The sequence below is a fragment of the Bradyrhizobium manausense genome, from assembly GCF_001440035.1.
GTDB lineage: Bacteria > Pseudomonadota > Alphaproteobacteria > Rhizobiales > Xanthobacteraceae > Bradyrhizobium > Bradyrhizobium manausense.
On the sequence record NZ_LJYG01000054.1, the window covers coordinates 1 to 41,452 of the forward strand.

Annotated in this window: 37 protein-coding genes, 1 pseudogene and 1 riboswitch; of the genes and pseudogenes, 17 read left to right on the forward strand and 21 right to left on the reverse strand. The window is 64.3% G+C overall.

Annotated elements, in window-relative coordinates; translation table 11 throughout:
• Window positions 1-21 precede the first annotated feature (21 nt).
• Window positions 22-1,179: an IS481 family transposase gene (locus AOQ71_RS14215; protein WP_083513846.1), complete on the reverse strand. Its 1,158-nt coding sequence runs from the start codon at window positions 1,177-1,179 to the stop codon at window positions 22-24.
• 129 nt (window positions 1,180-1,308) lie between these two features.
• Window positions 1,309-1,559 (reverse strand): annotated as a pseudogene (locus AOQ71_RS14220) (cytochrome b); the annotation flags it as partial.
• Window positions 1,560-1,726: 167 nt separating this feature from the next.
• Here AOQ71_RS14220 and murI point away from each other — a divergent pair.
• From murI to AOQ71_RS14245, 5 genes are all read left to right on the forward strand, one after another.
• Complete coding sequence (gene murI / locus AOQ71_RS14225; protein ID WP_057747313.1) at window positions 1,727-2,524, forward strand: glutamate racemase; 798 nt, start codon at window positions 1,727-1,729, stop codon at window positions 2,522-2,524.
• A 62-nt stretch (window positions 2,525-2,586) separates the two neighbouring features.
• Complete coding sequence (locus AOQ71_RS14230) at window positions 2,587-3,360, forward strand: HpcH/HpaI aldolase family protein (RefSeq protein WP_057747314.1); 774 nt, start codon at window positions 2,587-2,589, stop codon at window positions 3,358-3,360.
• Window positions 3,361-3,523: 163 nt separating this feature from the next.
• Window positions 3,524-4,291 (forward strand): hypothetical protein, encoded by a 768-nt coding sequence (locus AOQ71_RS14235; protein ID WP_057747315.1) that lies wholly within the window; start codon window positions 3,524-3,526, stop codon window positions 4,289-4,291.
• Between the two features lie 279 nt (window positions 4,292-4,570).
• On the forward strand, window positions 4,571-5,188 hold the full coding sequence (rpsD, locus tag AOQ71_RS14240; protein ID WP_057747316.1) for a 30S ribosomal protein S4: 618 nt from the start codon (window positions 4,571-4,573) through the stop codon (window positions 5,186-5,188).
• Between the two features lie 88 nt (window positions 5,189-5,276).
• Window positions 5,277-6,344, forward strand: a complete 1,068-nt coding sequence (locus tag AOQ71_RS14245; protein ID WP_057747317.1) for a threonine aldolase family protein — start codon at window positions 5,277-5,279, stop codon at window positions 6,342-6,344.
• Between the two features lie 200 nt (window positions 6,345-6,544).
• Here AOQ71_RS14245 and AOQ71_RS14250 read toward each other — a convergent pair whose 3' ends face one another.
• The 3 genes from AOQ71_RS14250 to grxD are packed head-to-tail and all read right to left on the reverse strand — an operon-like array spanning window position 6,545 to window position 8,755.
• The gene (locus AOQ71_RS14250) at window positions 6,545-7,828 is read right to left on the reverse strand and encodes a serine hydrolase domain-containing protein (RefSeq protein ID WP_057747318.1); all 1,284 of its coding nucleotides are present in this window, start codon (window positions 7,826-7,828) and stop codon (window positions 6,545-6,547) included.
• 45 nt (window positions 7,829-7,873) lie between these two features.
• A complete protein-coding gene (locus AOQ71_RS14255) occupies window positions 7,874-8,425 on the reverse strand; it encodes an O-acetyl-ADP-ribose deacetylase (protein ID WP_057747319.1) in 552 nt (183 codons plus the stop codon).
• Between the two features lie 3 nt (window positions 8,426-8,428).
• Window positions 8,429-8,755: a Grx4 family monothiol glutaredoxin gene (gene grxD / locus AOQ71_RS14260; protein WP_018647423.1), complete on the reverse strand. Its 327-nt coding sequence runs from the start codon at window positions 8,753-8,755 to the stop codon at window positions 8,429-8,431.
• 240 nt (window positions 8,756-8,995) lie between these two features.
• Here grxD and egtB point away from each other — a divergent pair, with 240 nt between their 5' ends.
• On the forward strand, window positions 8,996-10,294 hold the full coding sequence (gene egtB, locus AOQ71_RS14265; protein WP_057747320.1) for an ergothioneine biosynthesis protein EgtB: 1,299 nt from the start codon (window positions 8,996-8,998) through the stop codon (window positions 10,292-10,294).
• A gap of 50 nt (window positions 10,295-10,344) precedes the next feature.
• The gene (gene egtD / locus AOQ71_RS14270; RefSeq protein ID WP_057747321.1) at window positions 10,345-11,316 is read left to right on the forward strand and encodes an L-histidine N(alpha)-methyltransferase; all 972 of its coding nucleotides are present in this window, start codon (window positions 10,345-10,347) and stop codon (window positions 11,314-11,316) included.
• Window positions 11,317-11,328: 12 nt separating this feature from the next.
• Here egtD and AOQ71_RS14275 read toward each other — a convergent pair whose 3' ends face one another.
• Together AOQ71_RS14275 and AOQ71_RS14280 are read right to left on the reverse strand one after the other, a co-directional pair.
• Window positions 11,329-12,522 carry a low temperature requirement protein A gene (locus AOQ71_RS14275; RefSeq protein ID WP_057747322.1) on the reverse strand — a complete coding sequence of 398 codons (1,194 nt, stop codon included), beginning with the start codon at window positions 12,520-12,522 and terminating at the stop codon, window positions 11,329-11,331.
• A 39-nt stretch (window positions 12,523-12,561) separates the two neighbouring features.
• Window positions 12,562-12,798, reverse strand: a complete 237-nt coding sequence (locus AOQ71_RS14280; protein WP_057747323.1) for a BolA/IbaG family iron-sulfur metabolism protein — start codon at window positions 12,796-12,798, stop codon at window positions 12,562-12,564.
• 226 nt (window positions 12,799-13,024) lie between these two features.
• Here AOQ71_RS14280 and AOQ71_RS14285 point away from each other — a divergent pair, with 226 nt between their 5' ends.
• Entirely contained in the window at window positions 13,025-13,384 is a 360-nt protein-coding gene (locus tag AOQ71_RS14285) for a DUF427 domain-containing protein (RefSeq protein ID WP_057747324.1), read from the forward strand.
• 100 nt (window positions 13,385-13,484) lie between these two features.
• Here AOQ71_RS14285 and AOQ71_RS43170 read toward each other — a convergent pair whose 3' ends face one another.
• Entirely contained in the window at window positions 13,485-13,658 is a 174-nt protein-coding gene (locus AOQ71_RS43170) for a DUF1328 domain-containing protein (RefSeq protein WP_083514194.1), read from the reverse strand.
• Between the two features lie 182 nt (window positions 13,659-13,840).
• Here AOQ71_RS43170 and AOQ71_RS14290 point away from each other — a divergent pair, with 182 nt between their 5' ends.
• A complete protein-coding gene (locus AOQ71_RS14290; RefSeq protein WP_057747325.1) occupies window positions 13,841-15,031 on the forward strand; it encodes an acyltransferase family protein in 1,191 nt (396 codons plus the stop codon).
• Between the two features lie 112 nt (window positions 15,032-15,143).
• Here the strand turns inward: AOQ71_RS14290 and purL are convergent, their stop codons facing one another.
• Window positions 15,144-17,354 (reverse strand): phosphoribosylformylglycinamidine synthase subunit PurL, encoded by a 2,211-nt coding sequence (gene purL / locus AOQ71_RS14295; RefSeq protein WP_057747326.1) that lies wholly within the window; start codon window positions 17,352-17,354, stop codon window positions 15,144-15,146.
• 186 nt (window positions 17,355-17,540) lie between these two features.
• Here purL and AOQ71_RS14300 point away from each other — a divergent pair, with 186 nt between their 5' ends.
• Window positions 17,541-18,014: a PaaI family thioesterase gene (locus AOQ71_RS14300; RefSeq protein WP_057747327.1), complete on the forward strand. Its 474-nt coding sequence runs from the start codon at window positions 17,541-17,543 to the stop codon at window positions 18,012-18,014.
• A gap of 39 nt (window positions 18,015-18,053) precedes the next feature.
• Here the strand turns inward: AOQ71_RS14300 and AOQ71_RS14305 are convergent, their stop codons facing one another.
• Window positions 18,054-19,016, reverse strand: a complete 963-nt coding sequence (locus AOQ71_RS14305; protein WP_430648621.1) for a tripartite tricarboxylate transporter substrate binding protein BugD — start codon at window positions 19,014-19,016, stop codon at window positions 18,054-18,056.
• Window positions 19,017-19,024: 8 nt separating this feature from the next.
• The gene (gene purQ, locus AOQ71_RS14310) at window positions 19,025-19,726 is read right to left on the reverse strand and encodes a phosphoribosylformylglycinamidine synthase subunit PurQ (protein ID WP_057747329.1); all 702 of its coding nucleotides are present in this window, start codon (window positions 19,724-19,726) and stop codon (window positions 19,025-19,027) included.
• A gap of 164 nt (window positions 19,727-19,890) precedes the next feature.
• Between purQ and AOQ71_RS14315 the strand changes: the two genes are divergently transcribed.
• The gene (locus AOQ71_RS14315) at window positions 19,891-20,907 is read left to right on the forward strand and encodes a magnesium and cobalt transport protein CorA (RefSeq protein ID WP_057747330.1); all 1,017 of its coding nucleotides are present in this window, start codon (window positions 19,891-19,893) and stop codon (window positions 20,905-20,907) included.
• Between the two features lie 151 nt (window positions 20,908-21,058).
• Here AOQ71_RS14315 and purS read toward each other — a convergent pair whose 3' ends face one another.
• A complete protein-coding gene (gene purS, locus AOQ71_RS14320) occupies window positions 21,059-21,298 on the reverse strand; it encodes a phosphoribosylformylglycinamidine synthase subunit PurS (protein WP_057747331.1) in 240 nt (79 codons plus the stop codon).
• A gap of 13 nt (window positions 21,299-21,311) precedes the next feature.
• Window positions 21,312-22,079, reverse strand: a complete 768-nt coding sequence (gene purC / locus AOQ71_RS14325) for a phosphoribosylaminoimidazolesuccinocarboxamide synthase (protein WP_172782948.1) — start codon at window positions 22,077-22,079, stop codon at window positions 21,312-21,314.
• Window positions 22,080-22,570: 491 nt separating this feature from the next.
• On the opposite strand from purC, the gene purB reads away from it, so the two are divergent.
• Window positions 22,571-24,010 carry an adenylosuccinate lyase gene (gene purB / locus AOQ71_RS14330; protein WP_057747332.1) on the forward strand — a complete coding sequence of 480 codons (1,440 nt, stop codon included), beginning with the start codon at window positions 22,571-22,573 and terminating at the stop codon, window positions 24,008-24,010.
• A 61-nt stretch (window positions 24,011-24,071) separates the two neighbouring features.
• Here purB and cynS read toward each other — a convergent pair whose 3' ends face one another.
• From cynS to AOQ71_RS14350, 4 genes are read right to left on the reverse strand one after another with little or no spacing between them, the layout of a single operon-like run.
• Window positions 24,072-24,560 (reverse strand): cyanase, encoded by a 489-nt coding sequence (gene cynS, locus AOQ71_RS14335; protein WP_057747333.1) that lies wholly within the window; start codon window positions 24,558-24,560, stop codon window positions 24,072-24,074.
• 13 nt (window positions 24,561-24,573) lie between these two features.
• Window positions 24,574-25,500 carry an ABC transporter ATP-binding protein gene (locus AOQ71_RS14340; RefSeq protein WP_057747334.1) on the reverse strand — a complete coding sequence of 309 codons (927 nt, stop codon included), beginning with the start codon at window positions 25,498-25,500 and terminating at the stop codon, window positions 24,574-24,576.
• A 3-nt stretch (window positions 25,501-25,503) separates the two neighbouring features.
• Window positions 25,504-26,343: a nitrate ABC transporter permease gene (ntrB, locus tag AOQ71_RS14345; protein ID WP_057747335.1), complete on the reverse strand. Its 840-nt coding sequence runs from the start codon at window positions 26,341-26,343 to the stop codon at window positions 25,504-25,506.
• A gap of 44 nt (window positions 26,344-26,387) precedes the next feature.
• Window positions 26,388-27,761, reverse strand: coding sequence for a CmpA/NrtA family ABC transporter substrate-binding protein (locus AOQ71_RS14350; RefSeq protein ID WP_057747336.1), 1,374 nt, complete (start codon window positions 27,759-27,761; stop codon window positions 26,388-26,390).
• 160 nt (window positions 27,762-27,921) lie between these two features.
• On the opposite strand from AOQ71_RS14350, the gene AOQ71_RS14355 reads away from it, so the two are divergent.
• Complete coding sequence (locus AOQ71_RS14355) at window positions 27,922-29,844, forward strand: sigma 54-interacting transcriptional regulator (protein ID WP_057747337.1); 1,923 nt, start codon at window positions 27,922-27,924, stop codon at window positions 29,842-29,844.
• 150 nt (window positions 29,845-29,994) lie between these two features.
• Here AOQ71_RS14355 and AOQ71_RS14360 read toward each other — a convergent pair whose 3' ends face one another.
• Window positions 29,995-31,737 (reverse strand): serine hydrolase, encoded by a 1,743-nt coding sequence (locus tag AOQ71_RS14360; RefSeq protein WP_057747338.1) that lies wholly within the window; start codon window positions 31,735-31,737, stop codon window positions 29,995-29,997.
• Window positions 31,738-32,058: 321 nt separating this feature from the next.
• Window positions 32,059-33,258 (reverse strand): TrmJ/YjtD family RNA methyltransferase, encoded by a 1,200-nt coding sequence (locus AOQ71_RS14365; RefSeq protein ID WP_057747339.1) that lies wholly within the window; start codon window positions 33,256-33,258, stop codon window positions 32,059-32,061.
• A gap of 338 nt (window positions 33,259-33,596) precedes the next feature.
• Between AOQ71_RS14365 and AOQ71_RS14370 the strand changes: the two genes are divergently transcribed.
• Both AOQ71_RS14370 and AOQ71_RS14375 read left to right on the forward strand, forming a co-directional pair.
• Window positions 33,597-34,811 carry an NADP-dependent isocitrate dehydrogenase gene (locus AOQ71_RS14370; protein WP_057747340.1) on the forward strand — a complete coding sequence of 405 codons (1,215 nt, stop codon included), beginning with the start codon at window positions 33,597-33,599 and terminating at the stop codon, window positions 34,809-34,811.
• Between the two features lie 101 nt (window positions 34,812-34,912).
• Window positions 34,913-35,410 carry a DUF3455 domain-containing protein gene (locus AOQ71_RS14375; RefSeq protein WP_057747399.1) on the forward strand — a complete coding sequence of 166 codons (498 nt, stop codon included), beginning with the start codon at window positions 34,913-34,915 and terminating at the stop codon, window positions 35,408-35,410.
• 4 nt (window positions 35,411-35,414) lie between these two features.
• On the opposite strand, the gene AOQ71_RS14380 is transcribed toward AOQ71_RS14375, so the two are convergent.
• Complete coding sequence (locus tag AOQ71_RS14380) at window positions 35,415-36,641, reverse strand: cyclic nucleotide-gated ion channel (protein WP_057747341.1); 1,227 nt, start codon at window positions 36,639-36,641, stop codon at window positions 35,415-35,417.
• Window positions 36,642-36,645: 4 nt separating this feature from the next.
• Window positions 36,646-39,324 carry an alanine--tRNA ligase gene (gene alaS, locus AOQ71_RS14385; RefSeq protein WP_057747400.1) on the reverse strand — a complete coding sequence of 893 codons (2,679 nt, stop codon included), beginning with the start codon at window positions 39,322-39,324 and terminating at the stop codon, window positions 36,646-36,648.
• Between the two features lie 323 nt (window positions 39,325-39,647).
• Window positions 39,648-39,737: riboswitch (glycine riboswitch) on the forward strand.
• A gap of 146 nt (window positions 39,738-39,883) precedes the next feature.
• Here alaS and gcvT point away from each other — a divergent pair.
• Window positions 39,884-41,032, forward strand: a complete 1,149-nt coding sequence (gene gcvT, locus AOQ71_RS14390) for a glycine cleavage system aminomethyltransferase GcvT (RefSeq protein ID WP_057747342.1) — start codon at window positions 39,884-39,886, stop codon at window positions 41,030-41,032.
• Window positions 41,033-41,043: 11 nt separating this feature from the next.
• Entirely contained in the window at window positions 41,044-41,412 is a 369-nt protein-coding gene (gene gcvH, locus AOQ71_RS14395) for a glycine cleavage system protein GcvH (protein WP_057747343.1), read from the forward strand.
• Window positions 41,413-41,452 lie beyond the last annotated feature (40 nt).

Here is a 41,452-nt window from a genome sequence, read left to right on the forward strand (position 1 = left end):
TGTTTAGCCCGGAGACATAGCTTACACCTGTTCGGAGACATGGTTGACACTTTTGGGGTTACGCAGATCGATCGTTTCGATCTGATGAGCGGCAAAGAATATTCCGAATTTTCCGTCGGCACTGAGCTGGCGAATGGCGAGCCTCTCACCACGGAAGGCTTGCGGGACTTTCCAGAGCCGTCCCTTGAAGCTGACATAGGCCTTGGTGGTGGAGACGGAACGGACGATCTCGCCGTCGTCGTACTCCACCGTTGGAAGGCGGTTCGGCATAGGGCGCTGGCTCGGTCGATAACGGCTCGCGGGCACATCGAAGCCCAATGCCTCGTGCGGCCGATCGAGATTGTAGACGTTGCGCCATTGGTCGAACGCCCGCTGGACATCGGCAAGGTCGCGGTAGCGCTTGAAGGCGAAGACCTCGGCCTTCAGGCTGCGGTGGAACCGTTCGTTCTTGCCTCGGCTCTGGGGATGATAGGGCCGGCTGTGGATCGTGCGGATGCCGAGCTTGAGAAGCCACACCGTCAGCGTGGTCCAGGGGTCTTCGAGGGTGAAGCCCCAGGGGCCGCCATTGTCGACGAACATCGCATCCGGCAGTCCGTAGCGGCGGAACGTCGTCTCGAGATGGCCTCGTACCGTCGAGCCTCGTTCGTTGTCACAGGCTGCCAGGCACAAGGCAAAGCGCGAGTGATCGTCCAGCGTCGTCAGTGGATGGCAGGACACGCCGTTCTCCAAGGCACTGTGTCCCTTGAAGTCCATTTGCCAAAGTTGATTGGGCTTATCCTTCTCGAAGCGCGTATACGGCTGTCCAGGCGTGCCCGCAGGCTCCTTCACCCGATCATAACGTCGCAAAATCTCGTGCACGGTCGATATCGCCGGAACGGCCTGCCGGTTGCGCTTGAGACGATGCGCGAGTTTGCGCGCTCCCCAGGCCGGGTGAGCATCGCGCAGTTCGACGATCTGTTGCTCGATCGCAGCAGCTGTACGCTCCGGACTGTGATGAGGTCGTCGCGATCGGTCCGCCAATGTCGTATCGCCTGCATCGTACCGCTGGATCCACTTGTAGCCCGTCGGAGCGCTGATGCCGAACTGCCGGCACAGCTGCCGCAGGTTCGCTCCCTCCTGCTTGGCAAGCACCACAAACTCCCGCCTTTGATCCATGACTGACACCTCTCGCCACGGCATCGTTCGCCCCCTTGTTTGACGAATCGAGCCGATTTTGACGTGTCAACCATGTCCCCGAACACCTGTCAGTCATGTCTCCGGGCTAAACAGCAGCGAAGCAATCCGGACTGCCGCCGCCGTGGCTGACGCGGCTGCGATCTTCTGCCAGCGCAAGGACTCGGCCGGCAGCGCCGCGTCGCGTTGACGACGCGCCAGGCCAATCGCAACACCGTGAGCAGCAGGATCACGTAGCCGATATCGGCGTGGATCGAGCGGTAGAAGAACTTGTCGGCGCGCGCCGGGATGTGATTCATCCACCAGCCGAAGCCGATCATGCCGATGATGGCCAGCGCCAGGCCCCAGTGAAACCACCGGGCAACATTCCCAGTGTTTCTGATCATGTCGGCTCCCGAAAACTTACGGATATCCCAATCGCAGCGCAGCACGGCGGATAGCGGGTCCAGGCGGCAGAGGTGAAATTGAATCGTTCCAAACTCGGCGCCGGCCGCCCCCGCCGCAAAACCGCCCCAAAAACCGAATGGTAACCATGGGGTCTTAAGGTAGCGACGTGACCAATTCCCCGACGATCCTGGTATTCGATTCCGGTCTTGGCGGCCTCACCGTGCTGCGTGAGGTCGTGGCGGCGCGCCCGGATGCGCATTATACCTACGTCGCCGACGACGCCTTTTTCCCCTATGGCCATCACAGCGAGGACGAGATCATCGCCCGCGTCGTGCCGCTGATGGGGGAGCTGATTGCCACGCACAAGCCCGACCTGGTGGTGATCGCATGCAACACCATGTCCGTTTCAGTCATGAGCCATTTGCGCGCCGCTTATCGCGTGCCGTTCGTCGGCACGGTGCCGGCGATCAAGCCGGCCTGCGCGCAGTCGAAGACCCGCCGCGTCTCCGTGCTCGGTACGAAAGCGACCGTCAAACGCGAGTACACCCAAGCGCTGATCCGGGATCACAGCCAAGGCTGCGAGGTGACGCTGGTCGGTTCGCCCGAACTCGCCACGCTCGCCGAGGCTGCGCTCAGCGGCACCACAGTCGACGACAGCGACATTTTCGCTGAGCTGAAACCTTGCTTCGTCGGAAACCCCGAGGATACGACTGCGCGCACCGACACGATCGTGCTGGCCTGCACTCATTATCCGCTGCTGCTGGACCGGATGGAGCGGCTGGCGCCCTGGCCGGTCCAATGGATTGATCCGGCGCCTGCGATCGCCCGCCGCGTTTCCGACCTTCTCGGCCCGTACGGCTGCGGCATCGCGCAGACGGGCGCTGAGATGATTTTCACCTCGAACCGCGCGCATGGCCTTTCCGCCACGCTGACACCGTTCTTCGGCGGGCGCGCGGTCGCCTGACTTTGCGCCCCGGCGGCGTGCTGCTAGGCTTCGCGCATCGTTACCCACGCGCAGGTATTCACATGTCGGTCCCCGCAAAGCCGCTCAATCGCGTTCGCCAGATGTGGAGCGAAGGCCGCCCCGCCTTCGGCGCGATCGCAACGATCCCAAGCGTGCAGATGGTGCAGATCATGGCGCGCTCGCTCGACTGGATCATCGTGGATCTCGAGCACGGCCCGATCGGCCTCACCGAAGCGCATGCCATGATCGCCGCGACAACGGGCACGCCGTGCACGCCGCTGGTGCGGATCGCCGCGAACGAGCCGTGGCTGGCCAAAGCACCGATGGATATCGGCGCCTTCGGTATCAATTTCCCGATGATCACCAATCGCGACGAGGCCGAGAAAGCGGTGCGCAGCGTGCGCTATCCGCCGCGCGGCGACCGGCTCTGGGGGCCGTTCCACGCGCCGTTCCGCTGGGGCCAGTCAATGCCTGACTACATGGCCTCAGCCGATGACGAGATGATCTGCATGATCACGATCGAGCATGTCGATGCCGTCAACCGCATCGACGAGATCATGGCGACACCAGGCATCGATGTCGCGGTGATCGGCCCCGGCGATCTTGCCACGTCCATCAACAAGCGTGGTCAGATGGACGATCCGGAATTGCTGGCGCTGATCGCGCGGGCCGAGGCCGGCATCCTCAACAGCGGCGTGCCGATCGGCGGCGTGGCGCGCACCGCCGACCAGGCCAACCGGCTCATTGACCGCGGCTACCGCGCCATCGCACTCGGCTTCGACTGGTCGCTGTTCCAGCGCGGCATCATGGCGGCGTTCGACGGGATCAGGCGCTGAACCGCCTGCCGCTTGCCGGAGCCCGGGGTAGCCCGAGCCAGACGGAACAATGCTCAAGAAATGCTCGTTCTCGCCTTCAGCCGTCGCGGCGTGCTAGAGCAGGCGGCGCGCGGGCCCCCCCCCGCCGCCCGTCCCATGTGAGTCCGCGGGAACCGAAGGAACGATGCGCGGTCAACCCAAGAACATTTCCCTGCCGCGTCGCCTGATCATCGACCTGATGCACGCCTCGAGGGGCGTGCCGTTCGTGTCGCTCTCCCGCGCGCTCAACATCCGCCCCCTGCAGGAGGCCCGCGCGGGCGCGAGGACGCCGGCCGGCTGGGCGGCCGTGTTCGTCAAGGCGTTCGCCCTGGTGGCAAGGGATGAGCCGGTGCTGCGCACCGTCTACGCCAAATGGCCCTGGCCGACGCTCTATGAGCTCCCCAATAGCGTGGCGTCGGTGGCGATCGCCCGGCTCGAGAATGGCGAGGAATGCGTCATGCCGCAGCGGATCGCGGCGCCAGAGGCGATGACGCTGGTCGCGATCGATACCGAGATCCGGCGCGCCAAGACGGCCCCGGTCGCTGATATCCCCATGTTCCGCAAGGTCATGCGGGTCACCAGGCTACCGCTGCCGCTGCGGCGCCTGTTCTGGGCGGTGGGCCTGAATTTCGGCCGGCAGCGCGGCAATTGGTTCGGCAGCTTCGCGGTCAGCTCGGTGGCCGCCTATGGCGGCGGCGAGCTTCATCCCATCACACCCGGCCCGTTCATCGTCAGCTACGGCCTTGTCGAGCCGGACCAGACCATCCATGTCGTAATCCGCTGGGACCACCGGGTGACGGACGCTGCCCCCATCGCCCGGGTCCTGACCCGGCTGGAACAGGTCCTGAACACTGAAATTGCTGCGGAATTGCGCGCGGCGGGCGCCAAGCCCATCCGGGCGGTTGGGACTTAAGGCCCGTCATTCCGGGGCGGTGCGTAGCACCGAACCCGGAATCTCGAGATTCCGGGTTCGATGCCTGCGCATCGTCCCGGAATGACGGCGTAGAGAATTGACAGAACGGCCCAAACTCCCCTAAAAGCCGCCTGCTCGCGGGCCGGTTTCGGCCCGCGAAGCGTTTCGCGACCCGTGGTCTGGTCCCTTAAGCTTTGGGGATCGGACCTGTCGGTGCCGGGATCATCCGGGCACACAGGAGGGCGCGTTTCCTCAAACCATGCAACCGAAGAGGACGCGATGACTAAGCGCAGTGAGGCGAAGTACAAGATCGATCGCCGTATGGGCCAGAACATCTGGGGCCGCCCGAAGAGCCCCGTGAACCGCCGCGAGTACGGCCCCGGCCAGCACGGCCAGCGCCGCAAGGGCAAGCTCTCGGACTTCGGCGTGCAGCTGCGCGCCAAGCAGAAGCTGAAGGGCTACTACGCCAACATCTCTGAGCGCCAGTTCCACGGCATCTATGTCGAGGCCAGCCGCCTCAAGGGCGACACCGGCGAGAACCTGATCGGCCTGCTGGAGCGTCGTCTCGACGCGGTCGTGTATCGCGCCAAGTTCGTCTCGACGATCTTCGCCGCGCGCCAGTTCATCAACCACGGCCACATCAAGGTGAACGGCCGCAAGGTCAACATCTCGAGCTACCAAGTCAAGGTCGGCGACGTCGTCGAGGTCAAGGAAGCCTCCAAGCAGCTCGCCCACGTTCTCGAAGCCAGCCAGCTCCCCGAGCGCGACACCCCCGACTATCTCGAAGTCGACCACGGCAAGATGACCGCAAAGTACGTGCGCATCCCCGCCCTCTCCGACGTGCCGTTCCCGGTGCAGATGGAGCCCCATCTGGTCGTCGAATTCTATTCGCGCTAAGATTTGAATGTCGAAAGGCCCCGGTTCGCCGGGGCCTTTTTGCTTAAGAGCCACATTTCAGTGGCCGCATCGCTTGAGGAGCCGTCGCATGCTCTACACCCCTCCCCCCGTCGATCCCAAGGCGCCCCCGGTGCGCATCAATCTGCTCTCGGATACGCAAACCAGGCCGACGGCTGCGATGCGCGAGGCGATGGCGCGGGCCGAAGTCGGCGACGAGCAGGTCGGCGACGATCCGACCGTGAATGCGCTGTGCGAGCGCGTCGCCGCGCTGATGGGTAAGGAAGCGGCGGTCTACCTGCCGTCAGGGACGATGTGCAACGTCACCGCGACGCTGGTGCATTGCCGCCCCGGCGACGAGATCCTGGCGCATGAGACCGCGCACATCATCGCCCGCGAAGGCGGCGCGCATGCCGCGATCGGCGGCTTCCAGGTCACGCAGCTCAAGGGCCCCGACGGCCAGTTCACGCCGGAGACGCTCCGCAAGGCCCTGCATCCGCGCACGCGCTACCAGCCGACGCAGCGGGTCGTCAGCGTCGAGCAGACCGCCAATATCGGCGGCGGCACGATCTGGAAGAAGGCCGCGCTCGACGAGATCGTCGCGATCGCCAAACAGCACGGCCTTGTGACGCATATGGACGGCGCGCGCCTGCTGAACGCGACAGTGGCAAGCAGCATCTCGCCGCGCGACATGACCGCGGGCTGGGATTCGGCCTGGATCGATTTCTCCAAGGGCCTCGGCGCACCGATCGGCGGCGTGCTCGCCGGCACCCGCGAATTCATCGACGCGGTCTGGCAGTGGAAGCAGCGCCTTGGCGGCTCGATGCGGCAGGCCGGAATCTGCGCGGCCGCCTGTATCTACGCGCTCGACCATCACGTCGAGCGCCTCGCCGACGACCACGCCAATGCGCGTGCGCTCGCGCGCGGCCTGTCGCAGATCGCCGGCATCGAGGTGCAGGAGCCCGAGACCAACCTCGTGTTCTTCAAGCCCGACGGCGCCGGCATCCCCGGCGACAAGATGGTCGCGGCCCTCAGGCAGCGCGGCGTGACGCTCGCGATGATGGACGGCCGCATCCGCGCCTGCACCCATCTCGACGTCGATGCGGCGATGATCGAGGAAGCCATCGGCTACGTGCGCGAGATCGTGCGCGCGGCGTGAGGCCTGGTTGGCCCCGTAGCCCCGTAGCCCGGATGGAGCGCAGCGAAATCCGGGACAGTGTTGCAGCGGCGAGAGTTCCCGGATTGCGCTGCGCTCTATCCGGGCTACGGCAGCGGCGAAACGATCGCCACCCCATCGCCCGATAGATTAGTGGTCTTCAGAGAGCGAGCGCCGCGAGGAGCGCGCGGCGCGCGCGCATGTCAATTCTCCATGGCCTCATAGACCAAAAGCTTCAATGTCCGTTGGATGCGCTGGCGCTCGGTCGGGGTCTGCTCCAGCAGCACAAAGAACATGTCCTGCTTGCGATCGACCACCAGATAGCAACCGCTGGCGCCGTCCCACTTCAACTCGCCGAGATCGCCGGGCGGCGGCGGCTTGGCATTACCGGGATCGGTGCGCACGGCAAACCCAAGTCCCATGCCAAAACCGTCACCGGGGAAATAGAAGTAGTCCCGCTCAACGCCGGAGTCCTTGCCGGCATGGTCCGATGCCATCAGCTCGAACGTCTTCGGGCTGAGATAGGTCTTGCCCTCGAACGTTCCTCCATCGACCAGCATCTGCGCAAAGCGCGAAAAGTCCGCCATGGTCGAGACCATGCCGCCGCTGGCGGATTCCCATTTCTGGCGAACCTCAGTCCTGTACTCGCGGCCGACCCGGAAATTGCTGTCGTTCGGCAGCGGCTGGGCGAGCCGTTTCAGCCTCTCCGGTTCGGTGACGAAGAAGCCTGTATCGGTCATGCCGAGCGGATCGAGCAGCTTTTCCTTCTCGAGTTCGAACAATGTCTTTCCGGACACGATCTCCATGATCCGCGCCAGAATGTCGGTGGAATGGCCGTACTGCCAGAGCGCGCCGGGTTGATTGTGCAGCGGCAGCTTGGCGATCCGCTCGGCAAACTCGGCGAGATCGAATTCGCCCGCGTAGATGTTGGCGTCGCGATAGGCCTTGCGAACCAGACTGTCGCCGTAGAAGCCGTAGGTGATCCCGGAGGTATGGCGCATCAGGTCGAGAATGGTAATGGGCCGGACCAGTGGCACCAGGTCGAGCGTCTTGGTGCCGTCTTCGGCCTTCTTCTCCTCACCGACCTTCACATTTGCAAAGGAGGGAATGTATTTCGAGACGGGATCGTCGAGCTTGATCTTTCCGTCCTGGATCAATTGCATCGCCACAACGGAGGTGATCACCTTGGTCAGCGACGACAGGCGGAAGATGGTCTTGTCGGTGATCGGCGCCTTGCTGACCACGTCCTGCACGCCGAAGGCTTCGTGATAGACGGGCTTGCCGTGCTGCTGGATCAGCACGGTCGCGCCGGCGATCTTGCCGGTCGCGACCTCGTTCTTGAAGAACTCGCTGACCTTGGCGAGCTTGTCCTGATTGAAATGTGCGCCGGCCGGAATCTCGTAGGTGCCCTCCGCGCGCGCCGACATCGTCCCAAACGAGACAAGCGCACCGCAGGCCAATGAAAATCGTACAAAACGTGAAATCATATCCCCTCCCCGGAACATGGCTGGCGGAGTGTACCGACCGCGTCGTCAGGCACAAGGGCTGCCGTGCCGGGCCAGGACGTCCGCATGCAGGGCGGCGCTTGCCTCCGAGAAGCAGCAAAATATGACGTGGCCGACTGAGGGGGCGGCCGGCAGGGCTTCAATGGTTGTTCCGATCGCAATCTTCGCGGCCCGGTCGGCAGGAAAGCGGTAAATGCCGGTCGAAATCGCGGGGAAGGCCGCCGACGACAGCTCGTGCTGGCCGCACAGTTCCATTGAGCGGCGATAGCAGGAGGCGAGCAGATCGTCCTCGCCCAGCGTACCGCCGTTCCAGACCGGTCCCACGGTGTGAATCACGTGCGCGGCCTTGAGCCGGTAGCCTTTGGTGATCTTCGCATCGCCCGTCTTGCAACCGTGGAGCATGCGGCATTCGGCCACCAGCTCCGGGCCGGCCGCGCGGTGAATCGCACCATCGACGCCGCCCCCACCAAGAAGAGACGAGTTGGCGGCGTTGACGATGGCGTCAACGCCGAGGGTCGTAATGTCGGCGACGATGATTTCGAGCTGGACGCCGCCGATCCGACGCGTCAGCACTGTCACGGATCAGGCCGCGACGACGACGCCCTTCTCGGAGAAGAGCTGCTGCAATTCGCCGGCCTGGAACATCTCGCGCACGATATCGCAGCCGCCGATGAACTCGCCCTTCACATAGAGCTGCGGGATCGTCGGCCAGTTCGAATATTCCTTGATGCCGTTACGCAGCTCGGCGGATTCGAGCACGTTGAGGCCCTTATAACCGACGCCGATGTGGTCGAGGATCTGCACGACCTGGCCGGAGAAACCGCACTGCGGAAATTGCGGCGTCCCCTTCATGAACAGAACCACGTCGTTCGACTTCACTTCGTTGTCGATGAATTCCGCGATGCTCATATCCGTGTCCTTCTGGGGCAGAGCCCTCATTTATCAATCCGGGGCGGCTCAGCCGAGTTAACCCGATACCTGCCTATATATGTAGCCCAAACCGTTGTGCATCCAAAGTAAAATGGCAAAGAGCAGTCCCTGGACATCAGGCCAGGGCGGCCCCGGCGCCATTGCATGATGACACGAATATTATCGCCGGGGAGGACTTTCATACCGTAACGGAGCCCCTATCTAGGACGAACCTTGGTTTTGGAACCTGGGTTCGCCAACAACGTTCTCTTGTCCTGTCTGGAGAAAAACGTGACGAAACAAGCCTCCGCTACGGCCGATCAGCCGCTTTCGTCACCCCCGGCCACCCCTGATGGCCTCGCGCAGGCGCTGGAGAGCGCGTTTCTGGCCGTTCGTGCCGAGACTGAGTGGCGCGCCGCTCCGCTCTCACCCGAGGACCAGCAGATCCAATCCATGCCGGACGCGAGCCCGGCGAAATGGCATCGGGCCCATACCACCTGGTTCTGGGAGCAGTTTCTGCTCGGCGAGCACGCGCCCGGGTACCGCCCCTTCCATCCCGACTTCGCCTTCCTGTTCAATTCCTATTACGTCAGCGCCGGCCCGCGCCACGCCCGCAATCATCGCGGCGACATCACGCGGCCCAGCGCCACCGAGGTCGGTGCCTATCGCAGCTATGTCGATGCCGCGATCGTCCAATTCTTCCGCAAGGCCGGCGAGGACAAGCTCCGCAAGATCGCGCCCCTGGTCGAAGTCGGGCTGAACCATGAGCAGCAACATCAGGAGTTGATGTACACCGACATCCTGCACGCCTTCGCGCAGAACCCGGTCTATCCGGCTTACGACAAGGACTGGCGGTTTCCGGCCGGGACGCGCGCTGGCGAGGACTGGCTGACGCTCACCGAAGGCATCCACACCGTCGGCCATGTCGACGACAGCTTTCATTTCGACAACGAGAAGCCGGCGCATCGCGCGCTGGTCGGCCCGGTCAAGATCGCCCGCAATCTCGTCACCAACCGCGAATGGCTCGCCTTCATGCGCGACGGCGGCTACCGGCGTGCGACGCTGTGGCTGATGGACGGCTTCGCCGCGGCCAGCAAGGAAGACTGGCAGGCTCCGGGCCATTGGCGCGAGGCCGATGGCGGATGGCAGGTGATGACGCTCGCCGGCCTCAAGCCGGTCGATCCCGACGCGCCGGTCTGCCACGTCAGCTATTACGAGGCCGATGCGTTTGCGCGCTGGGCCGGAAAACATCTGCCGACCGAGATGGAATGGGAGGTCGCGGCGCGCGCGGGTCAGCTCAACGATGCCTTCGGCATCGTCTGGCAATGGACGCGGTCCTCGTATTCGCCCTACCCCGGCTACCGCGCCGTCGAAGGCGCGCTCGGTGAGTACAACGGCAAGTTCATGGTCAACCAGCTGGTCCTGCGCGGCTCCTCGCTGGCGACACCTGACGGTCACAGCCGCGTCACATACCGCAACTTCTTCTATCCGCACCACCGCTGGCAATTCACGGGGTTGCGGCTCGCCGACTACGACTAGTTCTCATCCGACGACGAATACGCGCCGGACAGCGCGTTCAGGAGAGTATCATGAATGTGCACGCCAGCGCTTTGGCCGAAGCCCATCTCCCCGACGAGCAGACGACCGCCTTCGCCCGCGAGGCGATCGAGCAGCTCTCGCAGCAGCCGAAGAAACTGTCGCCGAAATATTTCTATGACGCGACCGGATCGGAGCTGTTCGAGGCGATCACGCGTCTGCCGGAATATTATCCGACGCGCACCGAGCTATCGATCCTGAAGGAGCGCGGCAGCGAGATCGCGAAGATCATCCCCGAGAATGCCGCCCTGGTCGAGTTCGGCGCAGGCTCCACCACAAAAGTCCGCCTGCTGCTGAACCAGGCCAAATTCGCCGCCTATGTTCCGGTCGACATCTCCGGCGATTTCCTGCAGGCGCAGGCCAATGGCCTGAAGCGCGACTTTCCCTCGCTCGGCATCTATCCGGTGGCCGCCGACTTCACCACGCCGTTCGAGCTGCCGAAGGCGGTCGCATCAATGCCGAAGGTCGGCTTCTTCCCGGGCTCGACCATCGGCAATTTCGAGCCGCATGAAGCCCAGGCGTTCCTGAGGAGCGCCCGCCAGATTCTTGGCCAGGGCGCGCAGATGATCATCGGCGCCGACCTGGAGAAAGAGGAGCGCCTGCTTCACGCCGCCTATAATGATGCGGCCGGCATCACCGCGCGGTTCAATCTCAACGTGCTGGTGCGAATCAATCGCGAGCTCGGCGGCAATTTCGACCTCTCGGCGTTCACCCATGGCGCGATCTACAATCACGACCGGCACCGCATCGAGATGCATCTGATCAGCAAGAAGAGCCAGACCGTGCGCCTGCTCGGCACCAGCTTCTCGTTCCGGCCCGGCGAGAGCATTCACACCGAGAACAGCTACAAATACAGCCTGGAGCGGTTCGCCGCGCTGGCGCGAGGCGCCGGCTGGCGCGTGCGCGAGAGCTGGACCGATGCGGCGAAGATGTTCTCGGTGCACGCCCTGGAGGTCGCGGAGTAAAGCTGCGGCGCCTCAACGCTCCTCGGCCTCTTCCACCTTCGCCCCGAGCGACACCGATTCCCACACCGCGACCACGATCATGATCACGCTGGTCGCGACCGACAGCCAGAGCGGCGACAGGTCCGCCGCGAACCACCACAGCGCCAGCAGCAGGATGATGCCGACGCCGTGGGAGAGCTGGAGGAAGCCGCGGATCGAGTGCTTGAACAGAATGGTGCCGACCAGAAACACCAGGGGACCGCCGATCGTGCTGACGATGGTGCGGACATCGGGATGCCCGGTGGGGTGCTTCAGCACCAGCTCGTCCGAGACCGCGGTGAGGATGATGCCGGCGACGATCGGCATGTGCAGATAGGTGTAGGCAAGCCGCGCCACCCGGCCGGATTCGGCCGCTTTCGAGATCACCTCGGAGCCGGCTTCGGCGCCCTTGTGGAAATAGATCCACCACATCGCGATGCTCCCGACCAGGCACGTGACGAAAGCCAGGATGTTGTCCGCGCTCCAAGTCAGCTCGGCGAAGGTCGCGCCATTGACGACGACGGCCTCGCCGAGTGCGATGATGATGAAGCCGGCACAGCGCTCGGCCATGTGGCCGCCCTCGACGGCCCAGGCCTCGACCGACGAGAAGCCGAGCTTGGGGACCCAGAAGCGGACCGCGGGCGAGACGTATTCGATTCCGAGCGCCACGATCCAGAACCACAGCCTCTCCTCGCCATGGGCAAGACCGCCCAGGATCCAGAACACCGCAGAGCCGCAGAGCCAGACCAGAATGCGGATCGCATTGTGCCGCACGGCGGTACGATGGCGAGGAGTCGCAAACAGCCAGAACGCGGTACGTCCAACCTGCATGGCCGCATAGGCGATGGCAAACCACAGGCCGCGGCCATCGAAGGCGGTCGGGATCGTGGTCGACAGCACGAGGCCGCCCAGCATCATCAGGAAGATCACGATGCGGACCGGCGTCAGGTCGGGGTTGAGCCAGTTGGTGACCCAGGCCGTGTAGACCCACACCCACCACGCCGCCAGGAACAGCAGCGTGACCTCGACCGCGCCAAGCGGCGTGAAGTGGTTCAGCAGCGTGTGCGAAACCTGCGTGACGGCGAAGACAAAAACCAGGTCGAAGAACAGCTCGGCATTGGTGACACGGCTCGGCTGGTTCGGCACGATGACGCGAAACATCGCGCCGCGCGGATTGTCCGCAGCCATCAGCGTCCCCGTCGCGCGATCAGGTCAGGTGCAGTCTATTCAAGCACTTGGTACGCCGGTTTGCAGCGCCAGCGCATGCAGCACGCCGCCCATCTGGCCCTGCAGGGACCGATAGACGATCTGGTGCTGCTGGACGCGGGACTTGCCGCGGAAGGATTCCGAGATCACGGTCGCGGCATAGTGGTCGCCATCACCGGCGAGGTCACGGATGGTCACCTCGGCATCGGGGATCGCTGCCTTGATCATCGCCTCGATATCGTGGGCGTCCATGGGCATTCGGGTCTTGCTCCTTATGTCGGCTTACAGCGTGACGGCTTGCAGCCTTCGCGTCGAAACATTTTTGCCGGGGTCCGGATCCGCAAAGCCGAACTTGCCGGCAGGACCAAACTTAGCGTGAACGGCCTTCTACGTCACGCTTTCCGGCACTATATCCCTGATCCCATCAGGATAAAGGCACGACAAAGTGCCGCGCGCGGCAGATTGATCGAAAAGGCGTGAAATCATGAAGCTTCCAGGCCCCGACCACCCCATCACCATCACCCAAAATCCCCGCCGCGTCCGCGTGACGGCGGGCGACATCGTGATCGCCGAGAGCACCAAGGCACTGACGCTGAAGGAGGCCAGATATCCGGCAGTGCAATATCTGCCGCGCGAAGACGCCAACATGGCGCTGCTGGAGCGCTCCGAGCGCACCACCCACTGCCCTTACAAGGGGGACGCCAGCTATTACAGCATCAAGGCCGACGGCAAGACGCTCGACAACGCCATCTGGACCTACGAGACGCCCTTCCCCGCGATGGCGGAGATTACGGGCCATCTCGCTTTCTATCCGGACAAGGTGAAGATCGAGGAAGTGGGGTAGCGGTTTGGTGGCGTCATTCCGGGGCGCGTCATAGACGCGAGCCCGGAATCTAGAGATTCCGGGTTCGATGCTTCGCATCGCCCCGGAATGACTCCTGTAGCTACGCCCTGAACACCGTAAGCCCGAGTATCAGCAGCACCAGGAAGATCACGACGAAGACGTAGAACAGGAAGCGGGCGATGTCGGCGGAGGCGGCAGAGATGCCGGTGAAGCCGAGCACACCGGCTACGATCGAGATCAGCAGGAATATCAGGGCCCATTTCAGGATCGTCATCGCCAGCTCCGCAAGATTGGTGACCGCAATCGGCGGCCGCTCACCGTTTCGGGAACGCTAACTGCGTTGCGCGGAACTGGTTCCTAAGGCACGATGGAAGAATGTCGCGGCGCAAACTGCGCTTGCTGAATCGGGGTCCCGGCGCTAGGTCCGGCCGGGACGGAAACGCGACTGGGGCTGCCATGATGACCATGTCAACTTCTGCGACGATCGGCGCGGAAACGTATGCCGAGCCGAAGGCCAAGACGCGGAATTTATCGCTCGATCGCGCTCGCACCTTTCTGACGCTGGTGGTGCTGCTGCACCATGCCGTTATCCCCTACACCTATTTCGGTCATACCGACCCGAAGTTCTTCTTCGGCTTCGACATGATCGTGCTGGCGACCGACAGCTTCTTCATGGCGATGTTCTTCTTCCTGTCGGGCCTGTTCGCCTGGTCGGGAATCGCTCGCAAGGGGCCGGCGAGTTATCTGGCCGACCGTATTCGCCGGCTCGGCATCCCGTTCGTGATCTGCGCGTTCACGGTCATTCCGATCGCCTACTACGCCATCTCTCTGCGGAATGATCCCGAGATCGGCTTTTCACAGTTCTGGTGGACGACGATCACGAAGGGCCCGTGGCCATCAGGGCCGATCTGGTTTCTCTGGGTCTTGTTCGCCTTCGATCTGATCGCATGCCTGCTGTACAGTCTGCGGCCCAACCTGCTCGACCCGATCAACCGCCTGTCGGTGCGCGGACGGCGGCGACCCGCGGAATTCTTCGCGGTCATGCTGGTCGTGAGCGCCGCGTTCTACGTCCCCGGGCTGATGTATTTCGGACCCAGCAGCTGGTTCGAGTTCGGGCCGTTTTCGGTCCAGCACGGGCGCGTGATGCTCTATGCGACCTATTTCTTTTTCGGCGCCGGCATCGGCGCTGCCAATATGGATCGCGGGCTGCTCTCGGCTGAGGGCCGGATGGCGAAAGTGAGCTGGGAATGGCTGGTGCTGGCCATCGTTCCGTATTGCCTGCTGTGGACGCTGATCTTCATCAAGCGAGAGATCCTCGGCAATCCGTCACCGCTGCCGAACTGGTATGAAGGACTTTACGCGGCCAACGTCACCGTCTTCAGCGTGGCCATCATGTTTCTGATCCTGGCCTTCTTCCAGCGGTTCAAGCAATCCGGTTCGGCCAGACTGCTCGATCCGATGCAGCGGGACGCCTTTGGCATGTTTTTGGTGCACTACCCGATCGCGCTTTGGCTGCAATACTGGCTGTTCGACTATGACCTGCCAGCGATCGTCAAGGCGATGGTGGGATTCGTGCTGACAGTCGCGTTCAGTTGGGCGCTGACGCGCGCCTTGCGCCAAATCCCCGGGGCATCGAAGGTGCTGTGACCTTGTAGCCCGGATGGAGCGCAGCGCAATCCGGGTCTTGCCACAAACGACGATGGTCCCGGATTACGCTGCGCTCCATCCGGGCTACGGGTCCGAGGCTAGGATGGCGGTCTCAGGCCGCCTTCCCGCCCATATACTCCGGCAGCCAGCGCTCGAACGAGGCGCGCAGCGCATCGATCGTGACAGGCGTCTCTCCCGAGATCGCGATCGCATCGCCGCCGGTGGTGCCGATACGCACGCAAGGCACCTCGCAGCCGCGCATCTTGGCGAGCACGCGGCCGGCTTCGGTTTCCGGCACGGTGACGAGATAGCGCGCCTGGTCCTCGCCGAACCAATAGGCCTGCGAAACCAGCGAGGTCGGCGCTGCCAGCAGCTTTGCGCCGATGCCGCCCGCCATCGCCATTTCGGCCAGCGCAATCAGGAGCCCACCGTCGGAGAGGTCGTGCACCGCGGTCGCGGTGCCCGCATGGATCATGCCGCGCACGCAGTCGCCGTTGCGCTTCTCGGCAGCAAGGTCGACCGGCGGCGGCGCGCCCTCCTCGCGACCGCAGATGTCGCGCAAATAAACGGATTGGCCGAGCCAACCATGGGTTTCGCCAACCAGCAGGATCGCCTCGCCCTCGGCCTTGAACGCCAGCGAGGCCGATTTGGTGAAATCGTCGAGCAGGCCGACGCCGCCGATCGAGGGCGTCGGCAGGATCGCGCGGCCATTGGTCTCGTTGTAGAGCGAGACGTTGCCCGAGACGACCGGGAAGTCGAGCGTGCGGCAGGCTTCCGAGATGCCCTTCAGGCAGCCGACGAACTGCCCCATGATCTCGGGCCGCTCAGGATTGCCGAAGTTGAGATTGTCGGTGATCGCGAGCGGCTTGCCGCCGACCGCGGTGATGTTGCGCCAGGCTTCCGCCACCGCCTGCTTGCCGCCTTCGAACGGGTCGGCCTCGCAATAGCGCGGCGTGACGTCGACGGTCAGCGCCAGCCCCTTCGGCCCGTCCTGCACGCGCACGACGGCGGCATCGCCGCCGGGACGCTGCATGGTGTTGCCGAGAATGACGTGGTCATACTGCTCCCAGACCCAGCGCTTGCTGCACATGTCCGGTGTGCCGATCAGCTTCTCCAGGGCGGCACCAAGCGCCATCGGCGCCGGCACCTCGCGCGCATGCACGACCGGCAGCGCCGCGGACGGCACATGCGGCCGGTCATAGACCGGCGCCTCGTCGCCGAGTTCCTTGATCGGCAGATCGGCCATGACGTCGCCGCCATGCTTGACCACGAAGCGCTTGCTCGGCGTGGTGTAGCCGACCACGGCGAAGTCGAGGCCCCACTTCCTGAAGATGGCCTCGGCTTCCTTTTCCTTCTCGGGCTTGAGCACCATGAGCATGCGCTCCTGGCTTTCCGAGAGCATCATCTCGTAGGCGCTCATGCCGGTCTCGCGGGTCGGCACCACGTCGAGATCGAGATCGACGCCGAGGTCGCCCTTGGCGCCCATTTCCACTGCCGAGCAGGTCAGGCCCGCGGCGCCCATGTCCTGGATTGCGATGACGCAGCCCTTCTCCATGATCTCGAGGCAGGCTTCCAGCAGCAGCTTCTCGGCGAAGGGATCGCCGACCTGCACGGTCGGGCGCTTCTCCTCGGACTTGTCGTCGAACTCGGCCGAGGCCATCGAGGCGCCGTGGATGCCGTCGCGGCCGGTCTTGGAGCCGAGATAGACGATCGGCATGTTCACGCCGGAGGCCGCCGCATAGAAGATCTTGTCGGCGTCGGCGAGGCCCACGGCCATGGCGTTGACGAGGATGTTGCCGTCATAGCGGGTGTGGAAGCGGACCTGGCCGCCGACGGTCGGCACGCCGAAGGAATTGCCGTAGCCGCCGACACCGGCGACCACGCCGGAGACGAGATGCCGGGTCCTGGCGTGCTCGGGCGCACCGAAGCTCAGCGCGTTGAGGCAGGCGATCGGGCGCGCGCCCATGGTGAAGACGTCGCGCAGGATGCCGCCGACGCCGGTGGTCGCGCCTTGATAGGGCTCGATATAGCTCGGGTGGTTGTGGCTCTCCATCTTGAAGACCACGGCCTGGCCGTCGCCGATGTCGATCACGCCGGCATTCTCGCCGGGGCCCTGGATCACCCACGGCGCCTTGGTCGGCAGGCCGCGCAGATGGATGCGCGAGGATTTGTACGAGCAGTGCTCGTTCCACATCGCCGAGAAGATGCCGAGCTCGGTGAAGGTCGGCTCCCGCCCGATCAGCTTCAGGATGCGCTCATACTCGTCGGGCTTGAGCCCGTGGGCGGCAACCAGTTCGGGGGTGATCTTGGGTTCGTTCTTCATGGCTTCAGGAGCTTTCGGCGGCGGTTTGGCCGTTCTTAGGAAGATCGGACGGCTTCGAAAAGCCCTTTATGGCGCATTTTCCCGCTGTCCCACGTTTTGGAGGGCGGGCGTCGCGGGAACAACAATTGCACGGCGTGGACGGATCGGATTTAAGGGCTAAAGACCCGCAATTGAAGGCCCATTTCCTTGCACGAATTGACCAAAACGCCCCCGCCCCACCGTCCCGACCTCCATGTCGCGACCGAGGGCGAATTCGCGGGCTGGCAGACCTGGATCCGCGACAGCTTTGAGAATCATATCGGCCCCTTCTGGCACCGCTTTGAGGCGGACGGCCGGGTCCGCTGCGCCTTCCGGGTCGAGAAAAAGCACCTCAACGGCTCCCAGAACGTCCATGGCGGCTGCTTCATGGCGTTCGCCGATTACTGCCTGTTCGCGATCGGCCGCCACGCGCTCCAGGGCAAGGGCGTGACCGTCAATTTCGCCTGCGAATTCCTCGATGCCGGCCATGAGGGCGAGCTGATCGAGTGCACCGGCGAGGTCACCCGTGCCGGCGGCTCGCTGATCTTTCTGCGCGGGGAGATGATATCAGGGGAACGCCGCCTGTTCACCTTCTCCGGCACGATCAAGCGGGTGAAGCGGAAGCCGGCAGCGCCGAGGTGACCGTGCCGGCGGCAACGGCAACTGCGCTCGCGCGAACTGCTATTGCTTGGCGTCGTCCGCCAGCATCTTGCGGTACTTCTCGACGTCGCGCGTCACGAGCCTCTGAAGCATCCCGGGGGTGTGCTCGTCGGAGTCAGGTGCGACGGTCGAGAGGTCCGCAAAGCGCTTCTTCACCGCCTCGGTTTCCACCGCGGTGCGCGCCGCCGCATTCAACCTGGCGATGATATCAGGCGGCGTGCCCTTGGGCGCGAACAGGCCGTTCCAGCCCTGCGCCTCGAATTCGGGCAGGCCCGCTTCAGCTGACGTCGGCAGATCGGACAGCGTGGCAAGCCGCACCGTCGAGCCGACCACGAGCCCCTTCACCAGCTTCTCGTTGATCGACTGCGACACCGAGGCGGCCGCATCGCAGACCCCGTCGATCTGGCTGCCGATCGCGTCCGTCAGCGCGGGCGAAGCGCCGCGATAGCCGACCAGCGTCGCGTCGATCCCCGCCGCCGTGACAAGACTCTTGCAGATAAGGTAGTTCGACGAACCGACCCCGGCATGGCCGAGATTGATCTTGCCCGGATTGGCCTTGGCGTAGGCGATGAACTCCTTCAAATCCTTCGCAGGGAAATCCTTGCGCAGTGCGATGATGCCGAAGGTCTTGGCCACCATCGCGATCGGCGCGAACGATTCGGGCGTGAACGGCAGCTTGGGATAGATCGTGTAGGTCGCAGCATTCGTGCCGGCATTGCCGATGGCAATGGTGTAGCCGTCAGGCTCGGCGCGGGAGGCGCGCGCCAGCGCAGTCGAGCCACCGGCGCCCGCGACATTCTCGATCACGATGGACTGGCCGAGCGCCACGCTCATCTGCTCGGCGACGGTGCGCGCGATCACGTCCGACGTGCCGCCGGCCGCGAACGGCACGATCATCGTGATCGGACGCTTCGGAAAATCCTGCGCGAATGCCGCAGGCGTGAGCGCGAGCGCCGCAATCGCGGCGAGCGCACGCTTCACCATCACAGCAATCACGCGGCCTTTTCCAGATGCGCCGTGAGGCCTGCAAACAGCCCGCGGCCGTCGGTGCAGCCCATGATGTCTTCGACGTGGTTTTCCGGATGCGGCATCATGCCGAGCACGTTGCCCTTGTCGTTGAGAAGGCCGGCAATGGAATGCGCCGCACCGTTGATGTTGTTGGCCTCGTCGACCACGCCATCAGCCGAGCAGTAACGATAGAGCACCCGCCCCTCGCCCTCGATGCGCTTGATGGTCTCTTCATCCGCCTCGTAATTGCCCTCGCCATGGGCGACCGGCACGCGGATGACCTGGCCGGCATTGTAGCCACGCGTAAACGGCGTGTCGGAACGCTCGACGCGCAGATGCACGTCCTTGCAGATGAATTTCAGCCGCGCATTGCGCATCAGCACGCCCGGCAGCAGGCCGGACTCGCAGAGGATCTGGAAGCCGTTGCAGACGCCGAGCACGAGGCCGCCCTTGGCCGCATAGTCGCGCACCGCATCCATCACCGGCGCCCGCGCCGCGATCGCGCCACAGCGCAAGTAATCGCCGTAGGAGAAGCCGCCTGGCACGACGACGAGGTCGGTGCCCGCAGGCAGCGAGGTCTCGGCATGCCACACCATCGCCGGCTCATGGCCCGAGATCAGCCTCAACGCTCGCGCCATGTCGCGCTCGCGGTTGATGCCGGGGAAGACGAGGATGGCGGCTTTCATGCTTCGGGTTCCGACGATGGCTGGAATCGGTGGCCTGGCGGCCAATTCGTCAGGAGACATAGCCATTTGACCGGAATTTTACCAGTGCTAGCCTTGCGCAATGGCCTTGTACACAGGCCATAGCCAGGGCGGGTGAGCCCAACGATTTGCCCGGGATCGATGCCATGAATGTCCCGTCACGGCCCACCTCTGCTGCCCAACCGGTGCCCACCGAGGGCGTCGTCGCTGCCGGCGCCTATGTCGACGGCAGGCGCGTCGCCAATATCGCCATCAGCGAGGCCTCGAGCTGGCGGGCCAAGCCCGGCCACGTGGTCTGGATCGGATTGCACGAGCCCGACATGGCGCTGCTTGCCGCCGTGCAGAAGCAGTTCGACCTGCACGAACTCGCCATCGAAGACGCCAACCACGCCCATCAGCGACCGAAGATCGAGCAATATGGCGAGGCCCTATTCATCGTCGCGCGCACAGCGCAACTGATCGAGGGCCGGATCGCCTTCGGCGAGACCCACATCTTCGTCGGCGAAGGCTATCTGGTCTCGGTGCGTCATGGCCCTTCGACGTCCTACACACCGGTGCGCGAGCGCTGCGAAAGCTGTCCGCGGGCGCTCGCCCGCGGCGAGGACTACATCCTCTATGCGATCCTCGATTTCATCGTCGACAATTACTCGCCCGTGCTCGAGAGCATTCACGACGAGGTCGAGGGCATCGAGGACGACGTGCTCTCCAAGCCGATCACCAAGGCGCAGATCGAGCGCCTGTACATGCTCCGCCGCGACCTCTTGCGGCTTCGCAACGCGATCGGGCCTTTGGTCGAAGTCTGCCGCCGGCTGGAGCATGACGAGCTGTCGATGGTGCGGCAGGCCATGCAACCGCTGTTCCGCGACGTCACCGACCACGTCCGCAACATCCAGGAGCGCATCGATTCCATGCGCGAGGTGCTGGCCTTCGCGTTCGAGGCGAGCCTTTTGGTCGGCCAGGCGCAGGAGACGGCGGTGTCGAAGAAGCTCGCCTCATGGCTTGCGATCCTCGCCGTCCCCACTGCCGTCGCCGGCATCTACGGGATGAACTTCAAATACATCCCCGAGCTGCAATGGGAGTACAGCTACTTCGTCGTCATGGGGCTGATGGCGCTCGCCTGCGCCGGCCTGTACTGGCGCTTCCGCCGCGTCGGCTGGCTGTGAGGCGAGCAGCTTGGTAGCCCGGTAGCCCGGATGGAGCCAACGGGTCGGCGCGAAGCGCCGCCCGATGACAGGCTCCGCGCAATCCGGGGGCTCCGTCGCCGATAGCCCCGGATTTCGCTTCGCTGCATCCGGGCTACGGGTGCAGCATCACTCAGACGATCTCGACGCGGTAGTTCTCGATCACGGTATTCGCCAGCAGCTTGTCGGCGGCGTCCTTCAGCGCTGCTTGGGCCTTGGCCTTGTCGGCGCCGGCGAGCTCGATGTCGAACACCTTGCCCTGGCGGACGCTGGCGACGCCGTCGATGCCGAGCGACTTCAGCGCGCCTTCGATGGCCTTGCCCTGCGGATCGAGGATGCCCGTCTTCAGGGTAACGGTAACACGTGCCTTCACGTCGATATTCCTCTTAGCTCTTCACCAGCACGGGACCCGTGCCCTGCGGACGTTCGTTCTCCATGAGAATGCCGAGGCGCTTTGCCACTTCCGTGTAAGCCTCGAGCAGGCCGCCGAGATCCCTGCGGAAACGGTCCTTGTCGAGCTTCTCGTTCGACTTGATGTCCCACAGGCGGCAGCTGTCCGGCGAGATCTCGTCGGCGACGATGATGCGCATCATCTCGTTCTCGAACAGGCGCCCGCACTCCATCTTGAAGTCGACGAGGCGGATGCCGATGCCGAGGAAAAGGCCGGTGAGGAAATCGTTGACGCGAATGGCGAGCGCCATGATGTCGTCGATCTCCTGGGGCGTGGCCCAGCCGAACGCGGTGATGTGCTCTTCCGACACCATGGGGTCGTTGAGCTGGTCGTTCTTGTAGTAGAACTCGATGATCGAACGGGGCAGCTGGGTGCCCTCCTCGATGCCGAGGCGCTGCGACAGCGAGCCGGCGGCGACGTTCCGCACCACCACTTCCAGCGGCACGATCTCGACCTCGCGAATCAACTGCTCGCGCATGTTGAGGCGGCGGATGAAGTGGGTCGGCACCCCGATGTCGTTGAGGTGCTGAAACAGGTACTCCGAGATCCGGTTGTTGAGGACACCCTTGCCCTCGATCACCTGATGCTTTTTGGCATTGAACGCGGTGGCGTCGTCCTTGAAGTGCTGGATCAGGGTACCGGGCTCGGGACCTTCGTAAAGAACCTTTGCCTTGCCTTCATAAATGCGACGCCGACGGCTCATTGGGATGTACCGTGTTTTGTTGAAATCCATGTATTTGGTGTGCTCCGGTTACCAGGTTACGACCCACAGCGGAGCTGCCGTGAACGGCTGGGAACCCATCTATAACCCAAGGAAAACCCGAGGAAACAGAACGGGAACCAAGCCTTCAGGCAACCTATCCGATTGGCTGTCTCAGCACAATCGATCCGGCCCATCCGACGCTGACTTATACCGCCTTGCCTGCGGCTTTACGGCTCGTTGTTTCGCCGATCCTGCCCTTTATCTAGGCATGCGCAGGGCCCCTCGCAACGAGGGCCGCCTCGAATCGCTGGCTGGGTGACGGCCACGGTCCGGGCGGCGAAATTGGCCATGATCTTGCGCAGGACGTCCCGTCGGGATGAGCGATCTGGTCGCGGTCGCGGCGGCCGAAGTGAAGGCCGGCAAGTAAGCTTAACAGCGAGCGGCGGGCTGCTGGTCCTCCCGGGCTTGCAGCCGGCCCCCGGCGGTGCCAAATGGGCGGCATGTCTCAGGATCACATCTCCAACGTCCTCGCCCAACGCTACGCCTCGCCTGCCATGCGCGCCATCTGGAGCGGCGAAGGCAAGGTCCGCCTCGAACGCGACTACTGGATCGCCGTGCTGAAAGGCCAGCGCGACCTTGGTATCCCGGTGCCAGATGGCGTGATCGAGGCTTATGAGCGCGTCAAGGACCAGGTCGACCTCGACTCCATCATGCGGCGCGAGCGCATCACCCGCCACGACGTCAAGGCCCGGATCGAGGAGTTCTGCGATCTCGCCGGTCACGAGCACCTGCACAAGGGCATGACCAGCCGCGACCTCACCGAGAACGTCGAGCAGCTCCAGGTCTATCGCGGGCTCCAGCTGATCGAGACCAAGAGCATCGCCGCCCTCATTCGCTTTGCCAAGCACGCCAAGCAATTCCGCGACATGCCGTTCACGGCGCGCACGCACAACGTCGCCGCACAGGTCACCACGCTCGGCAAGCGCATCGCCATGTTCGGCGAGGAAATGCTGGTGGCGCATCGGAGCCTCGTCAGCGTGCTCGACAGCTATCCCGCGCGCGGCCTGAAGGGCGCCGTCGGCACCAGGCTCGACCAGATCACTTTGTTCAACGGCGACGCCGGCAAGGCGCGCGCGCTCGAGCAGCGCATTCTCGTCCATCTCGGCCTGCCCAGGAGTTTTGACGCAGTCGGCCAGGTCTATCCGCGCAGCCTCGACTTCCGCGCCGTCAGCGTGTTGACCGAGCTTGCCAGCGGTCCCGGCAATTTCGCCAAGACGCTGCGCCTGATGGCGGGCCATGAGCTCGCCAGCGAAGGCTTTGCCAAGGGCCAGGTCGGCTCGTCCGCGATGCCGCACAAGATGAACAGCCGCTCCTGCGAGCGCATCAACGGCCTGCATGTGGTGCTGAAGGGCTATCTCGCGATGGCCGCAGGGCTCGCCGGCGACCAGTGGAACGAAGGCGACGTCTCCTGCTCGGTGGTCCGCCGCGTCATGCTGCCGGATGCGTTCCTGGCCATGGACGGCCTGCTCGAGACCCTGCTCTCGGTGCTCGACCAGATGGAAATTTTCGACGCCGTCGTCGCCACCGAGCTCAACCGCTATCTGCCCTTCCTCCTCACCACCACCGTGATGATGGAAGCGGTGAAGAAGGGCGCGGGCCGCGAAGGCGCGCATGAGGCGATCAAGGAGCACGCGGTCGCGGCCATCAGAGACCTGCGCACCGGCAAGGTCGTGCAGAACGATCTGCTCAAGCGTCTCGCCGCCGACCAGCGCCTCGGCCTCAGCGAAGCCGAGCTCGCCCGCGTGCTCGAGCACGGCCGCGCCAATTCCGGCGACGCCGGCGCCCAGGTCGATTATTTCGCCGAGCAGGTCGACGCGCTGGCCAAGGCGAAACCTGAAGCCGCCAAGTACACGCCGGGTGCGATTCTCTAGCGAATGGTGAGTAGCGAGTAGCGAATGGTTGGAGTCCACTCGCAATTCGCCACTCGCCCCCTCAACCCTCCTTGAACCCGTACTCCGGCACGTTGCCGCTGGCGCCGTAATATTTGTACGGCAGGAACTTGCCTGACATCGTGATCTTGACGCGATCGCCCTTCGGGTTGGCGACGCGCTCGATGCCCATGTCGAAATCGATCGCCGACATGATGCCATCGCCGAACTCTTCCTCGATCAACGCCTTCCAGGCCGGACCATTCACCATCACCATCTCGTAGAAGCGGTAGATCAAGGGATCGGTCGGCGGCATCGGCGTGCCGGTGCCGCGCATCGGCACCTCGTTGAGCATCGCGATCTCGGCCTTCGACAGGCCGAACAGCTCGCCGGCGTTCGCGGCCTGCGGCTTGGTCAATTTCATCTGGCCCATGATCGCGCCGACGATCAGCACCTCGGAATAGCCGCCGATCTTCTCGCAGATGTGCTTCCAGCTCCAGCCCTTCTCGCGCTTGATGTCGAGCAGTTTTTCGGTGAGGTCTTCGCGTTTCATGTCGGTCTCCTTGTTAGGCGCTCAATCCGGGATTGGTCCCGGGTGTCCGGATCTGTCGTTGCTGCTCTTCACTGCCCGAGGCGATCGTCAGTCCGGGCTTGCCGATGTGCACGGTCGGCACGTTGCGCGGATCGTGATCAGGCTGCTCGGCCACAAAGGTCTTACTGCGCGTCACCAGGAAATCGATGATGTGGTTGCGCAGCGCGTAATAGAGCGGATGGCGGTGCAGGTCGGTGCGGGCGCGATCCCTCGGCAACGGGTTCTCGACGACCTCTGCCAGCATTGCACCCGGGCCATTGGTCATCAGGAAAATCTTGTCGGCGAGATAGATCGCCTCGTCGACGTCGTGGGTGATCATGAATGCGGTCTGCCCGGTCTGAAGGCAAATCCGCCGCACCTCGTCCTGGAGCGTGCCGCGCGTCAGCGCATCGAGCGCCGAGAACGGCTCGTCCATCAGCATCATCTTCGGCGTGATCGACAGCGCTCGCGCGATGCCGACGCGCTGCTTCATGCCGCCGGAGAGTTCGGACGGTCGCTTGTGTTCCGAACCCGTCAGGCCGACGAGATCGATAAAGGTCTGGGTATGCGTCTTGACCTTGGCGCGGTCCCAGCTCCGCCATTTCGAGCTCACGGCATAGGCGACGTTGCCGAGCACGGTCCGCCACGGCAGCAGCGCGTGGCTCTGGAAGATCACGGCGCGGTCGAGGCTGGTGCCCGATATCGCCTGCCCATCGACGATGACGGCACCTTCGCTCGGCGCATCCAGGCCGGCGAGGATGTTGAGCACCGTGGTCTTGCCGCAGCCGGAATGGCCGATCACGCAAGCGAACTCGCCGCGCGCCATCGACAGCCAGAGATTTTCGAAGATCGTCGTCGTGGCACCGCCCGAGCCTGGATAGCGCTTCGCGATTCCTTCGATGGAGATGAATTTGTCGGTCACGGCCTACTCCGGAAACGTAACCATGCGCGTGAAGCGCGCGAGGATCTGATCGAGCAGCATGCCGACGATTCCGATCAAGAGGATCGCGATGATCACGTTGGTGATCGAGAGATTGTTCCACTCGTTCCAGACGAAGTAACCGATGCCGGTGCCGCCGACGAGCATCTCGGCGGCGACAATGACGAGCCAGGCAATGCCGATCGAGATGCGCATGCCGGTCAGGATGGTCGGCGCCGCCGCCGGCAGGATCACCGTGAAGGCCCGCCTGATGGTGCCGACCTCCAGCGTGCGCGCCACGTTGATCCATTCCTTGCGCACGCTCGCGACACCGAAGACGGTGTTGAGCAGCATCGGCCAGATCGAGCAGATGAAGATGACGAAGATCGCGGAGATCGAGGAATCCTTGATGGTGTAGAGCGCAAGCGGCATCCAGGCGAGCGGCGAGATCGGCTTCAGCACCTGGATGAACGGGTCGAGTGCCCGGCTCAGCAGTGGCGACATGCCGATCAGGAATCCGAGCGGAATGGCGACGAGCACCGCCATCAGGTAGCCGGTACCGACGCGCGCGATGGAATAGGCGAGTTGGATGCCGAGCCCCTTGTCGTTCGGCCCGTTGTCGTAAAACGGCCGCTTGAGGTGCTCCCACAGCTTGGCGCCGACGTCGAGCGGGCCGGGCATCGCCGACTTTCCTTGTGTCGCCGTCAGGCCCATCAGCTTGGCGTATTCAGGGCTCATGGTTGCAACGGATGCCGTCGATCGTGTGGCGAGGTACCAGATGCCGAGGAACGCAGCCAGCAGCGCGATCGAGACGAGGCCGGCGCGGAGGCGGAGGGAGGATGTCATCGTGCAAGCCCTCTCCCCACGTCGTCCCGGCCTAGTGCGCATGATCACGATGCCTTCCTGATCTTGAAGCTCGCGACGTAATCCTCCGGCTTTTCCGGATCGAAATTCTTGCCCATCACCGCGAACGATTTGTAGCTGCTCCCCGGCGGAGTAAGCCCCATCTCGGTCATCAGCTTCTTGGTGTCTGTCGCCAGATACACCTGCTCGGCCACCGCCTTGTAGTCGACATCGCCCTTGATCTGGCCCCAGCGCTTCATCTGCGTCAGCATCCACACCGCGAAGGACTGCCAGGGGAAAGGATCGAAATCGACGCGCTTTGCGTCGGTCTTCACCCCGCCGAGACCGTCGGCATAGGTGCCGGTCAGCACCTGTTCCAGCACCGTCACCGGCGCGTTGATGTAGTTGGCGGGTGCGATGGCTTCGGCGATCTGCTTGCGGTTCTCCGCCTTCGACGCGTAAGCGGTGGCATCGACGATGGCGCGCGTCAGCGCCGCAAAGCTGTTCGGCGCCGTCGTGATGAACTCGCGGCTGGCGGCAAAGCTGCAGCAGGGATGGCCGTCCCAGATCTCCTTCGACAGCAAATGCATGAAGCCGACGCCGTCATAGATTGCGCGCTGGCAGACATTGTCGGGCGCGAGGAAGCCGTCGATGTTGTCGGCGCGGAGGTTGGCGACCATCTCCGGCGGCGGCACCGAGCGAAGTTGCACGTCGGTATCAGGATCGAGCCCGTGCTCGGCGAGATAATAGCGCAACAGGTAATTGTGCATGGAATAGTCGAAGGGGATCGCGAACTTCAGCCCCTTCCAATCCTTCGGGTCGCGCTTGTCCTTGTGCTTGGTCGCGAGCACGATGCCCTGCCCGTTGATGTTCTCGATCGCGGGCACGGCAAAGGGAATGGCGTTGGCACCAAGGCCGAGCGAGATCGCAATCGGCATCGGCGCCAGCATGTGTGCTGCGTCGTATTCCTTGTTGATGGTCTTGTCGCGGATCACGGCCCAGCCGGCGGTCTTGACCACCTCGACGTTGAGACCGTGCTTTGAATAGAAGCCGAGCGGCGCCGCCATGATGATGGGCGTGGCGCAGGTGATCGGGATGAAGCCGACCTTGAGGTCCTTCTTCTCGGGCGCACCGGTGTCGGCGAACACCTCCGTTGCGGTCTTCAGCGGGAAGAATTGCGACAGTGCGGCAAGCGCGGTGGAGGCGCCGACCGATTTCAGGAAGGCGCGCCGCGCCGCATCCTGCGGAAACATCGCGCGCATCACCGCAGACGCAACGACACCCTCGTAGCGCTTCTCCTCGCTCTCGACCGGGTCGCAAGCTGCCGCCTGCTCGTGCTCTGCCGCGGAACGATGCTGGCCACAGGCGCAACCGGCCCGAAGCTTGCGATCGGGATCAAACGGGTTGTCGAAAATGGACATCGGACCTCCTGCGCATCATTGCGAGCAAGAGTTCAGCAAGGAGCATGCCATGCCCTCGGCAGCGGCCAGCACCTTGATAACGCAGCGGTTTTCCCCTGACTTGGTCAATACGAAAACTCGTGATAAACGAGATTTCGTAGTACAATTACGAGATTTCGCAATGGCAACGACGCCAATGCTCGCCCACGATGATGTGGCTCCAGCCATCGACCCACGCGTCGCAGCCTTCGAATCTTCGGTCGAAGCCACGCTGCTGGTCGATCCCTATGGCGATGAGATCATCGATGCCAATCCGGCCGCCTGCGCCCTGCTCGGCTATGACCGCGCGCTGCTGCGACAGACCAGGGCCAGCACCCTCCACGCCGGCGAGCTTCCGGCCCTCACCGTGTTCACCCAGGCCGTGCTTCACAAGGGCGCTTATTGGACCACGTCGCTCACCCCGCGCCATGCCACCGGGCAAACGCTCAGGCTAGAATATGCCGGCTGCCTGCTGCCCCATGACGGCCGCACGCTGCTGCTGCTGACGCTGACCGATCTCGAAGCGCGCCGCCGCCGCAATGTCGATGGCGCCGCCGAAGATCACATGCGCAGCGGGATCGCCACCTGGCAGCGGGTCGAGCGCGTGTTCCAGGACATCGAGCGCGAGAACCAGCTGATCCTGCGCGCCGCCGGCGAAGGCATCTATGGCGTCAATGCCGAAGGCAAGACCACCTTCGTGAACCCCGCGGCCGAGCGGATGCTGGGCTGGACGGCCGAGGAGCTGGTCGGCAAGGAGATCCATCCGATCGTCCACCACACCCATCACGACGGTCGGCACTATCACAACCATGATTGCCCGATCTATGCGGCGTTCCGCGACGGTGCCGTGCACCAGGTCGACGGCGAGGTGTTCTGGCGCAAGGACGGCTCGCCCGCCTGGGTCGAATACACCTCGACGCCCATTCGCGACCGCGGCGTCGTGGTCGGGGCGGTTGTGGTGTTTCGCGATGTCAGCCAGCGCCGCGAGGCCGACGAGAAGCTGCACGCCGCGCTCACCGAAGTGGATCGCCTGCGCGAACGGCTGGAGCTGGAGAACGCCTATCTCCAGGAGGAAATCCGCATCGAGACCAATCCGCGCGGCATCATCGGTCAAAGCGAGGCGATCCAGAAGACGCTGCGCCAGGTCAAGCTGGTGGCACCGACCACGGCCGCGGTGATGATCACCGGCGAGTCCGGCACCGGCAAGGAGCTGATCGCACGCGCCATCCATGAGGATTCCACGCGCAGCGACCGGCCGCTGATCCGCGTCAACTGTGCGGCGATCCCGCGCGAATTGTTCGAGAGCGAGTTCTTCGGCCATGTCCGCGGCGCCTTCACTGGCGCGACGCGCGACCGCATCGGCCGCTTCGAGCTTGCCGATGGCGGCACGCTGTTCCTCGACGAGGTCGGCGAGATCCCGCTGGAATTGCAGAGCAAGCTGCTGCGGGTGTTGCAGGAGGGAAATTTCGAGCGCGTCGGGCAGGAGCGCACGCGCACGGTCGACGTCCGTGTCATCGCCGCGACCAACCGCGATCTCAAGCAGGAGGTCCAGCGCGGCCGTTTCCGCGAGGACCTCTATTTCCGTCTCAACGTGTTCCCGATCGAGACGGTGCCGTTGCGCGAACGGCGCGAGGACATTCCGCTGCTCGCCCAGCATTTTCTCAACCGCGAGGGCAAAGCGCTGAAGTCGAATTTGCGCCTGTCGGAGGGCGATGCGCGGCGGCTCGCCCGCTACGACTGGCCCGGCAATGTCCGCGAATTGCAGAACGTGATCGAGCGCGCCGCGATCCTGTCGCAGAACGGCCGCCTGCGCATCGATTTGCCTGATGCCTCGGGCACACAAGCTGCGACCGGCACCGCGCGCCAGAAGGCCGAGGCACGGCCGGCCGTCATGACATCATCCGAAATGCGCGACCACGAGCGCGCCAACATTCTGGCCGCGCTAGAGGCCTGCGCTGGAAAAGTGTTCGGCCCCGGCGGCGCAGCCGAGATGCTGGACATCAAGCCGACCACGCTGGCCTCGCGGATCAAGGCGCTGGGCATCGCGCCTCGTCCGGGGAAGTGACGGCGCGTTCGTAAGGTGGATTAGCCCCGCAGATGCGCGATGCGCATCTGCGGGGCGTAATCCACCAACGTCGTCCCCGCATTCGTTGAAGCATGGTGGATTACGCCTTCGGCTAATCCACCCTGCGAACCGCCAGCTAACTCATCCGCCCTACGGGCTGCGCTTCGCGATGAAGGTGCCGTTCGGCTGGTGGTACACGAGTTCCTCGATCGCACCGGACGGGCCGCGGCGGAATTCGGTGCGATAGCCGTCGAGCTGGACGATGCCGAACGTCGCGCCCTGGTAGGGCCGCAACCGGTAGAGCGGCACGAACGGAATTTTCAGCGTCAGCTCGCCCTCGGCATCCTCGGTGACCACGTGGGTCTGATCGCCGCGAATATATTCGCCGACGCAGGCCGACCGGAACACAGGGTCGATACATTCGCCGGCGGCGGCGCGCGTGAAGACGATATCCGGCACGAGCGCCTCGAGTTGGGCCGAGAGGCTAGCAATGTTGCCGTCGCGGTCGGTTGCAAAGCTAATCACGAGATCGTCCGGATTGAGCTCTCCGAAAACGTAAGGCAGCTGGAACGAATCGTAATGCCGGTGCACAAGCTTCGCCTTGGTGCCGCGCCAGGCCCAATGCAGGCCGTCGCCGTCTTGGGTGATGACCACCCGGCCATAGGCCGGGTGCTCATAGGCGCCGCAAAAATCCGCGAGATCATGGCTGGGCTTCGTGTTCGGCTTGCTCGCCGTGGGCTTCGCCGCCTCGTCGCTTTTCTGCTGCGCCAGCGCCTTGCGGCGCATGTCGCGCAGGCGGTCCAGCCACGGCACGGGTTCGTTGCCGGCAAGATGATCGTGAACGCGGTTGATCAGGATGCTGGACACCGGGTTGGCGCCGGTGTTGGTGAAGACGGCGACGCCGGTGTTTTGTGCCGGCATGAGGCGCATCAGCGTGCTCCAGCCGAGCCAGCCGCCGGAATGTCCGACCACGCGCTCGCCGCGGTAGGTGGTGTTGTTGAAGCCCAGCCCGTAATGCGAATGGCCGAACTCCTCCCACTCAGCAGCGCTTGCGAAGACGAGCGGCGATTGCATCTCCCGGACCCGCGTGGACGACAGCAGGCGCTCGCCGGCGAACTCGCCTTCGGCCAGCAAGAATTTCATCCAGTTGGCAAGGGCGGCAACCGAGGTGACGATGGCGCCGGCGCCCGTCGTGGTGATGGGAAAGAATTTGCTGCGCGAGCGCACGTCGCCGCGTTCCACCAGATAGGGAACGGCGGCGTCGGTGGCAGCGGCGTGCTCCTCGGCCGAAAAGCCGACCGGCATCCGCAATTTGTCGGTCAGCCGGGTGCGGATGAAATCTTCATAGCTCTGACCACTGATGCGCTCGACGACAAGGCCGGCGACATTGTAGGCGAGATTGTTGTATTGAAATTCGGTGCGGATGTCCCGGGCCGGTTCGAGGTAACGCAGCGCCGTCATCATCTCGTTGCGTGAGAGATCGGCTGGAATCCAAATCCAGTCGTGGCGGGGCAGGCCGGAATGATGGCTGAGCAGATCGCGCACGGTGACGCGCTCGGTCGCGATCGCGTCATGCAGGCGGAATTCGGGAATGACGTCGCGGACCGGCTTGATCCAGTCGAGCCGTCCCTCGTCCACCAGCAGCGCCAGCGCCGTGGCGGTGAACGTCTTGGTGATCGAGCAGATCAGGAACTGCGTCTCCGGCGTCGCGGGCAGCCCGGACTCGACGTCGCGCTGGCCCCATGCCCTGAGCAGCACCGTCTCGCCGTCCTGCACGACGGCGAGCGTCACCGCCGGCACCTGCCACTCCGCCATCGCCTCCGCGGCCAGCGCGTCGAGCCCGGGGATGAGGGTTGCGATGCTCGTGTCGCTTTGGACAGATCGACTGGACATGACGCATTCTTTCTTCCGCTCGCCGCCACAACCGCTGGATGACGACGCGCAATGTTACGAACCGTAGCATTGGCGACCGACCGATTGCAAGCTGTAGGCGAAACGTCGCGAGTCATCGCTTCCGCCTTCGCTCGTCGAACGTAGGTCGGATTGGCGGCCGTAATCTGTGCCTTTCTTTTGGCGCAGATCGTTACCCTCGCTACAAGGGAGGTCTCGTAGGGTGGGCAAAGGCGCCCTTGCGCCGTGCCCACGATCTCTCAATGATGGATGGAAGCCGTGGGCACGCTTTCGCTTTGCCCACCCTCCGAGACCTTGCCCAGCCTACGCGCTCTGCTCGACCATCCCCTGCAGCCGCACCAGCTCCGTCTCCAGATCCCGCTCCACATCCGCGGCCCGGATCTCCAGCACCCGATAATCGCGCGCCTCCAGCCACGCCCGCCGCGATGCGCGGTCCGCCGCTATCGTCTCGCCCTCGCCCGGGTTGATCAGCTCGATTGCGATCCGGTGCGGGAAGGAGACGAAATCGGGGATGTGGCGGCCGACTGGCGTCTGGCGCTTGAACTGGCCTGCGAAGCGGCGGTCGCGGGTCAGGGCGTGCCAGAGCAGTCGCTCCGCATCGGTCGGGTTGCGCCGGAGCAGGCGTGCAAGGCCGCGCACGGTCGAGCCGCTGTCGGGCGCGCCGCCGGCCTGGCCGTGCTCGGCGAGCAGCGCGCGCAGGCGCGTCGCCTGCTCGCCGTCGAGCACGCCGCCCTTGGCCGGGCCCTTGCGCCCTTCCGCGATCGCCATCACGACACCGTGCAGCGTGTGCATGTCCTGCTTGGTCGGCTCCATGCGGGTGAAGATGTTGCGCAGGTTCACCAGCATGGTGTCGCGCTTCTCGGCCGGGCGCAGGAATTCGACCTTGTCGAGCTCGCGCACGAGATTGTCGAAGAAGGCGTTGATCTGGTGCTGCGAGGCGCGCTCGGAGCGCTCGGGCATGGCGTGCGGCAGCTCGCCCGCCGTCATCAGCTTGAACCATTCATAGCCGACCAGCAGCACCGCCTGGGCGAGATTGAGCGAGGCAAAGCCCGGATTGACCGGGAAGGTGATGATGCGGTTGGAGAGCCCGACCTCCTCGTTGGTCAGCCCCCAGCGTTCGCGGCCGAACAGGATACCGGCTTTGCCGCCGGTCGCGACATGCCCGGCGATCTCGCTGGCTGCCGCCTCCGGCCCGACCACGGGCTTGGCCTGGTCGTGGGGGCGCGCGGTGGTGGCGAACAAGAGGTCGAGGTCCGCGACCGCCTGCTCGACGGTGTCGAACAGTTCGACCTTCTGCAAAATGTGGTCGGCGCCGGCAGCCGCCCGCTGCGCCGCGATGTTGGGCCAGCCGTCACGTGGGTTGACGATGCGCAAGGCGCCCAGCGCGAAATTGCCCATGGCGCGCGCGGCCATGCCGATGTTTTCACCCAGCTGCGGCTCGACCAGGATGACGATGGGGCCGTCGAGGGAAAGGGGTGTCTTGCTCTTGTCAGTCCCCGACATCTGGCTTTGCTTTCACAACTGTCTCAAGGCCTTGGCAAGGCCCGCTTAGGAATTGATTCAAGGCCGGCCTTTTCGAGTCGGTCTTGGCCGGCCGGCGCTGCCCGCCTGTCGTTTGCCTGTCCTGACAAAATTCTCAAGGGAAATAACGGCTTGGAATCGACTTTTGAATCTCGCCTGAAACCACACCCCGCCCCGGGGCCCCGCTCCCCATCTATGGAAGCTGGGTGAGCTAAAAGTGCATAATCACTTGGCTTTCGCCCGCTGCTGCCAGGTGCTAAGAGGCGGCGGATATTCAATTTGGCGCCAATGGCGCCGTTCCCAAGAGGGCTTTCCCGATCATGGCAAAAATCAAGGTATCCAATCCCGTCGTCGAGCTCGATGGCGACGAGATGACCCGGATCATCTGGCAGTACATCAAGGACAAGCTGATCAACCCGTTCCTGGATGTCGAGCTGCTCTATTTCGACCTGGGCATGGAGTACCGCGACAAGACCAACGATCAGGTGACCATCGACGCCGCCGAGGCGATCAAGAAGGTCGGCGTCGGCGTCAAGTGCGCCACCATCACCCCTGACGAGGCCCGGGTGAAGGAGTTTGGCCTCAAGCAGATGTGGAAGTCGCCGAACGGCACCATCCGCAACATCCTCGGCGGCGTGATCTTCCGCGAGCCGATCATCTGCAAGAACGTGCCGCGCCTGGTTCCGGGCTGGACCAAGCCGATCATCATCGGCCGCCACGCCTATGGCGACCAGTACCGCGCCACCGACATCAAATTCCCCGGCAAGGGCACGCTCTCGCTGAAGTTCGTCGGCGAGGACGGCACCGTGATCGAGAAGGAGGTGTTCAAGGCTCCGGGCGCCGGCGTCGCCATGGAGATGTACAACCTCGACGACAGCATCATCGACTTCGCCCGCGCCTCGTTCAACTATGGCCTGTTGCGCGGCTATCCGGTGTACCTGTCGACCAAGAACACCATTCTCAAGGTCTATGACGGCCGCTTCAAGGACATCTTCCAGGAGATCTTCGACAAGGAGTTCAAGAAGGAGTTCGACGCCAAGGGCCTGACGTATGAGCACCGCCTGATCGACGACATGGTGGCCTCGGCGCTGAAATGGTCCGGCGGCTATGTCTGGGCCTGTAAGAACTACGACGGCGACGTGCAGTCCGACACGGTCGCGCAGGGCTACGGCTCGCTCGGTCTGATGACCTCGGTGCTGCTCACCCCGGACGGCAAGACCGTCGAGGCCGAAGCCGCCCACGGCACCGTCACCCGCCACTACCGCGAGCACCAGAAGGGCAAGGAGACCTCGACCAACTCGATCGCGTCGATCTTCGCCTGGACGCGCGGCCTCGCCCACCGCGCCAAGCTCGACAACAACCCCGAGCTGGCGAAGTTCGCTTCGACGCTGGAGAAGGTCTGCGTCGACACCGTCGAGGAAGGCTACATGACCAAGGACCTCGCGCTGCTGGTCGGCGCCGACCAGCGCTGGCTCTCGACCACCGGCTTCCTCGACAAGGTCGCTGACAATCTGGTGAAGGCGCTCGCGGCGTAAGCTGCCAACCGCATTTTTTCGCCCGATCGGGGTTAGACATCATGATGGGCCGCGCGCAGGCGCGGCCCATTCGTTTTGACACCATCGTGCGGAGGTCTCTCATGTCGATCACCAATTTCGCCGTCCCCTGCCTGCTGCTCGCCATGGCCGGGCCGGCCGCCGCGGAGACGCTGCCAGATGCCATCGCCGCTCCCGGTGAAACCGTCGTGCTCAGCGTCCACGCCGAAGGCGCGCAGGTCTATGAGTGCAAGCCGGGCACCGACGGCAAGCTCGCCTGGACCTTCCGCGAGCCGGTCGCGACACTGCTCTCCGAGGGCAAGACCATCGGCCGCCACTATGCCGGCCCGAACTGGGAGCTCGCCGACGGCAGCGCCGTGGCCGGCAAGGCCATCGGCAACGCGCCGGGCGCGACGGCTGCCGATATCCCCTGGCTGAAGCTGGAGATCGCCTCCCGCCGCGGCACCGGCGCGCTGACGCCGGTGACGACAGTCCAGCGCATCAACACCCATGGCGGCAAGCTCGACGGGACCTGCGACAAGGCCGGCGAGTTCAGAAGCGCGCCCTACTCGGCCGACTACATTTTCCTGAAGAAAGGCTGACCGCTCAGCGGTCGGTCCCCTCGCGCTCGGCCTGCGCCAGCTCCGTCGCGGCGAGATCGCCGGTCTCCTCGAGCCGCGCTTTCGCGGTGGTGTGGACATGGGCGGCGAGCGTCGGCATGCGCTCGATCAGGGCGTGAAAATGCTGCGCGTCCAGCACCAGCAGCCGCGTCTTGCGCGTCGCGGTCACCGTGCCGCTGCGTTTTGTTTTGTGCAGCAGCGCGATCTCGCCGAAGAAGGTGCCGTCGGCGAGCCTGACATGCTGGTTCGGCAGCGTGATCTCGACCTCGCCCGCGGTGATGAAATACATCGACGAGGCGGGATCCCCCCGTCGCACCAATATCTCGCCCTGCTCGATGGTGCGGGCGCGCAAGAGCCGCATGATATCGGCGATCTCGGCGGCCGACAGATGCGAGAACAGCGGCACCCGCGCCAGCATGCCCCAGGTGACGACGAAGTCGCGCCGCTTCACCTCTTCGGCAAAGGCGGTCGAGATGATCGCGACCGGCAGCGCGATCATGGCAAAACCCGAGATGATCGCGAACACCGAGATAAATTTTCCAAGCGCAGTCACCGGCACGACGTCGCCATAGCCGACGGTGCCGAGCGTCACGATCGCCCACCACATCGCATCCGGAATGGTGCCGAGCTTGGTCGGCTGCACGTCGCGCTCGATGGCATAAAGCAGCGAGGCGAAGGTCAGCACCACGCCGATCAGGATGACGACGCAGCCTATCAGCGCGCGCCGCTCGGCATGCACAGCCGCGAGCAGCGAGCGCATCGCCGGCGAATACCGGATCAGCTTGAAGAACGGCAGCACGCCAAGCGCGGCCAGCGTCGCGTGGCGCCCCATCACCAGCACGATTGCAGCGGGCAGGAACGCCATGAGGTCGATGATGCCGAGCGCCGAGAAGGCGTAGCCGAGCCGGTCTGACAGCGCCGAGCCCTTTCGCGGCGTGTGGCCCGCGACCGTCCACAGCCGCGCCGCATATTCCAGCGCGAACACGATCACGGCCAGAATCTTGATCGCCGAAAAGAGCGTGCCGTACCGCGCGTCCAGCTCCGGCACCGAGGCGAGGATCATCGCGACCACGTCGAGCACGATGACGCTGATGACGAGCTGGATGAAGCGCGACCCGACCGAGTAGGCCAAGGGATCGTGCTCCAGCAATTCGTAGAGGCGATCCCTTAGGTTCGGATCGCGAAGCCCACGTCCTCGCGGAACGAGGCGCATGGCTTCACGCAGCCCCCATCGCTTTTTCGATCGCCGCGAGCGCCTCGGTCGTCTTGGCGCCGTCGGGGCCGCCGGCTTGCGCCATGTCGGGACGGCCGCCGCCGCCCTTGCCGCCGAGCGCCTCGGAGGCGACGCGCACGAGGTTCACCGCGTTGAAGCGCGCGGTGAGATCGGCAGTGACGCCGACCACGACCCCCGCCTTGCCGTCCTCGGTGACGCCGACGATGGCGACCACGCCGGAACCGATCTGCTTCTTGGCCTCATCGGCGAGGCTCTTGAGATCCTTCATCTCGATGCCCTCGACCGCGCGCGCCATCAGCTTGACACCACCGACCTCACGCACGCCGGAGGCTGCGCCGCCACCGGCCGCCGCGCCGCCGCCCATCGCCAGCTTCTTGCGGGCATCGGACAGCTCGCGCTCGAGCTTCTTGCGCTCCTCCATCAGCGCGGTGATGCGCGCCGGAACGTCGTCGAGCGAGGTGCGCAGCTCATTCGCCGCGGTCTTCGCCAGCGCCATGGTGTCGTTGGCATGCTTGCGGGCGTAATTGCCGGTCAGCGCCTCGATGCGGCGCACACCGGAGGCGACCGCGCTCTCGCCGGTCAGCGTGATCAGGCCGATATCGCCGGTGCGCCGCACATGGGTGCCGCCGCAGAGCTCGACCGACCAGCCGAGCGCATTGGCGCCGCGCTCGCGCGCGGTCTTGCCCATCGAGACGACGCGCACCTCGTCGCCATACTTCTCGCCGAACAGCGCACGCGCCCCGGCCTCGCGGGCCTCATCCACGCCCATCACGCGCGTCGTGACCTCGTCATTCTCCAGCACCACGTCGTTGGCGATGTCCTCGACGCGGGCAAGCTCTTCGGCCGTGATCGGCTTCGGATGCACGAAGTCGAAGCGCAGCCTGTCAGGCGCGACCATCGAGCCGCGCTGGGCGATATGATCGCCCAGCACCTGGCGCAGCGCCTCGTGAATGAGATGCGTCGCCGAGTGATGCGCGCGGATCGACGAGCGCCTCGCATGATCCACCTCGAGCTGCAGCGCCGTGCCGACCTTCAGCTCGCCGCCCTCCACCGTGCCGACATGCACGAAGAAATCGCCGAGCTTCTTCTGCGTGTCGGTGACGCGGAATTTGATCCCGCCCTCGCCCGTGAGCACGCCGGTGTCGCCGACCTGGCCGCCCGATTCCGCGTAGAACGGCGTCTGGTTCAGCACGATGGCCCCTTGCTCGCCGGCCTTGAGGCTTTCGACCTCCTGCCCGTCCTTCACCAGCGCCGAGACCACGCCTTCAGCGCTCTCGGTCTCGTAACCCAGAAATTCGGTCGCCCCGAGCTTCTCGCGCAGCGGGAACCAGATCGCCTCGCTCGCCGCCTCGCCCGATCCCTTCCAGGACTCGCGCGCCTTGGCCTTCTGCCGCTCCATCGCGTCGGTGAACGCGGCCTGGTCGACGCCGATGCCGCGCGACTTCAGCGCGTCCTGGGTCAGGTCGAGCGGGAAGCCATAGGTGTCGTACAGCGTGAAGGCGACGTCGCCGTCGAACATGTCGCCCTTCTTCAGGGACGCGCTCTTCTCGTCGAGAATCGCCAAGCCGCGCGAAAGAGTCTTGCGGAAGCGCGTCTCTTCCAGCCGCAGCGTTTCCTCGATCAAATTCTCGGCGCGCATCAGATCAGGATAGGCCTGGCCCATCTCGCGCACCAGCGCCCAGACCAGGCGATGCATCAGCGGCTCTTTCGCCCCGAGCAGCTGCGCATGGCGCATGGCGCGGCGCATGATCCGGCGCAGCACATAGCCGCGGCCTTCATTGGAAGGCAGCACGCCATCCGCGACCAGGAAGGCCGAAGAGCGCAAATGGTCGGCGATGACGCGGAACGAGGCCGCGTTCTGCTCGGTCGGCCCGCTGCCCAGCGCCGACGACGTCGCGTCGATCAGATGGCGGAACAAATCGGTCTCGAACACGCTGTCGACGCCCTGCAGGATGCAGGCCATGCGCTCCAGGCCCATACCGGTGTCGATCGAGGGGCGCGGCAGATTCACGCGCTCCTCCTTCGTCACCTGTTCATATTGCATGAACACCAGGTTCCAGAATTCGAGGAAGCGGTCGCCATCCTCTTCCGGCGAACCGGGAGGGCCGCCCCAGATATGGTCGCCGCGGTCGATGAAGATTTCCGAGCACGGGCCGCAGGGGCCGGTGTCGCCCATCGCCCAGAAATTGTCCGAGGTCGGGATGCGGATGATGCGGTCGTCGGAGAAGCCGGCGATCTTCTTCCACAGCCCGTGCGCCTCGTCGTCGGTGTGGTAGACGGTGACGAGCAGCTTGTCCTTCTTCAGGCCCAAATCCTTGGTGATGAGCTTCCAGGCCAGCTCGATCGCGCGCTCCTTGAAATAGTCGCCGAACGAGAAATTGCCGAGCATCTCGAAGAAGGTGAGATGGCGTGCGGTATAGCCGACATTGTCGAGGTCGTTGTGCTTGCCGCCGGCGCGCACGCATTTCTGCGACGTGGTGGCGCGCTGGTAAGGCCGCTTCTCGACGCCGGTGAAGACGTTCTTGAACTGCACCATGCCGGCATTGGTGAACATCAACGTCGGATCGTTGCGCGGCACCAATGGCGAGGACGACACGATCTCGTGGCCGTTCTCGGCAAAGAAGTTCAGAAAGGTCGACCTGATCTCGTTGACGCCGCTCATGTTCATCCAATCGGGTGTGCTGGAGCATGATCCGGAAAAGTGTGAAGCGGTTTTCCGGAAAGATCATGCTCAAACAAGGAGCTAAAGCGCGATGACTCTCGGCGCGCTTTAGGACCCGCCAATTTGCCATCCAAACCTGGCGATTTGGGCTGATATCTGCGGGCCAAAGCGCTTTTAGACAAGGCCAGCTTTCCTGTCCAGAAACTGTGCAGAGAGATCAGAGGGTTGCCGCAGTCGCGTCATCCCCCTGCAATCCCGTTGAAAGCCGATACTCCTGCGTTGACAGGCTTGGCTGGCCTGTGGTCTTTACCCATCTATATCGTACGGCCACGTCGGGAGAGACCGGCATTGGGTGCCGGCGCCGAAGGAGCAACCGCCCCGGAAACTCTCAGGCAAAAGGACCGCGTGGCTTTGACGACATCTGGAAAGAGACGCTGGCGGGCTTAGGACCCGGATAGCGTCCGCCGACGGGATAATACTCTCAGGCACAGCGACAGATGGGGCTTCGACTGGTTTGTCCCGGGGAATCGTCCCCGGGGAACCGCCGAGGGCCCCCGTGATGTCCGTGCGTGACGACAAAGACTCCCTGAAACGTACCCCTCTTTACGACCTGCACCTGTCCCTTGGCGGCAAGATGGTGCCGTTTGCGGGCTATGACATGCCCGTGCAGTACCCCGCGGGGGTGCTGAAAGAGCACCTCCATACCCGCAATTCCGCCGGCCTGTTCGACGTCTCCCATATGGGCCAGATCGCCCTCCGGCCAAAGTCGGGCAAGGTCGAGGACGCCGCCCGCGCGCTGGAGCGGCTGGTGCCGCAGGACATCGTGGCGATCGCACCTGGCCGCCAGCGCTACGCCCAGTTCACCAATGCGGACGGCGGCATTCTCGATGATCTCATGGTCGCCAATTTCGGCGACCATTTGTTCCTGGTGGTCAACGCCGCCTGCAAGGCCGAGGACGAGGCGCATCTGCGCGCGCATCTCTCCGACACCTGTGTCGTCGATTCGCTGGCCGATCGCGCGCTGATTGCGTTGCAGGGCCCGAAGGCGGAGTCGGCGCTGACGAAATCATGTGCAGCAGCGCCGGCCATGAAGTTCATGGATGCCGGCCCGCATATTGTCGCCGGCCTCGCCTGTTTCGTCTCGCGCTCCGGCTACACCGGCGAGGACGGGTTCGAGATTTCAGTGCCTGCGGCGGATGCCGGGCACCTCACCAAAACGCTGCTCGAAAACCCCGATGTGATGCCGATCGGCCTTGGCGCCCGCGACAGCTTGCGGCTGGAAGCCGGGCTCTGCCTCTACGGCCACGACATCGACACTGCGACGACGCCGGTCGAAGCCGCGCTGGAATGGTCGGTGCAGAAGAGCCGCCGCAGCGGCGGCGCGCGCGCCGGCGGCTTTCCCGGCGCTGAAAAGATCCTTGCACATTTCGATCACGGCGCATCCCGCCGCCGGGTCGGCCTGCGGACCGAGGGCCGCGCGCCCGTGCGCGAGGGCGCACTGTTGTTTGCCGGTAGCGAAGGTGGCGAGCCGATTGGAAGGGTCACTTCGGGCGGCTTCGGCCCGAGCCTGAACGCGCCTGTTGCGATGGGCTACGTGCCCACGCGTCTGAGCGCGCTCGACACAAAGCTCTTTGCGGAAGTGCGCGGGCAACGCCTCCCCCTCGCCGTCGCCGCCATGCCCTTCGTGAAAAACACCTACAAACGCTGAGGACTAAGACAATGACCACGACGCTGTACACCTCCGACCATGAATGGCTCGCGATCGACGGCGATGTCGCCACCGTCGGCATCACCGATTACGCGCAGTCCCAGCTCGGCGACGTCGTGTTCGTCGAATTGCCCAAGGTCGGCCGCAGCCTGAAGAAGGCGGAAGCCGCCGCCGTCGTGGAATCGGTCAAGGCCGCCTCCGACGTCTACGCGCCGATCTCGGGCGAGGTGGTCGAGACCAACGACGCGCTCGCCGCCGAACCCGCGCTGGTGAACTCGGACGCGCAGACCAAGGCGTGGTTCTTCAAGATGAAGATTGCCGACAAGAGCGAACTCGGCGGCCTGATGGATGAAGCCGCTTACAAGGCACACACGGCGTGAGATGAAGCGCGATCTTTCCACATCGTCATGGCCGGGCTTG

Coding starts and splice junctions, on each gene's coding strand:
- AOQ71_RS43170 (WP_083514194.1), bottom strand. CDS start 13,658: ATGACGATCCTGAAATGGGCCCTGATATTCCTGCTGATCTCGATCGTA.
- AOQ71_RS14355 (WP_057747337.1), top strand. CDS start 27,922: ATGGCAACGACGCCAATGCTCGCCCACGATGATGTGGCTCCAGCCATC.
- gcvT (WP_057747342.1), top strand. CDS start 39,884: ATGTCCGTGCGTGACGACAAAGACTCCCTGAAACGTACCCCTCTTTAC.
- grxD (WP_018647423.1), bottom strand. CDS start 8,755: ATGAGCATCGCGGAATTCATCGACAACGAAGTGAAGTCGAACGACGTG.
- purC (WP_172782948.1), bottom strand. CDS start 22,079: ATGAGCCGTCGGCGTCGCATTTATGAAGGCAAGGCAAAGGTTCTTTAC.
- AOQ71_RS14275 (WP_057747322.1), bottom strand. CDS start 12,522: ATGGCTGCGGACAATCCGCGCGGCGCGATGTTTCGCGTCATCGTGCCG.
- AOQ71_RS14360 (WP_057747338.1), bottom strand. CDS start 31,737: ATGTCCAGTCGATCTGTCCAAAGCGACACGAGCATCGCAACCCTCATC.
- AOQ71_RS14280 (WP_057747323.1), bottom strand. CDS start 12,798: ATGCCCATGGACGCCCACGATATCGAGGCGATGATCAAGGCAGCGATC.
- AOQ71_RS14350 (WP_057747336.1), bottom strand. CDS start 27,761: ATGTCCATTTTCGACAACCCGTTTGATCCCGATCGCAAGCTTCGGGCC.
- AOQ71_RS14375 (WP_057747399.1), top strand. CDS start 34,913: ATGTCGATCACCAATTTCGCCGTCCCCTGCCTGCTGCTCGCCATGGCC.
- AOQ71_RS14215 (WP_083513846.1), bottom strand. CDS start 1,179: ATGCCGTGGCGAGAGGTGTCAGTCATGGATCAAAGGCGGGAGTTTGTG.
- AOQ71_RS14305 (WP_430648621.1), bottom strand. CDS start 19,016: ATGGTGAAGCGTGCGCTCGCCGCGATTGCGGCGCTCGCGCTCACGCCT.
- AOQ71_RS14250 (WP_057747318.1), bottom strand. CDS start 7,828: ATGATTTCACGTTTTGTACGATTTTCATTGGCCTGCGGTGCGCTTGTC.
- rpsD (WP_057747316.1), top strand. CDS start 4,571: ATGACTAAGCGCAGTGAGGCGAAGTACAAGATCGATCGCCGTATGGGC.
- egtD (WP_057747321.1), top strand. CDS start 10,345: ATGAATGTGCACGCCAGCGCTTTGGCCGAAGCCCATCTCCCCGACGAG.
- purB (WP_057747332.1), top strand. CDS start 22,571: ATGGGCGGCATGTCTCAGGATCACATCTCCAACGTCCTCGCCCAACGC.
- AOQ71_RS14230 (WP_057747314.1), top strand. CDS start 2,587: ATGTCGGTCCCCGCAAAGCCGCTCAATCGCGTTCGCCAGATGTGGAGC.
- AOQ71_RS14315 (WP_057747330.1), top strand. CDS start 19,891: ATGAATGTCCCGTCACGGCCCACCTCTGCTGCCCAACCGGTGCCCACC.
- purQ (WP_057747329.1), bottom strand. CDS start 19,726: ATGAAAGCCGCCATCCTCGTCTTCCCCGGCATCAACCGCGAGCGCGAC.
- AOQ71_RS14245 (WP_057747317.1), top strand. CDS start 5,277: ATGCTCTACACCCCTCCCCCCGTCGATCCCAAGGCGCCCCCGGTGCGC.
- AOQ71_RS14235 (WP_057747315.1), top strand. CDS start 3,524: ATGCGCGGTCAACCCAAGAACATTTCCCTGCCGCGTCGCCTGATCATC.
- AOQ71_RS14370 (WP_057747340.1), top strand. CDS start 33,597: ATGGCAAAAATCAAGGTATCCAATCCCGTCGTCGAGCTCGATGGCGAC.
- purL (WP_057747326.1), bottom strand. CDS start 17,354: ATGAAGAACGAACCCAAGATCACCCCCGAACTGGTTGCCGCCCACGGG.
- gcvH (WP_057747343.1), top strand. CDS start 41,044: ATGACCACGACGCTGTACACCTCCGACCATGAATGGCTCGCGATCGAC.
- AOQ71_RS14290 (WP_057747325.1), top strand. CDS start 13,841: ATGATGACCATGTCAACTTCTGCGACGATCGGCGCGGAAACGTATGCC.
- alaS (WP_057747400.1), bottom strand. CDS start 39,324: ATGAGCGGCGTCAACGAGATCAGGTCGACCTTTCTGAACTTCTTTGCC.
- AOQ71_RS14285 (WP_057747324.1), top strand. CDS start 13,025: ATGAAGCTTCCAGGCCCCGACCACCCCATCACCATCACCCAAAATCCC.
- AOQ71_RS14365 (WP_057747339.1), bottom strand. CDS start 33,258: ATGTCGGGGACTGACAAGAGCAAGACACCCCTTTCCCTCGACGGCCCC.
- ntrB (WP_057747335.1), bottom strand. CDS start 26,343: ATGACATCCTCCCTCCGCCTCCGCGCCGGCCTCGTCTCGATCGCGCTG.
- cynS (WP_057747333.1), bottom strand. CDS start 24,560: ATGAAACGCGAAGACCTCACCGAAAAACTGCTCGACATCAAGCGCGAG.
- AOQ71_RS14380 (WP_057747341.1), bottom strand. CDS start 36,641: ATGCGCCTCGTTCCGCGAGGACGTGGGCTTCGCGATCCGAACCTAAGG.